The following is a 57,671-nucleotide window of genomic DNA, read 5'->3' as shown; positions in this document are numbered from 1 at the left end:
TGTTGGGAATCACGTTATTTGCCTGAAGTTTGGCATGATTAATACTGCTTTTTGGCATCGTATTTACTGAAATTGTGTCAATCATAGTCATCGCTTTTGTCATCACGGTTATGTAAATAGTAAAAGTGGCGTTTATGTCGCATTCAGCAGCGACCTATTAATAAGTATTAAAGCGATGATCACTATAAACCATGGTTTTATTTTTATCCAGCGATGCCAATAGATTGTTAGCGATGTCCATATTCAACAGGCGTTAACGTTTATGATAATTATGAAAGGCAACTTTTAGAAATGTAGGTTTTGATTAGCGCTTACTATAGCGTGATGGTTGTGCGTGACATAGTAAAAAAGCGATCCAGTCAAAAATCTACTACAGTAAGCAAATCTTAAGAAAGCTAGCGCAAGGTTTAGCAAGATAGGTGTTATAGAAGGAGGTAAGATACGGTAGACAATTCTAATTTTGGGATTGCTATCACATATATCCGATCTAGCTTAAAAATAATGTGGCGCGGCTGAGGCAAATTTTATAAAGCCTCTGTCTGCGAAGGCACAGTAAGCGAGGAAAATTTATCTCAGCAAAGTGCCATGTAGGATGTATTTATTTTGAACTGGCTATATAAAGTATTTACGAACTATCAGCTAGCCAGCCAAATCATTCATATTGACAATGGGCAGCATTACCGCCATCACAATAATCATTACCACCACCCCCATCAACACGAGCATCAAAGGCTCAAGTAATGACAGCAACGTACTGATGAAATTGGTGGCTTCTGCTTCTTGCATGTTGGCGGCTCGGCTAAGCATGTTTTCAAGCTCGCCTGAGTTCTCACCACTTTTAATCATTTGTACCATCATTGGTGGAAAGTAGGTAGATTTTTCAAGTTGGCTAGACAAGCTTGAACCTTCCGTCACTCGATCGGCAGCGGTAATGATGGTTTGCTTGATGTGTAAATTGGTCGCCACTGCAGCGCCAATATGCAACGCCTCAATCAAAGGCACGCCTGAGCGTACTAAGATGGCAAGTGTGCTGGCAAAGCGTGCGGCATTTAGTCCTTTAGACAATCGTGCCAATATGGGTAATTTAAGCACCATACTGTCTATTGCCAATTTGCCTGCATTGGTCTGAGCAAAGCGATAAAATAATAACGCTGTCCCTGCTAATACCAACAGCATCAACCACCACCACTGGGTAATGAGATTTGACAAAGCAAGCACGATTTGGGTAATCAGCGGTAGTGCTTGCTCCGATTGCTCAAATACCTTAACGATTTTGGGCACGACAAAACTCATCAAGCCCATAATCACCGCGACTGCCATCACCATCAGCACAATGGGATAGACCATTGCACCTTGGATTTTCTTTTGTAGCGCAAAGCGGTTTTCGGTGTAATCTGCCAACTGGTTAAGGATTAAGTCTAAATGTCCTGACTTCTCCCCCGCCGCAATCGTCGCAATATAAAGAGGCGGAAAACTGGCGGCTTGCTGTAAAGCGCGTGCTAAACTTAATCCTTCTAGGACGTGTGAGCGCACGGCAAGCATTAAAGATTTGATGTGAGTTTTCGGGGATTGTTTGGCAACCGCTGCTAATGTTTCCTCTAGCGGAATGCCAGCGGCAAGTAATACAGACAACTGGCGCGTGAGTAACGCCAACTCATAGGCAGATGGTTTTTTGTAGCGGCTTTTGTTTTGACTTTGTCGATCGTTGACTGCGCTGACTTCAACGGGCGTCCATTGTTTGTCACGCAGTTGCTGGCGTACTTGCCGCGCAGAGTCACCTTCGAGCACGCCTTTTTGGACGCCACCATGATCGTCGAGCGCTTTGAAATGATAAGCGGGCATGGCAGCATATATCCTAAGGTAATCAAAGATAGAGGATTATAAATCAAGTGCTTATAGTTGATACTAAATAAAGTGGATACGCTATATTATAATGCGAGACTGGTACAAATTTTTCTTGCTTGCTGTGCCGTTGCAGCTCGATGCTACGAAACTTCTCGTTAAAGATAAGCATCCCAGTCCCGCTGACTCTTTTTCATATTAAATTGACTATTAGACAACAGGACTTAAAACAAAGGCGTAGAGTCACTACTATCTGGCATTAAGCCGTTTAATAATAAAACATCTAAATGCTGTTGCTGCAATTTTTTATCGAAGTCATTCACTTCAGCTATCAGCATTCTCTCGATGCGCTTGTCACTGGCAAAAACACTCAAGCGTGCACAGATGACCGCCAGTTGATAAATACGCTTTTTACAATAGCCATCCAAACCTTGTAATAACCTCACCATATATGGGGTTTCAAGACTGGCATACTCATAATCCGAAACCACTTGCTGACCCAGCGCGGTGACGCCATAACTGATAGACAAGTGTGCGCAAAAATAACAACTGAATAAATAGCCGACCACATGCCCGATATAATAGCCACGATCATAGGTAAAGCTACTGACACCAAAGTGACCGAGTACATAGCTGTTGAGACTGCCTTGATCCCGAATTGGTTTGCCATTTTTTAATTTACCGACAGTAGCAAAGCACAGTGGGTTTCGTCCATCTTGAGTGGTCAGCTGCCACCCTGCTGGCTGCTGCGCTGGCATGTGACGCACGATATCTTCGATGATATCATCGACCACATGCAACTGCTGCCAAAGACGTTCCAGTCCATCTGTATCCATGAGACCGCGCTTATCGAGCTGCTGCGCGAGTAGATATTGCTGATACTCTACGAACTGCGATTTGAGCGTTTGTACCAAATAAGTGGGACGTACGGTAGCAGAGGCCATATACAATAACCGAGTGCGCTCATGCTGGGCATGATACAGCGCCACACGCAGCTCAGCAATACTGCTTTCGGTGGGTGTAGCAGACGCGGTATCGTCCCCATCTTTTATCTCTCCGGCGACTTCTTCAACACTTGATAAAGTAAAGAGTGCCAACAACGCCGCTTTGTCAGGTGTCTCAGCGACATGGTTTTTTGGCACATTTTCTATAAAGTGTTGGCTATCGTGAGCCGTGACTTTGGCATTGTTTTTGCCAGAATTATTTGATTTTTTGGCAGACGCAACAGAGCCTTTTTGGCTATCGGCTTGTGCGCTTGGCTTTGCGGTCGGTTCAGTCATAACATACCATCAGCAGCAAAAATAAACATCTTCTAGACCATACTATATGACTGTTACACAGTAAAATATAGTGCGCTAAAAAAACGCTTGTGCCTAGATGACTCGTTACTCCATAGTACCTGAACACAAGCACATTGTCAGCTGGGTATCAGCAAAATACTATCGTCAGATCAATATAAAAAAAAGACAGTAGCACAGGTATAAGCTAGGCGATGTTTTGTTTTTGATACTGCTGGCGGTAGGCTTTTGGCGATACGCCGTACACGCGCTTGAATGCCTGACTGAAAGTTGAGTCTGAGGCATAACCGACCAGCTCACTGATACGACTGATACTGTTTTGCTGTAATCGTAAATACCGCGCCGCCAAACGCAAGCGGTAATCAATGAGATACGTCAGGGGTGGCATGCCAACGGTGTCTTTGAAACGCTGCGCAAAGCTTGAGCGCGACATGCCTGCTGTCTCAGCGAGCTTATGAATCGTCCAATTTTTATTGGGTGCCTCGTGCATCGCAGCGAGTGCCTTGGTCAAAAACGGATCTTTCATGGCTTTTAGCCAGCTTTCTGTGGCTTCGGGCAGACTTTCAATGTAGACACGCAAACTCTCAATCATCATAATACTTGCCCAATGATTGATAATGGCGGTTTTTCCCATGCGCTCACGCTCAGATTCTAGCGTCAGCAGCTTAATCTCTACATCAATGACCTCAAACCGAGCATCCGACTTCTCATTGATTTCAGGTAATATGGAGGGTAGCACAGACAATAGAGGGCGAATCATCTCTTTATCATACTTGCATTCAATCAATATCAAAGACGAATTGGCATCACCATTGCCATCAATATCAAGCGTACGCTCTTTACAATCAGTCAGTAACTCATCTATCGGTTTGGCATCATCGCCATTATGATTTAGCGCATAACTGACATGTTTGTGCACATTGGGGATCATAATCATGTCGCCCGCATGTGCCTGACGCAAACCATTACCAACATCAATACAAAAACTACCAGACATTACCAAGTAAAATAAAATAGTGTCTTTTCTCGTAAGGGAATAGGACCAATTCCCAGCACCATTCAAACGATAATACTTGGTATCAAACAAATGCACGTTCTGCAACAATACGCTTAATGCGTCCATCCCTCACTTCCTCAACAATACAAATTCAGTAGTCGCTTATCTTGAAAAAACAAACACACCTACCTACTGCAACCTTAAACTTACCTAATGTATTTGATATACTTTTGGCTGATTAAATCATTCCTGCTTTTATAATGAGCAACCAATTTCTTAATGACGATCATTTCTTAATAATTAAAATTTCTTAAGGAGTATATGGTGTCGAACCTTTATAAATAGGCACGACTGCTAGGGTGTGTCCTCAATTCAATCGGTTATCCTCTAAATGGGCTAAAAATGGCTAAATTTTGCCAAACATCGTCAAATAGCTTATCAATATCTCGATATTATTTGCGCTACTTTGCTTGTTTGACGGCAATTTATCTCATTATTGTTCTTATATTGGCACCATTTTTGAAATGAAAACACGCCCTAGAATAAATTTTAGCAACGCTTATCGGCAACGCTTGTCAGGAATGGCATAGTTAGTAAAAAACTATTTAGCAGTACGTGGTAACCGTTAGACAAAAAGCTGATAGAAAAGCCCCTATCAAGAGTAAGGTATCAAAAAGGCCAACCAAAAGGCAAATAAATAAATATCCAATAAGTTTATATTTATGAATGTAAGTCATTCAATATAAAAATAATCAGACAGACACACAAAAATGCCAAAATTGGCAGATACTATTGTTCATATAAGATATATATAAGGTTTTTATAACAAGAGATGTATAGATATTAAGGAAGGTAGTATAAATAAAATGGGGCGACTGATGGGACTCGAACCCACGACAACCGAGATCACAACCCGGGGCTCTACCAACTGAGCTACAACCGCCATAACTACTGCCAAGGACTGGCAAAACATGCAGGCTAAATGGTGCGCCTGGCAGGATTCGAACCTGCGGCCACCTCCTTAGAAGGGAGATGCTCTATCCAGCTGAGCTACAGGCGCTCTTAGAGGACTTTTATATATCAAATCTAGTCTCAAGTTTATCAGAAACTAAACCATTATACATAAAAAAAAGCCTGTAAGGCTCTTAAAATAGATGGTCGGAGTGATAGGATTCGAACCTACGACCCTCTGGTCCCAAACCAGATGCGCTACCAAACTGCGCCACACTCCGAAATTCTCTATTATCACGATAGTTTGTCGATTAATTTGTTATTGGTCAAGCCGCTAACTCATTAATGTTCCTCGCTATCGAGGTGCACATATTAAGGGGAAAAGCCGATTGTGTCAACACCTATTTTTGATTAATTTAAAATAATTGCCAAATCGTTTTAAAAACAAGCATTTTAAAAACTAGCACTTTAAAATAAGCATTTTAAAAACAGGCACCTTTTATAGAAAGGCTGGGACGAAAAGTGCTACCCACTATTTGGGCTATCGCCGATAGCGTGATTATACTACATTCAATTCTCTAAGCAAGCCACTGTTTATTGTGCCAGTCATAACATTAAACGGTACAAGCCAAAGCTGAGCGTGCTTTGGCTCATTATCAGCGTTGTTGGCACTCTCAGTTTGTTGTATCAGTGCTATTGGCGGCCTCTCGTCATCTTGTACCGGATAGACCAACCAAACCTGCCCTGCTTGGTAGGCTTGTGCATAACTGGTCAACTGATAAGCGTCGCTGGCACTGATAGCAGCAGCATGAGACAGATGCTTCCATTTAATATCAATGACATGACTGTATCTGCCTGATACGTAAGGGCCACCCAGCATCGATGTAGTATGCGGATAGTGATGGCTATCATCGTCTGTCGCTGCTTTATATATGAGTAAATCAGGACGTATGGACAAGCGCGCCTGCCCTTGTGTATCGCTAAGCCAAACCCGTTGCGTTTGGTACAGTGGACGATATTTGCCACTTACTTGCGTAAACATCGATGCGATGCGCTGACTTGCCCATTGCTCAAACGCCTGATTCATATCAATCAGCAGACATAAGCGCAGTTGGGTTGAGTTTTGTTTAAATGATTTTTGTGGATCGATACTATGACCCGTTGCAGCAGTTGATTGGCGCAGTAGCCAATAAGCCATGTCTACTAATTGCTGGGCTACTTGCCGTTTTTGCGCTTGCAGTGGTTGAATCGCTAACTGACGCTTTGCTTGATGATAAATCGCGTCTAATTGCTGCATCTCATGATGCGTGAGCGTCGGCACTTGCTGCCACGCTTGTAACGATTTGGGAGAAATCAATTCAGGCAATAAGGGCGTCAATAAAGTCAGCGCTTTTTTAATCAACCGATTGCCCAGCATGTCTTGACTGAGAATACTGCTCTCACAGAAAAACTTATGTGGCTGCATGCAGTTATAGCGAAGTTGTTCTTTGATGAGCAGGCGGCCTTGTAGCGCTGCTTGGTTGCGGATTTGCGGTTGATAATGTTTGGTCGGCTGATGATGATTCAAGCGCTGCAAAAACTGCCTGAGTAGCCAATCTGACAATGGTAATGTGGGCGCTGTGGCTATTGTTAGCGATGTCAGCTGATGACTGAATTGACCTAAGTTTTTGGTATTGGGCAGTTTGTTATGTTCATTGTCATGACTATTGATGAGATCTGACAGCATATGTTGCACCCATTGACGGGTTTGTTCTAGATCGCTGTTTTGATTGAGCTTGTGAGAATGCCGTTGCGGCTGCGAATGAGTGCTTTCATCACGAGCGATTGGCTTTGGCAATATCTCAAGCGTTATGCCACTAGGCAGTAAAATGACGCCAATATAATGGCCAATCTTTAGTTGCCACTGTCGTTGCTTTCGTTTGATGGTAAACACGGCAAATTCTTGCGCCATTAGCCAATGAAAATCAGAGACGTGCACAAAATCAGGTGCTGTTAAACGTTGATGCTCAAATACAGTGATTACCTTAGCAGCAGGCGCGGTCGTATAAATACTATTTGCACGATTGGTCATATTACTTGGATTTTTTTCATCGCTATTCATCACCGTTTAATACCCTTATCGATACAAACGCTGATAGACAGAAGGTTCAGCAAACGCGCCAGTCTTGTTAAGGAGATCGCTATTAATTCGATAGCTGCCTGTACTCATAGATGGGTCAAAAAATGGATTCTGTCCTGACAACATCGAGTTGTGCATTGCGGTATGAGGCTGATTGTGCAGCTGATTATTTGAGTCATTATCCAATAGTGCTTGGCTGTCTTGAATAAATTGAGCGCTGAGTGGCTGCTGCTCATCTTTAAAAATATACTGCAACATGGCAAGCTGACCACCAGCCGCTTGCGCCAATTGCGGAATAATCTGTTCAATCAGCACCAATTGTAGTTGCTCAAGATTATTGACTGACCATAAAAACGCATGACCCAACTGCACATCCGCGCCTAGCATTTGGGTAATACGGTGATTGAGTCCCATCAATAATTTGGCCAAATCTATCGTCTCTGTTGTATCGTCAGCTTCTGATTCTGTACTAAGACTGATAATAGGTAATAGCTCGGGCTGCGGTGAACACTCAATAAAGCGAAAACGACGCCGCAACGCCATATCTAAGGGTGCCAAAGAATGGTCTTGGGTATTCATAGTCGCATAAATATCGACATTGGCAGGAACACTAAAAGGCCGACCAGAATACGCCAAATTTACCGTCATCGTGTTTGCCATGCCAGCCCGTTTGTCTGGCTCAATCAAACTCAATAACTCGCCAAATACTCGGGAAACATTGGCACGATTGATCTCGTCAATCAGCATCGCATAACGCTGTTCAGGATCGCGGGCAGCGCGCTGACACAATGTTAAAAATGCGCCGTTTTGAATGGCATAGCTCATCTGCGACGGACTGTTATTTGTCTCGCTATTATTTGCCTGCCTATGATTAGCGTGACCATTGCTGGCATGAGTAGCAGCTGCCATAACCGGACGAATCCCTTCCACAAACTCTTCATAGCCATACGCTTGATGAAAGCTGACCATACTAAAGCGCTGCTGGCTAAATCCTTGCGTCTGACCAGCATTATTATCATGCTGCGCCTGCTGAAACTCGGTCAACTGCTGCATTAATTCACTCAATAGCGGTAGGCTTTCGGGTAATAAATACCATGCCCCAGTATTGTCCTTATCAAAATAAGCTTGGCTGGCGCGATTTTTGGAAATGACCGTTGTTGAATCGGTAGGACTGTGTGTTTGTAGTACTGCCCACGCCGTATTGCTCAAATGATTCTCACGTGCATTTTGCGCAGCTTTTGTGACAAAAAACTCATGACTGACCATTTCAGGTACTTTGACCAACTCTTGTTTTTTGGCCTGAAAATCCAAAAATATCAAACACACAACTTCGCGCCAGCTCAACGTTTGCAACAGCTGTCCCAGAAAATCCTCGTCGTTAGTTTTAGGCAAATAATCGGTATACGCTTTAGCGATTTGTAGCAATTGATAGGTTTTACCCGTACCCGCGACACCGGTATAAATGATATTGATCGGCTTGTGATGAAACATATCAGGCATAGCATTATCCAGCAGTAATTATTCAGCAATAACAATCGCATGAGAAATAAATAAGGCACGCTAAATTATAAGCGCAGCAGTTCATCATAATAACAGTAGTAACCCATCCGTTGATGTACCATAGTTAAACTAGCTGCTAGGATAAAGCACATGAGGTTATCCATATATCGCATACATTTTAGTAAACCAGCGCCAGCAAAAAACGCCTGTTACTTTTAGCTATAGTTGGGCCCACGTAAAATAGCGTCAACAAAACTGTTACCAGTTACGCATCTTAATATCGTGTATCCATCTTATTTGGTATCGACCATATCAAGTCACCAATCTTGTAAATCCCATTTCATTCAAGGAATTTTGTATGTCAGGACTCTTAAAAAAACTGCCGATCAAACTGGCTAAAAAATCGCCAACCAAAGTGGCTGACAACACAAGATCGCCAGTCGCAAAACCAAGCACTACGCTAAAGCCCATCAGCAATCAATTCACCAAGCTGTTATCTGTCACTAAATATTTGCCTGCCAGTGCCCGCTCAAGCATCTTATCCAAAGCTTTTGGCAAAGTAGTGCCTTACGTGGGCACGACGGGCGTGTATTATGAAACGGTCGAACCCAACCAAGTGGTGGTCAGTTTAAACAACAGCAAAACGGTGCAAAATCATATCGGTTCTATCCATGCCGTTGCCATTACGTTACTGGCTGAGACAGCGACAGGTTTTATTTTGGGTCTAAACTTGCCCTCTGATCGCGTGCTACTGATTAAATCTTATTCGGTTAATTTTTATCGCCCCATCAACAAAGGCCAAGTGGCCGCCATTGCAAGCTTATCTGATGAGCAGCGTTTAGATATTTTAAATACCCCAAAAGGCGAGATGGTCATTCCTTGCGTCATTGATGACCGTGACTCTGATAGTGAGCGCGCTCCTATTGTGGTAGAGATGACGTGGGCGTGGATACCGAAATCTGAATTAGAGGCGCGTCGTCAAGGCAAAGCCAGCAGAAAATCTACTGACGCCAATCTTGATATAGTCGATTCTAAATAAAACAGATACACGACATTATGATCCGAGACTGGCACAAATTTTTCTGGCTTGCTGTGCCTTCGCAGCTCGATGCTGCGAAACTTCTCATTTAAAGATAAGCACTCCAGTCCCGCTATGTCGTTTTTATACTGAACTCACTATAATGACAGTGGCTCTGAAACTGAACAAACCAAATAAACCCAGAGCCGCTCACGCATTCATTCAGCGATTAAACCATTTACAGTGCTTAAACCTTTGTGATTAACCAATAATAGCGTCATCTGTCAGAGTACTTTCTTTGGTCACTCGTAACACTTCTTCTAATGTCGTCCGCCCCTCGATTACCTTGCGTAAACCATCAGCACGAATCGACGGCGTCTGCTGGCGGGCGTACTCTTCTAGCTCATATTCGGCAGTATTACTATGAATCATGCGCCGTAAAGTGTCATCAATAGGCACCACCTCATAGATCGCTGTACGCCCTTTAAACCCTGATTGATTACACTTATCACAGCCGACTGGCTTGGGTAATTGAATAGCGTTACCTGTCCCCTTCTCAGCCCCTAACGCGATACCAATCTCCGTAAACAATTTGGCTTGTTCGCTATCAGCCGCTTGCCAGCTATGACAATGCGAGCATAGCGTTCGTACCAAACGCTGCGCCACCACACCAATGAGCGACGACGACAATAAAAACGGCTCAACGCCCATGTCTTGTAAGCGAGTGACCGCACCAATAGCGGTATTAGTATGCAACGTTGACAACACCAAGTGTCCTGTTAAAGATGCTTGGACGGCAATTTCGGCCGTTTCTAAATCACGAATTTCCCCCACCATCACCACATCTGGATCTTGACGCAACATTGCCCGCAAGCTTTTGGCAAAGGTCATCTCAACTTTGTTATTGACCTGCGTTTGGCCAATGCCATCAAGCTGAAACTCAATCGGATCTTCGGCCGTCAAGATATTGCGGGTTTGATCGTTTAAGTCCGTCAATGCCGAATACAGCGTGGTGGTCTTACCAGAGCCGGTCGGCCCTGTCACCAAAATAATGCCATGTGGGCGATGAATCAAACGCTTAAGCTCACTATAATCATTATCAGACAGCCCCAAATAAGTCATGTTCAATCGACCTGCTTGCTTGTCTAATAAACGCATGACGACTCGCTCACCAAAGCTTGAAGGCAATGTCGATACCCGCACATCGACCTCACGCCCCGCCAATCTTAAACTAATACGCCCATCTTGCGGCACGCGTTTTTCGGCGATATCCAATTTGGCCATGACCTTGATACGCGACACCAAAAGGGGTGCTAACTGGCGTTTTGGCGTGATGATTTCTTTCAACTCGCCATCGACGCGAAAACGGACGACCAATCGCTTTTCAAACGTTTCGATATGGATGTCTGACGCACTTAAACGTATCGCTTCGGACAAAAGCGCATTAATCAGACGAATGATGGGTGCGTCATCTTGTTGATCCATCAAGTCCTCAGTTTCAGGCACACTATCGGCCAAACTATCAAGGTCAGGATGATCTTCAAGACCTGCGGCGATGTGCTGTGATTCGCCCGTGTTACCAGCATAAGCGGCATTCATGCGTCTTTCAAAGTCATCGGAATTGACGCTTTCATAGGTCGGTACAGCACGCACGCCTTGCTGCTGCAAAAAGCGCACTGCCTCATTAATCGCTGATAATGGTGTGGCTTTGGTCAGCACCAAAGTCGGTGGCAGCTCAGGATCAATCGCAAGTATGACCAAAATTTGATGGCGTTTCGCAAAACTGTACGGCAATTGCAGCATAAAGACGGCCTGATAAATGAAGATAACGTCAAAAAGAGAATCATGACCAAGCGATATACAAGCAGAGCAAATGCATTGTGCTTGGCTGGCTAGCTCAAAAAAGAGTACAAGTAAGATTGCACGAGTTTGTTATAATAGCATTTTGTTTTAGACACGTATTATTTTATGTGGCTGGCGTTTTTTGCATAGCACCACTCGCCTATTTTTACAGTATATATAGCCAATGCCACATACGATTTCTTATTTTGCTGACAGTACGCTATGATTGTCTATCTCGCTTTTTTAATATTACTCAGACAGCCCATTATCTTTTTTATCCACCTTGCTCGCTTGCTATTAGGATTTTCAGTTATGTCAGAGAACGCCAGCACTACTACTCATCCGACACCACTTTTACAAGATACTTTTACCGTAGGCAGCCGCACCTTTTCATCGCGACTGTTGGTGGGTACGGGCAAATACAAGGATATGACTGAAACTGGCGAAGCCATTGCAGCTTCAGGAGCAGAGATTGTCACGGTCGCCATTCGTCGTACCAATATTGGCCAAAATCGCAATGAGCCCAATTTGCTTGATGTCATTTCTCCTGATAAATACACTATATTGCCCAATACAGCTGGCTGTTTTGACGCAGAAACTGCGATTCGTACCTGCAAGCTTGCTCGCGAGCTATTGGGTGGACACAATTTGGTTAAGCTTGAAGTATTGGGTGATGAAAAAACCCTTTATCCCAATGTGACTGAAACCTTAAAAGCAGCTCAAGTATTGATTGATGATGGCTTTGAAGTCATGGTTTATACCTCAGATGATCCTATCGTCGCCCAAGAGTTAGAGAGCATGGGCTGCGTCGCAATTATGCCACTTGGCAGCTTGATTGGTTCAGGTCTCGGTGTGCTCAATCGTCACACGCTCAGCTTAATCATTGAAAATGCCAACGTACCCGTATTGGTGGATGCTGGCGTTGGTACTGCTTCGGATGCAGCGATTGCCATGGAGCTTGGTTGTGATGGTGTCCTGATGAATTCAGCGATTGCCAATGCCCAAAACCCAGTCATGATGGCACACGCAATGAAACATGGCGTTTGGGCAGGCCGTGAGGCATTTTTGGCAGGTCGTATGCCGATGCGCAAGATGGCCACGGCCAGCTCACCGCAAACTGGCTACTTTTTTCAGTAGATTTATGTCGCTATGGCACTCAACAATAAAATAATAAGAAAAAATCTGAACTGACTATAAAAGGATTTATTATGCGACTTCTCACAGCAGTCGACCAGTTGTTTTTACTTCTGGAGACGCGCAAACAGCCCATGCATGTCGGAGGCTTGTTTTTATTTGAGTTGCCAGAGGCGGCAGAGAGCGATTTTGTCTATCAGCTGGTTAAGCAAATGCAAGACTCTGACGTACCGCCAAGCTTTCCTTTTAATCAAGTTCTAGAACATTTGATATTTTGGAAAAAAGACAAAAACTTTGATGTCGAACATCACTTTCATCATGTGGCTTTGCCCAATCCTGCACGGGTTCGTGAACTACTGATGTACATCTCAAGAGAGCATGGGCGTCTGTTAGATCGCGCCATGCCTTTGTGGGAATGTCACGTGATTGAAGGCATTGAACCAGAAACTGACAATAGCCCTGAGCGTTTTGCCTTATATTTTAAGATTCATCACTCTTTGGTTGATGGCATTGCTGCCATGCGCCTCGTACAAAAATCCTTATCACAGTCACCAAATGAGCCAGTCACGTTGCCCGTCTGGTCATTAATGACGCGCCATCGTAATCATGTCAATGCCATCCTGCCTGCTGAAAGGTCTGTCAGGCGCATCATTAAAGAGCAAATATCTACCATCAAACCTGTGTTCACAGAATTGCTGGATAATTTCAAAAATTATGGTGATGATGGGTACGTCGGTACTTTTGATGCGCCAATGAGTATTTTGAATAAGCGCATTTCAGCATCACGGCGGATAGCAGCACAGTCTTATGACATACAGCGCTTTAACGATATCGCCGAAAGACTAAAAATCAGCAAAAATGATGTGGTGCTGGCGGTTTGTGGTGGTGCGATTCGTCGTTATTTATTATCAATGGACGCGCTACCTAGCAAGCCATTGATTGCTTTTGTACCGATGTCGCTGCGTACTGACAATAGTATATCGGGCAATCAGTTGTCCTTTGTATTGGCCAATTTGGGCACGCATTTAGACAGCCCATTACGTAGGATCGAATTGATTCATCGTAGTATGAATAATGGTAAGCGCCGATTTCGCCGGATGAACCAAGCACAAGTCATCAACTACAGCGTGATCGCTTACGCTTGGGAAGGTATCAACTTAGCCACTGGCTTATTCCCTAAAAAACAAGCCTTTAACCTGATTATTTCTAACGTTCCTGGCTCCGAAAAGCCGCTTTATTGGAATGGTGCACGCTTGCAGTCCTTGTACCCTGCCTCTATCGTGTTCAATGGGCAAGCGATGAATATAACCTTAGCCAGTTATTTGGATAAGATTGAGTTTTGTATTACCGCTTGTAGTAAAGCACTGCCACATGTACAAGATATGCTGATGCTGATAGAAGAAGAGCTAACGCTATTAGAAAAGACCAGTAAAGAGCTGGCATTTCAAGGTATAACTGTTGAAGATAAATGCGCTAAAAAAACAAAAAAGCTGACTCCATAATGGAACCAGCTTTTTAATATTAACGCTTTTTAATATTGGCGCTTCTAAAAACTAATGCTTATATAGCATCGCCCCATGACGGTACAACTACTTGCATCAATGGTTTCAGTAATTTGACATTACAGGCAAAGATAGAGCCTGAAGTCATAGAGTTATGTGCGCCAGTATGATCAACCACCACACCCCGTGCTTCGGTCACGATAAGCTCACCCGCTGCGATATCCCAAGGCTTAATAGACATCTCAAAATAACCGTCAAAACGACCTGCCGCCACATAGCATAAATCAAGTGCCGCTGAGCCTAAACGACGAACTTGACCGCCCGCTTCAGAAATCTTTTGTAAGCTTTCAAAATGCTGCTTGGCATAAGAAATAACTTCACCATTACGTTTACGCTCAAGCGGATGACCAGTAGTAAATAAACCACCGTCAATGGTTTTGCGTTCGCTCACATTGATACGGCGTTGGTTTAAACGTGCGCCTTTACCACGACTAGCAGAGAACATCTCATCACGAACTGGATCATAGATCACGCCATGTTGGGTCACGCCTTTATGCTGTACAGCGATAGAGACACAAAACTGCGGCACACCATGAACGAAGTTTTTGGTGCCATCTAGCGGATCGATAATCCAGCACCAGTCAGCATCTTCGCCGCGGCCTTCTTGCATACCAAACTCTTCACCCAAGTACGAGTGGTTTGGATAGCTGGCTTTGAGTGTCTCAATAGTGAGCTCTTCACTAAAACGATCAATACGCGTGACCAATCCATCAAGCCCTTTAGACTCGATATCTAGTTCAATTTTGTGGCGGTTTTGATGCGCATATAAAATCTCTTTACCAACTTTTTCAGCAGTACGCGCTGCGATGACGACCATGGGTTCCATAAATAACCTATTTGCTTGATGAATGAATATAAAAAATACTAAGACAGAATCTGTGCCCACAGCATGCCAATTCGCCGCTGTATCACATCGTACCTAACACACACTATATCTATGCGGTTCAAAATATGCGATTAAAAAACGTGCTGCTTAACAACGACAACCGCATTATACTAAAATTGTTCAATATAGTCCGTACCAAAAAATCGAAAAACCATTACGCTCACCAAACCAATTCTCATTTTGGTGGCCATCACACTGCACAAGTTGTAAAAAAGTCAGCACCTACGGCTAGCAGGCGTTTGTTCTATTTATCGATCTATAGTCAGTTCAGGATAAAAAATTCAGCAAAAATAGCACTCTGCTGGGATAAATTTTGCTTGCTTGCTGTGCCTACGCCGACAGAGGCTACTAAAAATTTATCCCAGCAGCGCTGTAGCATTTGTAAAATGAATTGACTATATTATGTATAAAGCTTTTATCTATTTAAATCAGTATTTTATGTCCATAAACACGGTATACTTTTAAACATATGACTTACGACAGTAGCTGCTGAAGCTGTGTGACCACACCATTGACGTCTAAACCACAATCCGCCATTTGCTCGGCTTGCGAACCATGCGCGATAAAGCGATCAGAAATACCAATATTACAGATGGCTGGACGATTGCGTTTAAAAGCGACCGACTCATTGAGCAAATACTCATTCACCGCACTGCCCGCGCCGCCCATAATCATATGCTCTTCTAAGGTCGCAATATGAGTAATGCCTTGCACCAATAGTCTCTCTAACAACGCAGAGTCTAAAGGCTTCACCCAACGCATATTGACGACATGTACCTGACAATCTAATGCTTCGTCACTGGTTAAGCGTTCTGCGGCTTGCTGAGCAGTTGCAACCATCGTACCAAATGCCAATAGTACAAGCTTTTTGGGAGCGGCCTCGTTGCCTAAAACTGACTCTACGATTGCCTCACCGATGTTGTACATTTGCGCGGGCTGCTCAATCACAGCACCTGTCCCAACACCTCGTGGATAACGTACAGCCGTGCACCCTTGATACTCATAGCAGGTATTGAGCAAATGGTAACACTCGTTTTCATCTTTTGGTGCGGCAATCAGCATATTAGGCACACAGCGCAAAAACGCAAAGTCAAATACGCCCGCATGCGTCGCGCCATCTTCACCCACCAACCCTGCGCGATCGATGGCAAACATCACATCAAGGTTTTGCAAAGCCACATCGTGAATCAGCTGGTCATAACCGCGCTGCAAAAACGTCGAATAAATCGCCACAATCGGCTTAACACCTTGCGTCGCCATGCCAGCGGCTAGCGTGACCGCATGTTGTTCGGCGATCGCCACATCAAAGAAGCGCTCTGGAAAACGACGAGCAAAGTCGATCATCCCTGAGCCTTCTTCCATAGCAGGTGTAATCGCGAGTAGCTCGTCGCTCACAGACGCTTTATCGCATAAGAACTGCCCGAACACTTGTGAGAATTTTAAGGCAGGTTTGGCACTTGGCTGTGATTCTTCTGCGGCTATGTTCTGGATTTCACGCTGAATTTCTGCTGGCAACTTACTGATTGCATGATAGCCGACTGGATCCAGCTCAGCAGGCGCAAAGCCTTTACCTTTAGTCGTATAAATATGGATTAAAACAGGGCCTTTGATTTGCTTGGCCAGTGACAATACGCGCAATAGCTCAGGGATATTGTGACCATCAAATGGACCAAAATAAGTAAAACCAATCGCTTTAAATATATTGTCTTCTAGCTGCGGCACATCGCGCATCTCTTTATGACGTTTGCGGCGATCGAACGTTTGCATATCAGGACGCTGACATAGGATCGGCTCACCTGTATCAGAGATATCCACCTGATACCCTGACTCCCAAAGCATCGCCAAGTGCCGCGAAAAGCCACCGATAGAACATGATATCGACATATCATTGTCATTTAAAATCACCAACAGGTCAGCATCTTGCTGTACTGCGTCGTTCATAGCCTCAAATGCCATACCACCGGTCATTGCGCCATCACCAATAATGCAAGCAACCGTTTGCGCCCGACCTTGATAACGCAGCGCAAGACTCATGCCCAAACCCGCTGATATTGAGGTCGATGAATGACCAACCCCAAAAGTATCATAAACAGATTCTGCTCGCTCAGGAAAGGCGGTCAAGCCATCTTTTGAGCGAATAGTACCAATCTGGTCACGGCGACCAGTTAATACTTTATGAGCATACGCTTGATGACCCACATCCCAGACGATCTGGTCGTTTGGGGTGTCCAATAAATAATGTAGGGCAATGGTCAATTCGACCACACCCAAATTGGCACCGAAATGCCCACCGCTTTGGCCTGCTGAATACAATAAAAACAAGCGCAGCTCATCGGCTAAGGTAATCAACTGAGCGCTTGTTAATGTGTTCAGATCAGTTGGCGCAGTGATACTATCAAGCAAAGGCGTCTGAGGACGCGCGCGTGGAATCGTCGTATACGTCTGCTGTAAATTCGACAGCTGGGCAGCAGAATCGGAGACTGACGCAGATATGGAATGAGACTGTGGGGAGGAATGAGGTGACTGCTGCATAAACCGTAAAATACCTACCAATCTGCTGACAAAATGTTATTTTAGAGCGTGACGCTTCAATGCCGAGGGTGAATATTATGCCTTATTATCGTGCATCAATATCGAATGTTAGTGACGACATAGTAATGTAAGGACATAGACTTGTCACTGTATCCGTCAAAATAGTATGGCATAATAGCATTTTTTTTTAATTATCGCTTTAATCATCGTGCGTCGTTTGTGAACTTTGTGTGTTTTTATTATAAAGACAATCGGCATACTCCCCCTATGTATGAACAGGTTATACTGGTAACATTCTAACTCTAATAACGTGTCTGAGATCACATAACTCATTTAAAATGGTTATAACAAATTCTCTACCGATACGATTATCGCCTTATGTAGGACATTAATGTCATATCAATTTATCACTAGCGCCAAACTACCGACTCGTCATGGCGAGTTTGATATTCATATCTTTGAGAACGACGACGGTCAAGAGCATGTGATGCTAACCGTCGGTCTCTCTGTGGTCGATCAGAATATAGATGTTGCTACTGCGCCGCACTTAAATGACGTGGCATCAAACCAAAACGATGACACGCTAGCAGAGCGACCGATTCCATTGATTCGTATTCATTCAGAGTGCCTAACGGGCGATGCTTTTAGCTCATTAAAGTGCGACTGTGGGCCACAGCTCAATACGGCGATGCAAGCGATCCAAGAAACAGGCTGCGGTGCTATTTTGTATTTGCGCCAAGAAGGTCGCGGCATTGGGTTGACCAATAAGATTCGCGCTTACGCCCTCCAAGACCAAGGTCATGATACCTTAGACGCCAATCTGCTGTTAGGCTTGCCTGCCGATGCACGTATCTACGACATGTGCGGACCAATGCTCGCTCATGTCGGTGTGGATGCGGTGAGGCTCATTACCAATAACCCAGACAAAGTGGCTTATTTGACTGAACACGGTATTAATGTCATTGAGCGTGTGCCACTCTTGGTTGGGGTCAACGATATGAATGCTGAGTATCTGGCGACCAAGCGCGACCGTATGGGGCATCTCTTGGACAAAGATATTAATCTCGATAAAGACTTCAATACAGCCATACACCTTAATAAGTAATAAATAGATATTTTATGAGTATTCCAACTTTAGACAATCAAAAAAGTCAGTCAACGGTAACACCGACCAATAACGACATCATGAGAGTACGTGAGTTCTTAGTCGATTTGCAGGCGCGCATCTGCCAAGCATTAGAAGCCGAGGAGCGTGACGGTGGCGGCGATGCAACCTTTGTGCCTGATGATTGGGAACGTCCTGAAGGCGGCGGTGGGCGCTCGTGCGTATTGGCCAATGGCAAAGTAGTTGAAAAAGCGGGCGTGATGTTCAGCCATATTCATGTACACAATTTGCCTGCGTCAGCCACTGCGCGCCACCCTAATATCGCGGGCCGTAAAGCACAGGCCATGGGTGTCTCATTGGTGGTGCATCCTACCAACCCAAATGTCCCTACCAGCCATGCGAATGTGCGCTTGTTCGTGGCAGAAGCGCCCGGCGAAGATCCTATTTGGTGGTTTGGCGGCGGTTTTGATTTAACACCGTTTTATCCGGTACTCGCGGACTGCATCCATTGGCATCAAGTCTGCCATGATCTTTGCGCCCCTTTTGGTGACAATGTCTATCATGACTTCAAACAGTGGTGCGATGAGTATTTCCACCTGCGCCATCGCGATGAGCAGCGCGGTATTGGTGGCTTATTTTATGATGATGTCAATACAGAAAGCCGCGGCTGGGACTTTGAGACTTGCTTTAACTTTATGAAAGCGGTGGGTAACGGTTACCTTGATGCTATCATGCCTATTTTTGAGCAACGTAAAAACACGCCTTACACCGATGAGCAACGTGAGTTTCAGCTGTATCGTCGGGGCCGCTATGTCGAGTACAACCTTGTCTACGACCGCGGCACGCTATTTGGACTTCAAAGCAACGGCCGTATCGAGTCTATCTTAGTCAGTATGCCACCACTTGCCAGCTGGCATTATCGTTTAGAACCCGCTGAGGGAACCCCTGAATTTGAATTGACAGACTATTATCTAAAACCACGTGATTGGTTGGCGCTATAGTTTTATAGGCGCGATAGTGTTGTGAATTTACTGCGTATAAGTCTACTTGCGTTAGAGACTGTTTGGAAGGTCAGCTATCATTGCTGGCCTTTTTTATGTCAGCGTTGATAGGGCGTGTTTGATATTCACAAATAGGCACTGCTGAGTGTTAAACACGCCCTAATCAGCTTGAAATAATCTCGATAAATCTATAACTGATGCAAGTTTTACGAGGATATAACAACTATCTTAACTATTGTTGCGTAAATAATGGTTACAATGACATATATTTTTCGAAAAGTGGTTTAGAAGTGTCTGCGCTTCTAGATTCGGTTTAAGCGGTATTTTTATAATAATATTATATAAGGCTAGCATTTATCAGCCTACTATTCGCCACATTTAAAGGAGTAATTCACATGGCACAGGTTCATACCAACAAATCTTTAAAGTCTCTTTTTAGCATCACCTTAATGGCAGCGGCACTAGGTTTGACGGCTTGTAGCGGTCCAGCTGATGATTCTGATATTAAAGCGCGACAAGACAGCATGAAAAGCTGGGGTAATGCTATGGGTGTCATGGGTGATATGGCTAAAGCACCTGATACGTTTGATGCTGCTGTGTTCAAAGAGCAAGCGGCATTTTTAGCAGAAGATGCGGCCTCACCTTGGAGTCATTTTGAAAATCAAGAAGCCATGGGTAATGCCACTGAAGCGGTTTGGTCTAATGCTGATAGTTTCAGTGCTGAAGCAGAGAACTTCCAAAAAGTGACTACGGAACTAAACGCGGCGGCACAAAATGCCACTAGTATCGATGATGTCATGCCAGCCTTTGGTGAAGTTGGTGCAAGCTGTAAATCCTGCCATACGGAATTTAGAGCGAAAAACGACTAACCCTCTATACTTTGAGTAAGTAAAAAAACGAGTAAGTATAAAAAACCGCCACATTGAATGATATGGCGGTTTTTGCTTTTAACACTTGGAGATTGTATAAAACTCTATACAGCCCTAACCCATCAAATCAGCTTGTACGATTTCAATCCAGTAGCCATCTACGTCTTTGATAAAGGCAATATTTTTCATACTGCCTTCTTCTGGCCGTTTTTTGAATTCGACCTCATTTTTGTCAAACCAAGCGACCGCTTCTTCTAGATTGGGCACACTAAAGCAAATATGACCAAAACCTTGTGGATCTTGATTGCCATCATGATAGCTAAAGTCTGCTTTTGTCTCAGTACCATAATTATGAGTCAGCTCTAAAATACCGCGCTGACGAAAGGCAAATATTTCCAACTCATCACCAGCAGGCAAGTTTTCTCGCTCACTATCAGTAAGCTTGGCTAAAAAGTATAGATCAAAACCCATATCAGGGAATTTTTTGAGCGCCAGCAAAGTCATACCGAGCACACCTGTATAAAATGCCAATGATTTGACAGGGTCTTTTACTCTTAGCATGGTGTGATTAAACGTAAAGCCTGTCGTCTGAGCTGAGATGGGCTGAACGCCTTCGTTACTGACGCTGCTAGCAGGCTGATTGCTGAGTGATTGATTAGTATCGGTCGTGGCATTAGCGTTTGAAGTAGACATAATAATAGTTATCCTATTTTTTACGGAATATAAAGTCAAAAACAAGCGAGTGACGACTGTGGTGACTCGCTTGACCCTTTCACAATAATAAAAATTGGCTCAATAATTGAGAGGGTTTTTTAAGAACGGACGCTCGATAGAGTGAGTTTAAAACACAGACTAGCTGTCTAAGAATCGTACCTTTCCTGTCTCTAAATCATACTCTGCGCCAACGACGAGTAATTGACCACTATTGGTCAAATCCTCTAATGCCCGCGAGCCGTGTTTGAGCTGACTCACCGACATACGTACATTGGCACGGATAGCACGATCGACCAACTCGTCTGCATCGACGTCTTGGCCATTGGCGGTCGCCAGTTCGTGCAAGTTATAAACGCTGGGACGGATACGATCAACGATTGACTGCAAGTTGGGAGAGTAATTTTGCTCAGGATTGATAAGTGTTTCTACACAAGCCGTGACAGCGCCGCAATGCGAATGGCCGAGCACCACAACCAATTTGGTGCCGAATTTTTCTGCAGCAAACTCAATTGAGCCAATCTGTGACGGTGCAACCACATTGCCTGCGACTCGAATGACAAATAAATCACCCAACCCTTGATCAAATACAATCTCGACCGGAACTCGTGCATCTGAACAACCCAAAATAATAGCCAAAGGGTCTTGATCTCTGACCAGCTCTGGTCGCCTTTGCATCAACTCATCAGTACTGGTGATGCTATCAACGTAGCGGGCATTGCCTTCTTTCAAAAGTTCAAGCGCTTCTTGACCTGTTTTTGGGCGTGTACCATGAGACATAAAAAATCCTTTATCATTGATAATGTTAGAGTTATAAACTGCTCAAAACCTGTTGATGCGAGTGCAGATTGGCTGAAAAGTGTGGTAGCCATTACTAAGCGTTCAGGCTCATTATACTTGTCAGCCACAGAGTAATTGTATAGGAATCAGGGTCAAAAAATGATAAAAAAATTCATGTCGTTATAGACAGGCAACTATTACCGATAGCGCAAAACGATAAGATCGAGAAAAACCGTTAAAAGCGTCGCTACTATCATTAAAAACTAAAAACAAAGGTTGTTGCTAAACATTCACCGTACCACAGGCTGCCAATCGCGTAATTCATAGCGAACTTGCACGGATTTATATCGAGGGTTTGTTATAATACCCAGCGACCAGACTGGTTTATATTCAGCGCTGATACTCATCCCAAGCCACCTTGACAACAGTGTCTTAAATAAACAGCCGTACTGAGGTGTTGGACACCTAGGAACACATATTATGACCAACTCATCGCCAACCACAAATAGTAGCGTTGCGTCACCTCACAACGAAGAAGTACTGTTGCAACTGACAGGTCTCAAAAAAACCTACGATCAAACTGACGTGCTCAAAGACATCAATCTCGACATCAAGCATGGTGAGTTTATAACATTGCTTGGACCGTCGGGCTGCGGCAAGACGACCTTACTGCGCCTCATTGCTGGTTTTGAGCAGCCAAACGCTGGGGCGATATATTTGGATGGAATACAAATGGCGGGTTTGCCAGCTGATAAACGTCCGGTCAATACGGTCTTTCAGCAGTATGCTTTGTTTCCACACATGAGCGTCGCACAAAACGTCGCGTATGGGCTAAAGCTCAAAAAAGTGCCCAAAGACGAGATAAATACTCGTGTGCGTGAGATGCTCGCCATGGTGCAGTTAGAGCATTTGGCCAATCGTAAGCCGCAAGATTTGTCTGGTGGTCAGCAGCAGCGCGTTGCGATTGCCCGCGCGGTGATTAATCGCCCCAAACTACTGTTGCTCGATGAACCACTGTCGGCACTCGATCACAAACTGCGTTTGCAAATGCAATCTGAGCTCAAACGCCTACAACGTGAGCTTGGCATTACTTTTGTTTTTGTCACTCATGACCAAGAAGAAGCGCTGTCCATGTCAGATCGCATTGCGGTGATGAAAGACGGCAGGTTTCAGCAAATTGGCACGCCTATCGAGATCTATGAAACCCCTGCCAATTTGTTTACTGCCAAATTTATTGGTGAGACCAATCTATTTAGGGCGGAAGTGAAAGGGGTTTATCCAGACCAGCCAGATCGTGATGGGCGAGTAACCAATGGGCGCATTGAGGTCGAAGTCTGTGAGGCGCAAGCGCAAGATGGGCCAACGACGTTACGCAATTTACGTCGTCCTGATTTTGCCAATGATGTGCAAGTGGGTGATATCGTTAATCTACTACTACGCCCTGAAGATTTACGGATTTATGATCCCAAAGATATGGATCATCAGGGACTACTTGGCCGCGTCATTGAAAGTAACTATAAAGGCAGTACCTTAGATTCCATTATTGAGTTAGTAAATGGTCACGTCATCAAAGCCTCTGAGTTTTTTGATGAAGATGATCCCAGCTTTGATTATAAGTTAAATGAAGCGGTCAAAGTTTCATGGGTTGATGGCTGGGAATGGGTATTGCCAGAAGACCCTATGGCAGCACAAGACAGCACTGCGCAAAAGGATGACAGCTGATGGCACGTCATAGCTTGAGTAGCAAAAGCCCTTTTCGTACGGCGACCCTTTGGCTGATTTGGAGTTGGTTACTAATATTTGCCCTGTTGCCTAATATACTGGTCATCGCCGTTAGCTTTTTGACCCGAGATAGTAGCGCCTTTGTCAGCTTGCCGGTCAGCCTCGATAGCTATGTGCGTATGATTGATCCGCTGTATTTTGAGGTGTTTGTCCATTCATTATGGATGGCAGGTATTACAACCGTTATTTGCCTCCTCCTTGGCTACCCTTTTGCGTGGCTGGTCTCTAAGGCGCAAGTACGCTGGCAGCCACTGCTGATGATGCTATTGATACTGCCATTTTGGACCAACTCTTTGGTGCGGACTTATGCGCTCAAATTGTTGTTTGCCAATAACGGTTTGATTAATAAGTCACTATTAGCAGTCGGTATCATCGATGCACCCATTGATATTTTATATACTCAAGGGGCGGTGATTGCTGGTCTCACTTATTTATTATTCCCGTTTATGGTATTGCCGTTGTATGCGGTGTTTACGGATTTGCGTACTGACATGCTGCTGGCCTCACAGGATTTGGGTGCTTCAAGGGCACAAACCTTTTGGCATGTGGTATTGCCATTGACGACACCTGGAATTATCTCGGGCGTACTGCTGGTGCTATTACCAGCGATGGGTATGTTTTATGTGGCCGATATCTTAGGCGGTTCACGCAACTTGTTGGTCGGTAATATTATCAAAAACCAATTTTTGGATGCGCGAGATTGGCCGTTTGGGGCGGCAGCCAGTGTATTATTGACGCTAGCGATGGCGGTGCTATTACTCGCTTACCGTGCCAGTAGTCGCCGTATTGGCAAGACTGATTTTAACGAGGTGGCATAATGTCCAATCATCCACCGAACCACTCATCAAATCGTTTATTGAATCAAGCACCATCCAAGCACAAACGCTCTATTAAGATGGGCAGTGTCGTGGCTAAAGGCTATCTTGGACTGATATACGCACTGTTGTATATACCCATTATTGTCTTGGTGGTCATGTCATTTAATAAATCAAAAATCGGCTACAACTGGGGCGGATTCAGCTTAAAGTGGTATGAATCGCTATTTAATAACCAAGCCATGCTCGATGCATTCTGGCATTCTATTGTGCTGGGCTTGGTCGCTGCCACTGTCTCGACCTTGATTGGCACGCTGACCGCCCTTGCCCTACATCGCTACAAATTCCGTGGTAAAGGCTTGCTCAATGGGCTGTTATTTGTATTGATGATGTCGCCTGAGATTGTTCTTGCTATCTCGTTATTGGCGCTGTTTTTATTAATTGGTCTGCAATTGGGCTTTGTCTCGCTGCTACTGGCGCACATTACTTTTTGTCTGCCATTCGTGGTTATCACGGTTTTTGCCCGCTTGAGTAGTTTAGACGAACGCTTGATGGAAGCCGCCCGCGACTTGGGTGCCAATGAATCAACGATGGTGCGCACGGTATTGATCCCCGTTATTTTGCCAGCAGTGATGGCTGGCTGGTTGCTCGCCTTTACCTTATCGCTAGATGATGTGGTGGTGTCTACCTTTGTCACAGGTCCCAGTTATGAGATTCTACCACTGCGTATTTATTCTATGGTGCGGGTCGGACTCAAGCCAGAAGTCAATGCCATCGGTACGTTGCTACTGGTTGCTTCCTTAATATTGGTCATCATCTCACAGCTGTTGTTACGTCGGCGTTAGTTATCGTCCATTTTAAATAAAACAGAACTATCATATCGCAACGCAGAACTGGGATAAATTTTTCTTGCTTGCTTTGCCTTTGCTGCCAGAGGCTGCGAAACTTCTCGGTTAAAGATAAGCATTCCAGTTCCGCTGACTCATTTTTATACTGAACTCACTATATCCATCATCAATTGATAAACTTTGAATGAAAATCAGCGCTAGATTGATTATAATGAATTTTTCTCACCTTAGCGGTTAGGTTATATTATGCTAGAGCTTCGTCATCTCAATACGTTAACCGCACTACGGGCGCACGGCTCACTAGCGTCGGCGGCCGATGAGCTACACGTCACCGCCTCTGCTGTCTCACACCAGCTAAAAGAGTTGGAGAATTATTACGATATTAGCTTGGTAAATCGCCGAACACGGCCGCTCACTTTTACGCCAGCTGGCAAAACGTTACTGGCATTGGCAGACAGTATCATGCCACAAGTAACCCGTACCAAATCCAATCTGAAACGCTTGGCACATGGTCAAGCCGGCAGATTGCGCCTAGCTTCTGAATGTCATAGCTGCTTTGACTGGCTCATGCCGATACTCAATCATTATCGCCGCGAATGGTCAGATGTGGAGCTGGACTTTGCCACAGGGTTTGAGCCTGAGCCGCATCATTTATTGATGGAAGGTGATATTGATCTGTTGATTACCACCAGTGATTTGCCCATAGAAGGGATCAGCTACCAGCCGTTATTTGAATATGAAAGTCGCTTGGTGCTATCACCCACACATGATTTAGCAGCACAAGCCTGTATTGAACCAAAGGATTTGACTGAAGAGACGTTAATTGCTTATCCCGTTGAGGCCAAGCGGCTGGATATCATTGCCAATTTTATGACACCAGCGCAAGTGAGCTTTCAGAGTATTCGTACGACGGAATTGACAGCGATGCTCATTCAATTGGTCGCTAGTGAGCGCGGTGTGGCAGCATTGCCCGACTGGGTAGTGGCTGAATATGAGAGGAAAGGTTGGGTCGTCTCGCGTCCGCTAGGCGCTGGCGTGCGTTGTCAGTTGTATGCCGCGACGCGCACCGCTAGCCAAGATACGGCTTACATGCAAGGGTTTGCAAATTTATTAGAAGGGATTGTTAAGCCAGTTTAATATTCCACTGTTTATTACATTTTTTGGTTGTGAAATATCGTCCGCTTTCTTACGTTATGATAGGCGTTGGGGTAAATACTGGTTCCCTAGTGAGGAATTGAATATTAGGCTGTAGGCTAATGATGTCAAAATTTTAACTTGCTGAAATAGCTCCAGTGTACTTCATGGTGTACATATACTAGATTTTTCAATAACCTCTATGTCTGAGTTCATTAAGAGTAGAGAAATGTAATAAGCATAGGTTTTTTTTAACGGTTAGGCTTGTGCTTCTTTCCTCGGCAGGAACAAATACACAGAATATGGGATGATTTCGCAAATTGATCTCTACGCTTGCTATAAGCAAATTATCTCTTTAGCCAAGAAAATAAGCCCTTTTTCTTCTTTTTCTCACTAGCTACTCTCATACGTTCTTGCCACATATCAATCCATTCTTGCTGCGGTTGATTGTAATCAAACTCTTGCATAAAATCGTAAGGTTCAGTGTATTTTTCTAATGGCTCAAATGCTATGAGCTCTTTCGGTGCCATTGGGCTGTCTACACCCAAGTCATAGCCATGTATTGCTGCAATTTTGGCGTACAATACCGCTTGTATCTGAAGATAAAAGTCAAACCAAACGTTTCCATCATATGCCGCTTTTTTTGCCGATTTGGGTTCAAGTAGCTTATTTAACGATACTTGCATTGCTTCTATATTTTTGTCACACAGCGCAATATAAAACTTATGATCAGGTATTCGCTTGACATCGAATTTGTCTTTTTTCTCATCTTTTAAAAATATTAGACTTCGCTCTTTTAGAGGCTTCCAATCTCCTGCTAATGCAAGCAATGTATTCTTATTAAAATAGGAACGTGTGTCTTTACGATCATAAGACTCATTAACTTCAACAATTTTATCTCGGTGCTCAATTAAAAATCTGATTAAGTCAGGATTATCAGACATGATGGCTGCAAAGAAGTTATTGGTATTGTAACCATTGTATGCCCAATAAATTTCTTCTTTGCCCATTATTTGCAGTTTGGCTGCTACATAAGCGGCTTGTTTAAAAGCTTTAACATCAGCATGTAATAATAAGTCAGAGGAGGCTTTTGCTTCGTAGTAAGTACCTAAGCTATACATGCAATATAACGGGTTTCCAACTGACGTACGAATAATCTCTAATAGCTGTTCAATATCATCAATGTAATGTTGATTATTACAAAGCACGTAATTAGCTCTGCCCATGACATGCTCAACACTTTTAAAATAGTCTCTACCACCCGAACTACCTAAGTATACTTTGTAGTTATCATTCATTTTAGTACTCAATTTTTATTAATAGTTTATATGGGTATACCCCATAGGAACCAGCTATTTCAGCCTTCAAACCTATTAATAGACCACTTAAAATAGACTACATTTTCGGAACTACTTAAATTAGATCACTAATTAAGCAGGTAATATCATAGAAGCTCAAAGCACGCACTTAAAGAAATAAAAACCAACCGCCGTTGCCATTAATGTCAGTCCCACATGCAATCCTATCAGTGTCAAACCTGCCAGCAACCGCCCGTCATGAAGAAAGCCAAACACCTCAGCACTAAACGTACTAAACGTGGTTAATCCGCCTAAAAATCCAGTAATCACGAACACGCGAACATTATCAGACAGACCATCAGCCATACGCTCAAACCACACCAACGCCAGTCCAATGAGCAATCCACCCAAGATATTGGCGCTCAGCGTACCGAGTGGTATCCAACTGTGCGACGCGTTAAAACGCGACAACCACGCTCGCAAACAAGCACCGAATGCTGCTCCTAAACCAATGGCCAGCCACTGCATAGACTATCCTTAATTCAGCTAGAGTTTAATGGATGTAGTGAGTCCAATATAAAAGTAATACAGCGGGACTGGAATGCTTATCTTTAAACGAGAAGTTTCGCCGCATCGAGCTGCGAAGGCACAGCAAGCCAGAAAAGTTTCTACCATTTCAACGTTGGAATGTATCTGTTTTATTTAAAATCGACTATACAATAACGAAGAAAAAAATTTACACCGCAGGCAATTCCGTCATCGGCCAACGCGGCACGCAGCTGACTGCCAAGTCGTCAGACTGCCCAGCTTGCAAGCGCTCGTAACCCGCATACGCAATCATTGCGCCATTATCGGTACACAATGCTGGCGGCGCATAATGGACAGTGGCGTTTATTTTGGTCAGTTCAGCCTCTAACGTTTCGCGCAAATGGGTATTGGCACTCACCCCGCCCGCAATCACCAGTCGGCTCATATCCGCTTGCTTCAACGCTTTGACGCATTTTTTTACTAGTGTATCGACCACCGCATGCTGAAAACTGGCGGCGATATCAGCGCGAACTTGTGGATCGCTGTCAGAGCCATTGCCCGAACCGTCCGTGTCTTTAATTAGGTTGTGTACGGCTGTTTTCATCCCACTAAAAGAAAAGTCCAACCCTCTATGTAACATAGGTCTTGGTAATGAATAGGCATTTGGATTGCCAGTTTCAGCCAATTTGGCGATATTAGGCCCACCAGGATAAGGTAAGCCCAGCATTTTGGCAGCTTTGTCAAAGCATTCGCCCGCTGCATCATCTATCGATTCACCCAATATCTCATATTGACCCACACCACGAGCCGCTATCAGCAAGGTATGCCCGCCAGACACTAATAATGAGACAAAAGGAAACGCTGGCGGGTTTGCACCCATGAGCGGTGCCAATAGATGCCCTTCCATATGATGAATACCAATCGCTGGAATATCTAAGCCATACGCCAAACTGCGCCCAAATAACGCACCCGTCATCAAAGCACCAATCAGCCCCGGCCCTTTGGTATATGCGATAGCGTCAATCTCATTTTTGCGAATACCGCATTGATCGAGCAGCTCATTAAACAAAGGCACAAGCTTACGTATGTGATCGCGACTGGCAAGCTCAGGCACCACACCGCCATAGAGCGCATGCAGCTCTATTTGTGAATACAATACTTGGCCGAGCAAGCCTTGATTGTCACTGTCTATCTGCTCACTATCAAAAATCGCTAATCCCGTCTCATCACAAGAGGTTTCTAAACCCAATACCTTCATACGTTTGCCTTTATACCTATGTTTTCGTACTATTTTTTGCCGCGTTTTTCGTTTTATACCATTTTCAAAAAATTGAGTCGCAAAAAAACGAATGCAAGCACTACATCTAGCGCGCTAAATTCGCTTGGGACAGCGAAACATATTTCTTGAAATTGGTACTAGAAAAACAGGCAGAAAAAAACCGCCATTGTCAGTCACAATGACGGTCAGTTTAGCAAATTTCAATCACTTATATCAGCTTACTGACGCTAATATATAATCCACAGCGGCCTTTACTTGTGCTTCAGTTACGCCATTTACTGCTTGAGCTGGCATTTTATTGAAGCCTTTGGCCGAATGCATATATAAAGTTTCTTTGTCTTTGGTCAGACGAGCCGTCCAAGCCGCAGTATCTCCATATTTTGGCGCATCGAGCAAACCAGCTGCGTGACACACTTTGCAGTTTGACTCATACAGTTTGGCGCCTGCATCTGCCGCCAATACCTCAGGCTCAGCCGCGACTTCTGGCACAGTTTCTTTTTGAATGGCAGTCGTCTCGGTAGACACTGCTTCAGGTTCAGCGGTAACCTCTTCGGTCTCGATGACTGGCGCTTCTTCTACCACGGCTGTTTCAGTAGGCTCGTTAACAACTGTTTCTTCGGCGGCATTATCGCCACTACAAGCACTGAGTACCAGTAACACGCTCACGCCAATAGCAGATAAAGTGAATTTATTCATACGCTGTTTTTTGTTCATCATGATCACACCTATACGCGATACTTCATGTTGGCTGCCACTTATGACAGCCTAGAAACTCATCATTCTTGTCACTCACGTACCTGCTCTAACTACTATGAATCGATCGTTCACTCAGTCTAAGCAAACGCTTATTGAGCAGCAGCTTCGTCAGTTGCTGGTGCGGCATCAGCAGTAGCAGTAGCATCTACACTCGCTTCCGTGCCATCAGTAGTAGCCGTCTCTGCTGTTTCAGCGCCCGCTGTCGCTGTTGCTGCATCGGTCATTGTTGTGTCAGTTGTTGTTGCTGCGCCTTCTACTGCGGTGCCATCAGCAGCAGCCACTGGCATCGGTGCGGTTTCTGGAAAATCCATCTCTTCGGCTGCAGGTGCATTTGCACGCGCAAGCGCAGCGGCTTCATCAACCCGATCTACTGCCAACACTTCATGTGACTCTTCTTTATCACCACTACAAGCGCTAACACCAAAGCCAAGAGCCACGATAAACGCTGTGCTTAGTGCCGTATTTAATACTGATTTTCTCATTCCAACATCCTCAATAAAATGCCCATAAAACGGTTAATGTGTTTAGTATAGTTGATCCACTTTAGAAAGGTTACCGTTCTGCTGGTATAAATTTTATGAAGCATCTGTCACGCTTGCGAACAGCCAGCGAGGAAAATTTATACCAGTAGAAAACGATTAACGGTTGCACCATTTCGATTCTAGATTGACTATATTTTATGGAAATTATCATAGCATAAACTCAAGCTAAACCGTTATAGACAGTAGGGTTTTTTATTGACGTAAGACTGTATTTTTGGGATGTTTAACCAGTAGCCATGACTATCCATGCTTGTATTTCACAATTGTCTATCGCCCCACACAACCTAATAACAAATAAGCATTCATGCGCTAAAACCATTGACTTTATTGGAATTTTTTATTAAAATAGTCGCCCTTGTGCTCATGCGCAAGATTATCCTAGTTTGAGCTGATGCCTGTAATCTTGAGATATTACGGCTAAATACTAATACACAGCCAAACTAATGCCCTTATATCTCATCCTAATCGAGGAGTCTTCATGCCTGCAGTTAAGGTTAAAGAAAACGAACCAGTTGATATTGCTATCCGTCGTTTCAAGCGTGCTTGTGAAAAAGCTGGTGTATTATCAGACGTGCGTAAGCGTGAGTTTTATGAAAAACCAACGCAAGTACGTAAGCGTAAAAAAGCCGCTGCTGTAAAGCGTTATAAGAAAAAATTACAACGCGAAACCATTCGTACCACTCGTATGTACTAATCGATAAGTCGATTAGCTAAGTACAAGCGCTACACTAACGCCACTGTTATCCATCGATATCAGTGGCGTTTTTTATGCTACAATTTTTGTTATTGTTGCTAATATGGTTTTTACTAAAAACCGCATCGGCAAGTTTTTACTTAAAAATTTAACGAATGACACTTACTAGACAAGGATAATAACAATGAGCCAACTCAAACAGACTTTATCAGACACCATCAAAACTTCTATGAAAGCCCGTGAGCTTGAGCGCGTTAAAGTGTTGCGCAATGTGCAATCGGTCGTCAAACAAATTGAGATTGATCGTCAAATAGAGCTTGATGATGCCCAAGTGTTGGAAGTGCTACAAAAGCAGCTAAAACAGCGCCACGAATCCCTGACTATTTTTACAGAAAATAACCGTGATGACTTAGCGACCAAAGAGCAGTTTGAGATTGATATTATCAACGAATTTATGCCCAAACAAATGAGCGATGAGGAAATCAGTGCATTAGTTAATGCTGAAATCGCCGAACAAGGCGCCACGTCAATGCGTGATATGGGTAATGTGATGGGTGTATTGAAAAACAAAACCGCTGGCCGTGCTGATCCTGCGCTGATTTCTAAATTGGTTAAAGACGCACTACAAGGTTAACCATGACTATTAAGTGATAGATTTTGCCTAGCTCGCTGACTCTTTTTATATTAACGTGACTATAACACTATCACATTCAAAATGATGACATAAAATAACCGCCTAAGGCTCAAAGTCTTTGGCGGTTTTTACGGCTTTTATTTCTGCATTAATATTGGCTAACAGCGGACGAGCACTACTGGCTTGAGCGGTAGTTTGCAATTTTTCTGTCAGTTTTTTGGCTTGGGTAAGCGACGTTAGCGCACTCTCATAGCGTCCGCTCCATAGCTGGTCGTGACTGCGATAGCGTAAGGCATTGATTGTGGCAATACTGGCAAGCTGCTGGGATGTCGTGGTTTTGGCAAGTTTTTCGTTGGCCAGCTGTAGACTTTGCCACGCATAACGGTCGCTTGGCTGTTGCTCAGTTAATGGCTTGAGCAGCGCTTGTGCCTTGGTTGGCTGATTGCTGTTGGTCAATGCTTCAGCCAAATAAAGACGCAGGTCGCGACGCTCAGGATAAACACGCTGTTGACTTTCCAAAATGTCAGCCGCTTGTGACCACTCTCCTTGTTCACTGAGAATATGGCTATGCGTAATAGACAGCAAAGGCTCTAGTCTCTGGCGCTGCGGCGCTGGCAATGCCGTAATTTCAGCCATGACCTCGTTGGCTTCTTTAAAGCGTTGCTGTTCGCCGTACCAGTGCATCAAGGCCAATTTAGCCCCGACGCTGTTTTTAGCGGCCGTTGTCAATACAGTCTCAGAGGCACGCTTGCCAGCGCTTTGCACACGCCAATAGAGCAAATCAAACATCGCCTGATGCCGTTGTTGCTGGTTTAGTGACAACGAAGGATAATGCTGCGCGCGACTCTGCGACTCACTCAAACGCTCGTTACTGAGAGGATGCGAGCGGACAAAGCTTGGCAAAAATTGGTTTTCAACTTGGTTCAGCTGGCTTTGTTGATTCATCGTAGCAAAAAATCGTGGCATGGCTCTCGGATCATAGCCAGCTTGAGTCATGATTTGCATGCCAACTCGATCAGCTTCGCGCTCATTACTTCGACTAAAAGCCATACTACTATTCATCGTTGCCGTCTGACTGCCCATCATCACTGCCGCAGCGGCATCACCATCAACAGCTGACGCTGCAATCGCTGCCAGCATACCGCCTATCTGCATCAATAGGGCTTTTTTGCGTTCATCAGCGCCGTTTTCATAATGATGTTGGCTAAGATGTGCCACTTCATGTGCCACCACACTGGCCAGCTCGTCCATGCTATTGGCGGCCAATATCGTTCCTGTATTGAGACCAATGACACCGCCTGGTGCGGCAAAGGCGTTGATGCTTGGGTTATCAATAACGACCAAACCCATGAGTGCTTGCTGCCGTGCTTGCGCATTCAGACGCCACGTCATGTCTTTCAGGGTTTCTTGAATCCAAGGGTCATGCTCCATCTTGACGCTACCATTGACGTTTCGTAGCGACCATTCGCCAAGCAATTTATTTTGATATTGCTCAGCGAAGCTCAACCCTTGCCCGCGCAGGTTGGGCAAATCCAATGCTTCAGAATCCGGCATTTGCCATGAATTATAAGCAAACGGTGCTGCTTCTTGGCTGCTGACACTATCGCTGCTGTTGGCCACTGTAGTCATTGTCAGCAATGCCACTGATAACCCTAATTTCATAGCGCTCGCGGCAGACAGACATAGACAACTGTTAGGCCGCGTCATTAATGGCGATTCTGCCATGAGCGAACGCTTGGCTATCAAGTATTTATTCAATGAATTCATGCGCGCGCTATCACGCATCAACTGTCTATGAGAGTGTGACAAGGGCGTATCCTATGCATGTGATTAATAACAACGTCTTTTTGACTATACGAGCTTGCGGATACAAGGTCAATTCTAGTATGTATTTGACTACCAATAACCAAGTCACGTGTCACTATTGTGCAACATGCCTGTGTAATTCTAATGAACCGAATATTGTGTTGACTATATTCAACTGCTAATACATAGCCACTATTTGGTATAATGACAGACTGTAACGATAGTCCATGATGGTAGACTTGCATCACAATCAACTGAGAAGTTGGTGTGTCAAAAAACTTGATCGCAAAATTATAACGTTAACTGTCATTCATATCTTTAACAGGACAAATTAAAATACTGATATTTGAAAGGTTTATCTTATGTCTGCTGACCGTCAGTCGATCATCGTACGCGCCCCTTATGCTATCAGCTTATCAGCGACCTTGTCTGACGCTGAGCAGCAACAGGCAAAACATTTATTAAACTTATTGCTGGCTGAGAATACTAATACAAATAGCGACATAGATACCCGACACCTGACACTTAATATCAAACGCTTCATCGACGGTCACGGACTGGCTTGTCCGATGCCGCTATTAAAAACCAAAGTGGCGCTACGTGATGTTGCTATCGGTGAATCGTTATACGTGGTCGCCACTGACGCCAACTCTCAAGCAGATATCACGGCCTTTTGTCGACAGAACCAGCAAACGAACACGGCAAACCGATTGCTATTGGCGGTGAATAGCGTCACTAAGCAACAACCAGCAGCTAGCAGCTCATCACAGCGTTTCGATACAATATATCACTTCATCATTACCAAAACTGATAGCAACTAAGTGTCGCTATCCTTTACAATTACAACCATAAAGATTTTTATCTGACTATTTGCTTAACCATGTAAACAAGGTCAAGAATATGGCTACTATCTCTAATGATGCTGCGAAAACGAGTAAAAAAGACGATGCAGCACCTATAAAAAACGAAGCCCGTGATGCAGCGCTCAAAGCGGCGGCTCAGCGTCCACCTTATGACGCTAGTGCACTTGGTAAAACCAGTACTCGGGACTTGGTGCCCGCGATGCCCACGCATTTGTCAGCACCGGGCGTCAATTTGGGTGCCTATATCAATACTGTCCACCAAATCCCAATCTTGACACCGATACAAGAGCAAGAGCTGGCACATCGCTATTATGACGAAGGCGATGTTGAAGCGGCGCGGCTGCTTGTTATGTCGCATCTACGTTTTGTGATTCATATCGCACGCAGCTATTCGGGTTATGGGTTACCACAGGCCGATTTGATCCAAGAGGGTAACCTAGGGTTAATGAAGGCGGTGAAACGTTTTGATCCAAATAAAGGCGTCCGTTTGGTATCGTTTGCGGTGCATTGGATCAAAGCTGAAATTCATGAGTTCGTCATCCGCAACTGGCGTATTGTCAAAGTGGCGACAACCAAAGCCCATCGCAAGCTATTCTTTAATTTGCGAAGTCTCAAAAAGACCAATAATCAACTAACCTTAGAAGAAGCAGATGCCATTGCTGCTGACTTGAATGTCACCCGCAAGCAAGTGCTAGAAATGGAATCGCGCCTGACCTCTTATGATGCATCGTTTGAAGCGCAATCGAGTGATGATGACGATGGGCGTTATGCGCCGCAATTGTTTTTAGAGGACGGCATCGATCCTGCTGAGCAGTTAGAAGAAGCAGATTGGGAAGAAAACAACTCATCAGCATTGTTGGCGGCGATGGGTACGCTCGACGAGCGCTCACGTGATATCGTCGAGCAGCGCTGGCTTTCGGAACAAAAATCAACCTTGCATGAGTTGGCAGCCGTCTATTCTATCTCTGCCGAGCGTGTACGCCAAATCGAAAAAAATGCGATGGATAAAATCCGTGAGGCAATGACTATCGATAGCGTTATTTTGCCAGATGATCTTCAATAGCCATCGCTTTTAGAGAGTATGAGTTTGCCATGTTAAATTGGATAGGTATTGCCGCCATCAATATGGCCATCGCTGTCGCGTTAGGCGCATTCGGTGCGCATGGCCTAAAAAATATGGTCAGCGCCCAGCAGCTCGAATGGTGGCAGACGGCAACACTGTACTGGTTTGTGCATGCGCTCGGCTTATTGCTGGTGGGCGTATTGATTCGACTCAAATCTGCCACCCAAACTACAGCATGGCTACTACAGATTGGCATTCTTATATTTGCGGGTAGCCTATATGCGATGACACTCGGCGCACCGCGTTGGTTTGGCGCGATTACCCCTATCGGTGGTGTTTTGATGCTTACAGGTTGGCTATGGCTTGCTGTATCGACCTTTCGTTTGGGTCAGGTAAAAACTTGATTGGCCCTGCAATAAGTAAGCATACATAAAGTAGATATAGATTGATGAAGCAGCAATATCAAACCATTCAGGAGCATGTTTTATGAGTACCATTAGTGTCAATGGTCAGACTCTACAAACCACCCATCAGACTGTACAGTTGGTCATCAATGAGCTTGGACTTAGCCAAGGTCGTTACGCCGTAGAGGTCGATGGTGAACTGATACCAAAAAGTGAGCTTGCGCAACTGCGTATCATCGAAGGCATGGCTATCGAAGTGGTACAGGCAGTTGGTGGTGGTTGATTGAATATCACACCCAAAAAATACAATTAGCTGCCTTAAACCCGTTTAGCACAGACAATAAAAAAGACTTCAACGTATCGAACGTTTGAAGTCTTTTTCCTTTTTATATATTGAAATTTGAGAGCATCGAAAGCTAGTAATATGGCCACTTATCCCTTTGTTATTCTGTTAGCCAATATTTATCAAACCTTATGCTCTCTACACTTCAATAAAACTAAACGGCTGGCACCACATCGTCGACTGTTAGGTCTTCATAGCGCCCCTCACGTCCAGCACCCTGCGTCTTTTTACGCTCTTGACGGGTTTTATATTTCCGCACTTGTCTATCAAGTTTGTCTGCCATCTCATTAATGGCCTTATACATATCATCCTCACACGCTTGGACAAACATTTCTTGACCCGAGACTCGCAAGATCGCTTCAGCTTTATGGCTTTTTTTACCACCATCGTTTGCGCCGCTGTTGTCTAATGACAAGATCACTTGAATACTTTGTATCTGATCAAAGTGACGCTCTACTTTGACAAGCTTTTCACGAACCGCTGTGTCCATAGCTTCGGTAACACTGATATGGTGACCACTGATAGAAACATTCATATTATTGTCCTTTTATTATTACTGACACTATTACTTACAATCAACAGATGAGATAGCATTCCTGCCTTTATCATCCTGCCTTACCAATAACTGCCTGAGTATTTTTAATAACAGAGAAACCTATCCTTTTACGGTCGCCTCTATTATTAACGTAGATAAATAACTGAGGTAACGTTGTTGGTATGACTCTAATTTGTCATGAAAAGCGAATTGTAGCAAGACAGTATATTGTAATTAAATGTAATTAAATCTGTTGTTTCCTGAATGTTTCTATATAATCAAAAAATTTTATTTTTTATATTTGATGAATTAATTTTAAAGCGCTTAGAAAACTCCTGATAACTCCTTGAATGATAACAACTAATACTTTTGTTTGCGCTGGGTAGACGAACCGATATGCATGGCTTCACGATATTTGGCCACCGTTCTGCGAGCAATATCAATACCTTCTGCTAACAAAAGATCCTTTATAAGACTGTCTGACAATGGTTTTTTAGGATCTTCATCGGCGATTAGCTGCTTAATCATGGCACTGATGGCAGTTGATGAGATGTCGCCATCACTACTGCTAACATGTGAGGAAAAAAAGTGCTTTAGCGAAAACAACCCTTGCGGCGTCAAAATAGTTTTGCTGGTGGTTAAACGCGACACGGTAGATTCGTGTAAGTCTACTTCTTCTGCGATCACTTTTAAGATAAGCGGTTGCATGGCCTTAGCACCATGCTGGAGAAAGTCTTGCTGATAGCGCACAATGCTGGTTGCTACTTTTAGCAGGTTTTGATTGCGCTCTTCGATACTGCGAATAAACAAGCGGGCGTCGGTGAGGTTTTCCCGCAGATATTGATTATCAGGGCTGTCATCACCGCGTTTGACTAAGTTGGCATATTCTTGATTGACTCGCAGCTTTGGTAGGGTGTCAGGATTAAGACGCACATGCCAGCCCTCATCTTTTTTGTCTGAATGGCCATCACGGTGGCGGATAGGTGTGACGAGCACATCAGGAATATCATAGCTAGGAGTCGGTCGCGTATAGTCGGGCTGATTGCTCTGAAACAGCAACGCCGGTGAAGGGTTTAAGGTACGCAGTAGGGTCAGTGCTGGTGTAATATCCTCAGCTGCCAGTCCTGTCCGCGCAGTGAGTGCTTTGATATTATTACTGACCAAATGCTCGCCTGCTGATAGTAACGCTTTTGCTTGTCTTAAATATTCAGTGTCAGCATCAAGCTTGGATAACTGAATCGCGAGGCATTCACTCAGGTTGCGCGCACCCACACCAAGCGGGTCGCAAGATTGAATCATGCGTAGCACCGCCATTATTTCGTCATGCTCAACGCGCTCGTCCCACTGATAAAAGCTCGCCATAGTATCAAAGCTTTGTAACAGCTCATCAATATCAAGCTGAATAAAGCCCCTATCATCCATAGAGTCCATCAGATAAGTGGCGATTAATGTGTCCGTCTCTGAAAGGCGCTTAAAATTCAGTTGCCAGCGTACGTGGTCTTGGATGGTTGCAGAAGTACCGCCTTGATAGGCATCAAAATCTTCATTGCTTTTGTTATTAGAGCTTTTAGCCGCAGATGCGGCGTTGCTGCTATCAAAATCGCTAAACTCAGCGTTATCGACGTCAAAATGGCCATAGTCATCGCTATCCGTAGCAGCATTGTCCATCGCCCCATCATCCATACTTGCTTGCTGCAATTTATCCAAGCTATCACTAAAGTCCTCATTATATTCAGAGGCATAGTCAGAGGGCGATTCATTATTGCCAGATTCCCCATTAAATGGATCAGCATTAATGCCTTGGTTCCAACTGTCTAATGTCAATGAGGTATTTAAGTCAGCGGCCTTATCATTCGCATCATACTCGTATTCCTCTTCATCCTCGATGCGCTCAAGCAAGGGATTACTATCCAGCTTGGCCTGAACTTCTTGCGCAAGCTCCAAACTAGAGAGCTGCAGCAACTTAATAGCCTGCTGCATCTGCGGAGTCAGTTTTTGTGAAGTACTTAGCGTGGTCGCCAATCCAAACGACATACTCATAGGGGACTTATTACACTCCGGTAGTGGTGATGTTCCGTATAGATTGCTGGTGAAAGCAATGATTTAATTTTGTCAGGACACAGACGATAGCATTTTTTGCCACAATTTTGCTATGATAATTTATACCCTGTCCAGATAAGCTGGTTACAGTCGATACTAAATGACCTAGATATACGCCAATAATCGAATCCAAAACCCATATAACAAATCTGTTCATAATGCTAAGCCATTTATCAATGCAATGACTAGGGTGTGTTGAAAAATTCTAAAAATCAACTGAGAATCCAACTATGTATGAAAAGACAAATAACCATCAATTTACCACTGCTGCCATTCAGATGAATAGCCAACAAGACGTAGAGCAAAACTTGACGGACATAAAAGCCGCTATTAGTGAGGCGTGCCAACAAGGCACTAAGCTTGTGGTGTTGCCCGAAAATTGTTGCAGTATGGGTGAGCAATTTGCCACCGCTGAGCGTTTTGATGAGTTATCAGCGACGATTGCCGACTATGCAAACACTTACGGCGTGTATGTCCTCGCAGGCTCACTACCCTGCTCCTATCGCCCTGATGGTGTGATTGTACCAGATGGTAGATTACGACAAGTCAGTCAACTATTTGCACCCGATGGCACACGGGTCGCGCGCTATGACAAAATCCATTTATTTACGGCAACGGTGGCAGACAAACAAGGCAGTTATAATGAAGCGGCGACTTTTGAGCCGGGCACACAAACAGTGATTGCACCAATAGAAACAGAGAATGCGGTGTACCAGTTGGGTATGATGGTGTGCTTTGATTTGCGGTTTCCTGCATTGGCACAGCGTCTGCGTCAAGCTGGTGCTGATATATTGAGCGCACCTTCTGCTTTTACCTATCTGACTGGGCAAGCGCATTGGGCATTATTATTGCGCGCGCGTGCTTTGGACAGTCAATGTATGGTGATTGGTGCGGCACAAGGTGGCGATCATGTTTATAAGAACGGCAATATCCGTCAGACATGGGGACACACAGCGATTACCGCTTATGATGGTACCGTTATAAATAGCTATGATGACAGTACACTCAATGACACGCTTAATAACACTGCTGCTAGCGAGACAAACAAAAATTATGCCCTCGTCACGGCGGCATTTGACAAACAATCACAAGAACAAAGCCGACAAAAACTGCCGATTTTTGACTGTCATCGTTTGGCATAGCATCAGCCCCTAAGGTATCACTCAAACTATCAAAGTTTAAGGAGCGTCGCTGTCACTCTGCGCATGAGTCGCACGCGGATGGGCGCGGTCGTAGACTTGCGTTAGCTTGGCAAAATCCACATGGGTGTAAATTTGGGTGGTACTGATGTCACTGTGCCCGAGCATCTCTTGAACAGCACGCAAGTCACCACTGCCTGACAGCATGTGTGACGCAAAACAATGGCGCAGTAGATGCGGATACATATTTTGTGCGATGCCTGCACGAGTTGCAGCGACTTTTAAACGCTGTTGTACCGCCCGCGTGGATAAGCGAGTCCCCAGTTTTTCACTGATAAACAACGCCCTGTCCATCTGCTCTACCCAAAGATGACGATGCGGGAGATAGCGCGTAATCGCCTCTGCAGCCTTGACACCCAATGGCACCAAGCGTGTTTTATTACCCTTACCTGTCACTCGCACCCGCAGATCGGACAAATCCACATCCACCATATCTAGCGCGACCAGCTCACCGACGCGCAGACCACTGCTATAGAGCAATTCAAACATAGCTTTGTCACGTAACCATAAGCGGGCTTGTTCTGGTGTATCCGGCATCTCTTGATCGAGCAATTGCGTCAATAAATCCACATCGGCGATGGACGGTAAGGGTCTGGGACTACGCTTTAGCTGATAACCAGTCGTTGGATTGATGCGTGCCAAGTTCTCTTCGATCAACCAGCCATAAAAATGACGAATAGCCGATAACTCTTGCTGGACACTCGCCAGTGCTAGCTTGTCCTCATCTATACGCTGACCAATATGTTGTGCCAGCTGACGCTTATCACAGCGCGTCCATGTCAGGCGTTTGCCACGCAAAAACAGCGCCAATTGAGTTAACCCAGCAAAATAAGCCGTCAGTGTGTGCTCCGAATGATTACGCACGGACAAAGTATGTAGCCAGCGATGGACAGGTAATAACAGCTCACGCAGCGAAGCATCTGACTCTATCGTGACTGCCAATCCTGCTGATAACAATCGCTCTGATTTTATAGAAGGGTCATTTTTATGAGACATCACCATATGAGACACAACCCTATTATTGGCCTAATCGCAAATATATAGTTGAAATACTTTAAAGTCGCTACAGTATTGCTAGTGTAAATTTTTTGCAGCCTCTGGCAGCAACGGCACAGCAAGCAAGAAAAATTTGCACCAGCAGTACGTATTTTATCGATATTACTTTTCAACGACTATATGCCACTTATCATTTCGACGCACGGTTAGTCTTCTGGATTGGTCTTGATGCCTGCTTGCGCCATCAACCCATCTGGGCTAAACACGCCTTCGTAGACAAAGGCCGTGGGTCCCGTCATCATCACAGAATACCCCGGCTGCCACTTGATAATCATACTGCCACCATAGAGCTGCGCGCGTACATCTTCGCCTTCATCGAGCCAGCCTTCACGTATCCCAACGGCAACCGCTGCACAAGCACCTGTACCGCACGCTTGTGTCTCACCAACACCGCGCTCATACACACGCAAACGAATGTGACGCTGGTTCATCACTTGCATAAAACCAACATTGACACGATCTGGAAAGGCGGGATGCGATTCGATGGCTTTGCCCAAGGTTTCGACTTCTGCATCGAGTACATTATCGACTTTGATAACGGCATGTGGGTTGCCCATATTGGCGACGTATAATTGTACTGGCGTCCCATTTACATCCAAATGATAGGCGTTTTGAATCTTAGTCGTGGCTCTGGGGGTAAAAGGAATCTCATTGGGCTCAAACTTGGGTTTACCCATGTCAACCTCTACCCAACCATAACGGTCAGTGGTCAACGAAATAATACCGCTGGCGGTTTCAACGCGTAGGCGCTGCTTAAATGACAGCTTGCGCGCTTGCACAAAACGCGCGAAACAACGCGCGCCATTGCCGCATTGCTCGACTTCCGTGCCATCGGTATTAAAAATGCGATAACTGAAATCCACATCAGGGCGCATCGGTGGCTCGACCACGAGCAATTGATCGAAACCAATGCCTAAATGACGATCACCCAATAACTGCACCAAATCCTTGGTCAAATCTAAGCGCTGAGTCACCAAATCGATAACCATAAAATCATTGCCCAGACCATGCATCTTAGTAAATTCTATTAGCATATCCTTGATATCCTATCCTATTTTTATGTATGCCTTATATTAGCACGCTGTCAGTTACAATCATAATTATCACTGTATGCAAAGATAAGTTATAGTCGATACTAAATAAAACTGATATCGGGCATGATAACGCGAGACTGTTACCAATTTTTCTGGCTTGCTGTGCCGTTGCTGCCAGAGGCTGCGAAACTTCTCGTTTAAAGATAAGTATTCCAGTTTCGCTGACTCGTTTTTATACTGAAATCACTATATCTTTGCTAAAAATCTGCCATAAAAAACCCATCGTCATCATAACAATGGGTTTTGTCTAAACGGTTAAAATCAGCGGATATTTGGGCTGTTTTTTATGCTACATTTAACCTTGCCACAAGGTTTCATCAGCATATAAAGCTTCCATCGTTTCGCGCTTACGAATCAGCTGGTGACGATCATCCGCCACCATGACTTCGCTGGCACGCGGACGTGAATTGTAGTTACTGCTCATGGTAAAGCCATAAGCACCCGCACCCGTAATGGCCAAAATATCTCCTGCGGCTAAGGATAACAAGCGGTCTTTGGCCAAAAAGTCCCCTGTCTCACAAATCGCGCCAACGATATCCCACGCTTTTGTACCTTCAGTATTGATACCGTTATTCGGCAACGTTTCAGGAATCACAGCCATGTCAGCTTGATACAATGCAGGGCGAATCAAGTCGTTCATGGCAGCATCCACGATGGCAAAATTCTTGTGCTCAGTAGGTTTTAGTACATCAACTTGAGTCAGCAAAATGCCAGCATTGGCCACAATACTGCGACCCGGCTCAAAAAACACCGTCAAGCCAAGCTCGCTAAGCTTCGGTAATAAAGCAGCAGAAAACACATCAATAGACACCGGAGTTTCATCGATATAACGCACGCCCAAACCGCCACCCAAATCAATATGACGCAGCTCAATACCGTTATCACGTAAGCTGTGTATCAATTCGATGACTTTATCCAACGCCGCGACAAATGGCTCGACTTCCGTCAACTGCGAGCCAATATGACAATCGATACCGACGATATCGATATGAGACAATGTCGCTGCTTGCTGATAGACCGCGAGCGCGTCTTCGTGGGCAATACCAAATTTATTGTCTTTTAAGCCAGTCGAGATATAAGGATGGGTCTTGGCATCGACGTTTGGATTGACACGTAATGAGATGGGTGCAGGTTTGTCCAGCGTTTTTGCCACTTCGTTGATTAACGTCAGCTCGCTGATCGACTCAACATTAAAGCAGCCAATACCTTGCGTGAGTGCATACTCAATATCGCTGTAAGTCTTGCCAACGCCTGAAAACACCACGCGCGACGCGGCGCCACCAGCAGCCAATACCCGCATCAGCTCACCACGTGAGACAATATCGAATCCTGCACCTGCTTGCACCAATACGCCAAGCACTGCCAAATTAGAATTGGCTTTTACGGCATAACATATCTGATGATTCAAACTGGCAAAGCTATCAGTATATGCGTGATACACGTCCAATATCGCCTGTTTTGAGTAGACATAGCATGGCGTACCGTATTGTTTGGCGATAGCCTCAATGCTGACTTGTTCCATATACAGCGCATCATCATGATAATGCAACGCTGGCAAATGGGCAGTTAAGGCGGCAGGGTCAATGTATCGTCCTTGCTCGGTTTGGATAGTTACGGACTCGCCAGTTTTTGGCTCAGAATGACTCATATACACATCTCTAATTTATTCAGGGTAACAAGATTGAAAGTGACGTTTTAAGAAAATCGGTAAAACGCTCTAAAAAGTAAATATTTAGAACACGCCTTAGGGCGTGTTGAACATTCGACCATGGCACTGACAGAGACTATTTTTTAGGCGATTCGCAGGTAAAAATCGTAAGTATAGTCATTCTATACGTATATTTTTAGCAATGAAGCGGCAAAAAAGAGTCCTGTCCCCTGCTTTCATGATTGGGGCTGATGCTAAAACTGTCCCATACTGTGTTGCAAGTCTCGCTAAGGTATTAACATTATCATCGACTTGCGCCTTGTCTGGAACAATTTTAGCAATCAGCAGTGCCTATTTGTGAATGTTCAACACGCCCTAATAATCGTTGGAATCGTTGCTGGGTTCTGGCAGCTCAAAATCGGAGATTTGTTGATCATCATCGATACCAGCAAAAGCGGCGTCTTGTGGCTGGCTAGTACTCGCTAACACCGCCGTGCTTTCTTGAACCGTTTGACCGCTAGCATCTGTCAAATATAGAGCGCCTTTTTGTCCACATCCTGATATACCTAGCATCACAACACTACCCATAATAAAAGTAGAGAGAACACGACGACTGACACGGGCGGCATTAGCGTGCTCGGTTTTTAAAGAATGGCGTATAGTAAGCATAAAGTAGATAACCTGTAACCTTGTAATGGTATAAGTATAATAGAAAAAAGGCGACGCATACAGAATATAGAAATAACCAAATATAATAAAAGCCGTCATCAAAAAACGGCACAGATGGCTGCCTTGAATAATAGCATTATTATATAAAGCTGTGCGCATACTGAATACGACTAACCAATAAATTTAGAGAAGGTGAACACTTGGCCTTACTAAGACTTATTGTTTTACTGTAATAAGCGGTCGTTGCTAAAAAAATCCATACATAGCGGCACTCATTAAAAGGATTTATATTCATTTAGAAAAATTTTCTTACAATTTTTATCATCGCTGATTTTTTGCTTTAGTGCCTGAGCAACCCTAGCTACAATCGGTGTACAGTTGTATTCGATAAGCAATCGTCTGTCGCTATAACCCTTTTAGTTATCGTGGTATAACCACAAAAATATGTTACATTATGCTCAACCTTGTGGCTGTACTAAGGCGCTAGTATGCGACTTAGCTAACACTTATATTAATAGTGCCAGCCCAAACGCGATCGAAATCAGCAATATACTTGCTCAACGTATATCAGCATGGATGTGGCTGATTTTTATTTATTTAACCGGTATTCATCGATGATGAATCACCATTTATAAAATACAATCTAAGGATAGAGTATGAGCGCCAGCCCAACCACCACTTTTGATGACAATAATACTGACACATCAACCCTGACCAACCCTACCTTAGTCCTTAACTGCGGTTCTTCCTCCATCAAATACGCACTGATTAGCGATGACAATGCTACTCGTATCACTGGTTTGGCCGAAAACCTAGGACTGGATACTGCCCGTATCAAACACACCACGCTCAACGGGGAAAAGCTTGAGATTTCTATCCCAGGTGGCCGTCATAAGTTAGCGCTACAAAAAATCCTTGAGCTATTAGAGCAGTATCATTTCATCGCGGTCGGTCATCGCGTGGTTCATGGCGGCCGTGAGTACTCAGAAGCCGTTAGTGTCGATGAGCATGTGCTCGACGAAGTCAAGCGTCTAAAAGTATTGGCACCGCTACACAACCCAGCAAATGCCTTGGGCATCGAAGCCGTCCAAGCCATTTATCCTGATATGCCGCAAGTGGTCGTTTTTGATACCGCCTTTCACCAAACCATGCCACCCGTTGCTTTTCGCTATCCATTACCAAAAGCGCTGTATGAAGAGCACAAAATCCGCCGTTATGGCTTTCATGGTACGTCTCATGCCTACGTCTCAGAGCGAGCAACGGAAATCACGGATGCGAGCGGCACGCATGGTTGGCTGACCGCGCATCTGGGCAACGGCTGCTCAGCGACTGCCGTTTATGATGGCAAAAGTCTCGATACCAGCATGGGTCTAACTCCACTTGAAGGCCTGATGATGGGCACGCGCAGTGGCGATGTGGATCCAAGTCTGCACATACATCTAAAGCGCCAGCTCGACATGAGCTTAGAAGATATCGACACCATGCTCAATAAAGAAAGCGGTTTGCTCGGTATCTCAGGATTGTCTAATGACTTGCGTACTATCGAACAAGCGGCTAGCGAAGGTCATAAAGACGCAGAGCTTGCCATTGAGATGTTCTGTTACCGTGTGGGTAAATACCTTGCCAGCTTGAGCTGTGCGTTGCCTGAGCTTACTGGTATTGTCTTCACAGGCGGTATCGGTGAAAATTCTGTCACCACGCGTACCCGTATCCTAGAAGTGATGCGTCATTTCGGTATCAAAGTAGATGCGGACAAAAACGCAAACTTAGTCGGTGGCAATGAAGGCAGCTTCCATAGCAGCGATAGTAGCCTTGAGCTATGGGTCATACCAACAGATGAAGAAGGTCGTATCGCTCAAGAAACGCGTGAAGCTTTGAACTTAGTCTAGGCTCGATAGTCTTTGGGTGTTTTTTACCCAGCGCTTCTTATGAGTCAATGATGAGAAGTGTGACGTTTTGCTCATTTCAGCAAAGATGACTTGAGCTTTAAAAATATAATAAACCGTAGGATACACTATGCAAACCATTTTACTTGTTCCCATCAGCCGCGGTATTGGTGTCACATCAGCCGCGCTGGGTCTGATTCGTGCTTTTGACTATAATGGTATAAAAGCGGGCTTTATGAAGCCATTTTTGCAAGATGACACTTTGGATAAGCAGCGCAGCTTAGACAGCTCAAGTGCCTTAACCATGCATGCTTTTGGTCTAAATCCGCCCAAATCTATCAGTCGTCAACGCGTGGAGCGCATGCTTGGCGATGGCAATATTGATGACTTGTTAGAAGAGGTGGTCGTCAATTATCATACGATTGGTGATGGTCATGATGTGGTCATCTGCGAGGGACTGGTACCGACTACCGAGACCTCTTATGCCTCGCAAATCAACCGTGCTATCGCTCATGCACTCGATGCCAAAATTATTTTTGTCAGTACCGCTGATACCAGCAAACCTGCTTATCTGGCCGACAAGCTCGATGTTCACGCTCGTGAGTTTGGCGGTATCGCCAATGCCCGTACACTCGGCGTGATTTTGATGCGTGTGCACGATGTTCCCAATACTTTTGAGAACCAGCCTGTCGCTCCTGGTGAGGCAATGGTTAGCTTGGACAAAACGTTCATGCAAGAAGTCCAGCGCTTGTCACCACATTTCGATACTGAGGTGTTTCGCTTGATCGGTGTGGTGCCATTTAGCGACTCATTATCCGTGCCGCGTACTTGGGATATTGCCACTGAGCTTGATGCCAAATGGCTCAATGTCGGTGACGCAAAAACGCGCCGTATCAACCGTATTAGCCTAACGGCACGCTCCGTTGCGCGCGTCGATGAAGTGTTCAAACGCGGCACTCTTATCGTCGTCCCAGGGGATCGTGATGACTTATTATTGGCAGCTGGATTGGCCTGTATCAACGGTATTCCACTGGCAGGTTTGGTCTTAACTGGCGGTGTCGAGCCAAGTGCCACGGTTGCTGAGCTGTGGCAGTCAGCACTCAAGACGGGCATTCCGGTGATGAGTGTCGAAAGTGACAGTTATGAGACCGTACAGAATTTGGTGCATATGAGTTCTGAAATTCCAAGTGATGATACCGCACGCGCTGAAGAAGTGGCGCGTTACGTAGCGGCGCATTTAAACTTGGACTGGATTAAAGAATATTTCAGCCGCGATTATGAGCCGCGTTTGTCACCTTCTGCCTTTCGCCATCAGTTGGTCAAAAAAGCCCAGCACGCCAAAAAACGCATCGTGCTGCCAGAAGGCTCGGAGCCGCGTACTGTGGAAGCAGCTTGTATCTGTCAAAGCCGCGGTATCGCTAATTGTGTCCTACTCGCGAAGCGTTCTGATGTCGAACAAGTGGCCAAAAACCGTGATTTGACCTTACCAGAAGGTCTGGAAATCATCGATCCTGACGACCTAGATATGAGCAAATATATCGCAGCGGTCGTTGAGCGCCGTAAAGGCAAAACCAGCGAAGATGTCGCGGCAGAATACCTAAAAGATACCGTGTATTTGGGCACTACCATGCTACAAATGGACGAAGTCGATGGCTTGGTCTCTGGCGCGATTCACACCACTGCCAACACCGTTCGCCCAGCATTTCAGTTGATTAAGACCGCCCCGCAGTACTCTTTGGTATCGTCGGTATTCTTTATGCTGTTGCCTGAGCAAGTGGTTGTCTATGGTGACTGTGCCATCAACCCTGACCCAACGGCAGAAGAGCTGGCCGAGATTGCCATTCAATCGGCGCAATCTGCCGCTGCCTTCGGTATTGATCCAAAAGTTGCCATGATTAGCTATTCTACTGGCTCATCAGGCGCAGGCGCAGACGTCGAAAAAGTCACTCGTGCCACCCAAATCGTCCGCGAACGCGAACCAAATCTCAAGGTCGATGGTCCACTACAGTATGATGCTGCCTCGGTCATGAGCGTCGGTAAACAAAAAGCCCCTGACTCACCTGTTGCGGGACAAGCCAATGTCTTTATTTTCCCAGACCTCAATACCGGTAACACCACTTACAAAGCCGTACAGCGTAGTGCCAATGTCATCAGCGTGGGCCCGATGTTGCAAGGTTTGAATAAGCCTGTAAACGATTTATCACGCGGTGCTTTGGTCGATGATATTGTGTATACCATCGCCCTGACCGCCATCCAAGCGTATAGCGATTTGATTTAATCGTTGTCACGTTTGCCTAAAAACCATACGTTTTATCACCGACTATCGTCATGATAGTCGGTTTTTTCTTAAGGGTTTTTATTGAAAATGTTATGACTTTTGCGAGCTTTTGATGACAGCCGCCGCCGTGCCCTCTACAATAACGCTCTTCTCTCTCGCTTTTTGCTCATTTATTTATGCCCACTATTACCAATGACCGTCACGACAAACATTCTGCGCCCACCATTCGCGCTTATCTAGGCGGCTCATTTGACCCCGTGCACAGCGGTCATGTACAAATGGCAATGACCGTTTATCACTGTTTGTTACCGATAGCGACGCTACAACAGCGCGATCTGCGCGTGTCATTATTGCCAAACGCCCGTTCGCCATTCAAAACACACAGCACCGACCCTGCCCATCGTTTGGCCATGTTAAAACTGGCAACGCGCAATACACCCTTACAAATTAACGAGCTGGAATTATGGCAAACGCCGCCTGTCTATACCATCGATAGTGTGCGTACCTTAAGACAGCGCTATCCTAATGACTGTTTGATATTTATCATGGGTATGGATAGCGCCCGTAGTTTGGATCAATGGAAAGACGGACTCAGGCTGACGGATTATGTCAATCTTTGGATTTTTAGTCGTCACGGTATGAATAGCGTGTCTGACGTTTATAACGATGTTAGAGCGGATAACCTTGTTGAGGAAAATTTAACGAAGCAAGAGACGGCGGTACTACAAGCTCAGCTGCCGACACCGCTACAAAACCTAGTCATCGATGTACCGACTGAGTTGCTCTTGCCCACTTCTCAAACGCTTGCAGATAGCAGCGCCTTGAAAAATGCTTATAAAGGCCACATTTATATAGACAATCGTCCTGTAACGGCCATCTCAAGTACTGAGCTACGTCAGCAATTACAGTCAATGACAAATTGCTCAAATACGACAGCGCCAGCCGAAACGCAAATTACCTCTGTAACGCCAATAAATGCTATCATTAGCAATACTACATCCAATCCATTCGTTAAATGGCTAAATCCTGCTGTTTATCATTATATTATTGCCCATCAGCTATATTCCGCGGCGCAATTCCGTTAAAATCACTTTATCATTTTTTCTATTTTGTCTTTATACGTGATTGGTGATATCCGGTCAGTTGGACAATACCCATCAATGATTTACCTTTTTATTTTATATATTGACGATTCAAGAGATTAAAATTTATGATCAACACCATGACTGAAGAACGCTTAACCGTGTGCTTAAACCTTGTCCAAAGCGCGCTAGAAGATATGAAAGCTAAGAACATCACTGTACTAAATGTAGAAGACTTGACCGACGTCACAGAACGCATCGTCATCGCTGACGGTACGTCAAAGCGCCATGTGCGTGCGATGGCTGATAGTGTTGGTGCTGAAGCGAAGCAAGGCGGCTTTATGCCACTTGGCCGTGAAGGCGGCCTCGACTCTGACTGGACGTTGATTGATTTGGGCGCGGTCGTCGTTCATATGATGACGCCACAAGCACGTGAGTTCTATGACTTAGAAGGCCTATGGTCATCACCTGAACAATTAGCTGAACTGGTCGCTGTACCACGTGAAAAGAAAACTGCGGGTCGTCGCAACAAAAACAAATAAGATTATTACGTACAATGATCTTGTTAGACCAAAAAGACCAGAATTACTATTCTGGTCTTTTTTTGTGCCCATATTTGGATATGTCTGCAATGATAAGCACTCATTAAAATAGATAATTGTCGGATAGATTGCTATCATCATTACCACTACTCCTGACCAAGTTTTGTACTATTTCTCAAGTATCATTAAGGATCGGCCATGTCTGCTAAACACAACCCAAACCTTGAACTGACTTTACCCATACACGTGGCCAACTTAGTATGCGTACGCGCAGGAAAAGCCATGCCGTTCACCCGTGAGCAAATGAGTGCCATCGATAAAAAACCAATCGACGCGCCTGTCGCTGTCAACTTTATGGGCTTGACCACGGATGAGCAAGCCGATCGCAAACATCATGGCGGCCCCTTAAAAGCAGTGCATCAATTACCCATCGCCACTTACGACAAGATTAACGCTGAGTTTGATCTAAAAGTGCGTGTCGGTACACTCGGCGAAAACCTCACGACCGAAGCGGTTAACGGTCTACCAGAGATGGATGGGTCTACGGTTTGTATTGGTGACATTTATCAATATGGTGAGAACAAAATAAACGGTGAAGATAGCGTGCAACTGCGTATCGTCCAACCGCGCCGCCCCTGCTACAAAATCAATGATCAAATCGGACAATTTACCAAAGTGCCGAATATTGCGTCTTGGGTCAGTAAGCAAGGTATATCGGGTTGGTATTTTCAAGTGGTTCGTGATGGCGTGATTAATGCTGACTTGCCCGTATATCTGATCGAGCGCCCTTACCCATTTTCCACGCTTGAGACACTTTGGCAGCTGTCTAATTCGAAAGAAAAGTTTGATGCCGATATGATTGAGCCTTGGCTGGAGATTGAGTGTTTGGAAGAGAGTTGGAAGAAAGTATTGGCTAAAAAGATTCGGAAGGGTTGAATATGAATGATGTAAGGAATTGGAAATACAAAAAGTGGGAGAATGAGATGAAAGAATCTCCCTACAATACTGATTATAACGTTCCCCTATATATAAATTATGAAATTTATCCTGAAGATATAGAGATAATATCAACAATCTTGTTGCCAATTACTTTTGAATATAAAGGAATTATTTTACTCAATATCGAAGGTATCTACGAGAAAGAAATCAGTGAGATGTATGATGAAGGTTTGCCAAACATGGCTAGCAAAGTTGAAGCTCAGGAAAGTATGAACAGATTAGTAGTAGACGATGTTTTCTTTAATACAGCTGATAGATCTAGTAATGAAACAATAATGAATGTGGCAGAGCTTATAAAGCATAATTGGGAGTATCATCTGATGAAAAAATATCCTAATAGACATTTCATAGTTGAGATTGTAGGGGAAAGTTTTTATCCTGTAGTAACCTTCTATGAGCCGTGACAATAGAACTGTTTATTATTCTACCTTTAAACAGGCTCAATTCTAATAGCATCTAAAAAAACATATTTATAATTTTCGATAATTTTAACCATTTTTTTATCAATATTGCTCACTAGCAATGGGACAGAAGGCTTAGCTACTAAACTATAATATGGCTGAGTTAAATCATCAGTATCATATACATATAGCCCTTTTTTTGTATAAAAAATAAATTCTTCAAGATTAGTATTACTAACAAATACATCTTGATGTTCTATACAAAAACTACCAATGCTACCATTGTCTTCTAGACGGTTAAAATAGTCATAACAGTTCTCATAATTTTGCTCTTTTAGAATATTATTGACCAAAACCGAGGTCGTACCATTGCTAAAGAATACGCCTAATTTACCTTCCTTATCAGAAGCAAACCAAGTTAAATCCCAGCAATCTAAGCTCTCTATACTTATAGACATAATTGAATCCGGTTCACTAAATTAAAAGATAATCTTATAGCTATCAAATTTAATATAAGAAACTATAGCGTATTTTATATTATCATTCCTAAACAGAGCATTTCATGGTAAAAAACATCTTCTTAACACTTGGCTTAACTCTGCCTTTGATTGGTTGCGTGACCACGACCTCACCAGTGGCAACCACAAACAACTATGTCGTTGACAGCGATACCTATCAATCTACGGGCAAAAGCCAGCGCATCAAAACCATCGTCTTGCACTATACGGTCTCAGACAATGAGCGCTCAATCAAAACATTGACCACGGGCAATGTGAGCGCGCACTATCTGGTCTTAGATAGTAACGATGATAAAATCTATAACCTAGTGCCAGAGTCTGAGCGCGCGTGGCATGCAGGCGATGGTGGCTTTTCAGGACGAACCATCCTCAACGATACCTCTATTGGTATCGAAATCGTCAACGCAGGGATCAAGCCTGAATATCGAGACGCGCTAAAGAATGGCAATATGGATTACCATCCTTATGAGCATTATGTGGCGTTTGATGAATTGCAGATTAAAAAAGTCGCGCAATTGGTGCAAGATATCGCCACACGCTATGACATCTTACCCAAAAACATCATCGGTCACTCAGATATGGCGCCCTCGCGCAAAATCGACCCGGGTGCAAAATTCCCTTGGGAGCGACTGTATAAAGAGTATGGTATCGGCGCTTGGTATGATGAAGCGGACAAGCAAGAAATTATGAGTCGGCGTACCTTGGTCGCGCCAAGCGTGCAGGAGATCAAGCAAGCTTTTCACAAATATGGCTATCAAATCAATAATAGCGACGAATGGGACAAGCCCAGTCGCGATGTCATCTATGCGTTTCAATTGCATTTCAGACCGCAGCAGCCAACCGGTAATATGGATAGCGAGACCTATGCGATATTGCAGGCGCTAAATATGAAGTATGCTGGTCGCGATGACTTCTACTAAAATTAGATATTAGCCATTAACAACCTATCTATTTATCCATAACAACAATGAAAAAGGACATATTATGAGCACCCTATTTAGTGTCAATTTGAATAAACTCGCCTTAATCAGAAACTCAAGAGGCACAGATTATCCCAATCTACTGTACTTCGTGAAGAAACTGATTGATCTGGGCGTCAAAGGCTTTACTGTGCATCCGCGACCTGATGAGCGTCATATCAGATACCAAGATGTCTATGATATCAGTGCGTTTTTAAAAGACTATAAAGACATCGAGTTCAATATCGAGGGCAACCCGAACGAGCAGTTTTTATCCCTGATTCGTGAAGTCAAACCGCATCAATGTACCCTCGTGCCCGACAGCGAAGACCAACTGACCTCCGATCATGGTTTCGATATCATCAAACACAAAGACATGCTGTCAGCGCTGAGTCATGAGTTGCAAGGTTTTGGCACACGCTGCGCGGTATTTATCGATCCTGATATCGAGCAACTCAAAGCCGTTATCGACAGCGACGTGCAAACGATAGAGATGTATACCGAAGAATGGGCGCGCGCCTACAGTAATGATAAGAGCGATGGCAATATTGATTTCAATGAGGTCAAACAACGCTTTAGCGACTGTATCAACCTCGCCAGTGATAACGGCATTCGCGTCAATGCGGGTCATGATTTGAATTTAGAGAACTTAGCCCAATTGCTCAGTCTTGGTAACATCGCTGAGGTGTCTATCGGTCATGCGTTTACGATTGAGTCACTAGAGCAGGGCATGGATAATGTGGTGCGTCAGTATTTAGACATCTGTGCTTAGCCCGCATCAATGAGCAAACAGTTTGGCTCTATCAACAAATCCTAAGCAAACGCCAATAATATTAAAAAAGGAATCATTATGTATCACGCCTTTCAGAAGCATCTACAACAAGAAATCAGCGATATCCGCGACGCAGGCCTGTATAAAAACGAGCGCGTTATCACCTCTCCGCAAGATGCGCTCATCACGATCGCCGATGGCCGTGAAATGCTTAACTTCTGTGCCAATAATTACCTTGGATTGTCTGACCACCCTGAGATTAAAAAGGCGGCTACCGAGGCCATTGAAGACTCAGGTTATGGCATGTCATCGGTGCGTTTTATTTGTGGTACGCAAGATTTGCACAAGCAGTTAGAGGCGGCGATTTCTCAATTTTTTAATACTGAAGATACGATTCTTTATGCGGCCTGTTTCGATGCCAATGGCGGTGTCTTTGAGCCACTACTGACCAGCGACGACGCCATTATTTCTGATTCGTTAAACCATGCTTCAATCATCGATGGTGTGCGCCTGTGTAAAGCCGCGCGTTATCGCTATGCCAATGCGGATATGCAAGACTTAGAGGCTCAGCTGCAAGCGGCACAAGCACAACGTTTTCGCTTAATTGTCACCGATGCCGTGTTTTCAATGGATGGTAATGTGGCACCGATGGATGAGATCTATGCGTTGGCACAAAAATATGATGCCATGGTCATGATTGACGAGTGTCATTCAGCAGGCGTCGTCGGTCGCACGGGTGGCGGCGTGACTGAATTGTTTGATCTACGTGGTGATATTGAGCTGATCACGGGTACCTTGGGCAAGGCATTTGGCGGTGCGATTGGCGGCTTTACGACGGGTAAAAAAGAAATAATTGAGATGCTGCGTCAACGCTCACGCCCGTATCTGTTTTCAAACTCCATTCCGCCCATGATCGCGGCCGCTGGATTAAAAGCGTTTGAGATGCTAGCGCAAAACAATACCCTACAAGACAAATTGCATGAAAATACCGCTTATTTTGTGAAGAAAATGCAAGATGCGGGCTTCGATATCAAGCCCACCGAATCGGCCATTTGTGCGGTGATGCTTTATGACGCCACTGTCTCGCAACAAATGGCAGAGGCGCTGCTTGATGAAGGCATTTATGTGATTGGCTTCTTCTACCCTGTCGTACCCAAAGACCAAGCTCGCATTCGTGTCCAGCTCTCTGCTGCCCATACTCGCGAGCAGCTCGACCAGTGTATCGCCGCCTTTATTAAGGTCGCCAAGCAAATGAAAGTGATTGATTAAGCGTCGTTCGGTATTTATCTAGATTCAACATTGAAATGCAACACAGTTAAATAAGAGAAAAGTATGAAAGCACTGGTTAAAGCCCATGATAGAAAAGGCATCTGGATGCAAGACATGCCAGAACCAACGGTTGGCATTAATGACGTTAAAATCAAAATTAAAAAAACCGCTATCTGTGGTACAGATTTGCACATTTATAAGTGGGATGAGTGGTCACAAAACACCATCAAGACGCCGATGATTATCGGACATGAATACGTCGGTGTCATTAGTGAAATGGGCGATGGCGTCAAGCATCTTGAGGTGGGTGACCGAGTCACAGGCGAAGGTCATATCGCTTGCGGGCATTGCCGCAACTGCCGCCGTGGTAAGCTACATGTGTGCGAAAACACCATCGGTGTGGGCGTCGACCGCGATGGCGCGTTTGCCGAATATTTGGTGATACCTGCTGATAATGTCATCAAACTCGATGAGCGTATCAGCGATGAGATGGCCGCCATTATGGACCCCTTTGGCAATGCCACTCATACTGCCCTTTCCTTTCCTGTACTGGGTGAAGATGTGCTGATTACGGGTGCAGGACTGATTGGGTCAATGGCAACGGCAATTTGCCGCTTTGCTGGGGCGCGTAATATTGTGGTCAGCGATATCAGTGATTATCGCCTAGAGCTTGCCAAAAAAATGGGTGCGACGATGACCATCAACCCAGCCAAAGGTGAAACCATCGAAGGCGCTATCGATACGTTAAAAATGCACGGCTTTGACATTGGGCTTGAGATGTCAGGTTCACCTCAGGCCTTTGATTCGATGATTAGTAACATGTATAACGGCTCTAAAATCTCTCTCTTGGGCATTTTACCCAACACCACCACGGTGGATTGGAGCAAAATTATCTTTAAGGCGTTAACCCTAAAAGGTATCTATGGGCGTGAGATGTGGGAGACGTGGTATCAGATGGAGCAAATGCTGATCAGCGGTATTGATCTATCGCCAATCATTACCCATCGCATGCACATCGATGACTTCCAAGAAGGCTTTGATATCATGGAAAGTGGACAATGCGGTAAGGTAATTTTAAGCTGGGATTGATTTTGGTGATTCAGTATTTGAGAAGTCGTGGTTAGCTTTTACACTGTCACGACTGATAAAACGGTGCTGATTTCAGTACCGTTTTTTTTGGATAATGAAAAGTGGTGATATTTATGAGTAGTTTTGAGCAAGACAATCTACAGAGATATCTAAACGAAAAACCTAAACGAGCATGGGAAAAGGAGCAGGAAGCGAAACCACGCTCTGACTATGATGCTTGTGTGTTAAGATTCATGAGTTGATCACTTAAGCCCAGATAGAGTCTAAAAGATAATTTAATATTTTTATATAATGTTAACATCTTCAAATAGTAAAACTCATAATACCTAAAATATAGGGATTTTTAATATGGATGAATTAAATACCAAAAATTCTAATACTAATGAACAAATCATAGAGGATAAAGTAGCTCTTAAGAAGGAAATATATGAGGTTGGCGAAGTAATTGACATTTTCTTACATAGAATTATGGATATTGAAGAATGTGCATCAGAATATATTCCTGAAGCTACTCAACGGTATAACGATAAAACAAATGAGCTATTCCATGAATATAAAAATAGGGGCTGTAGTAGATAAGCACTATGCTAGACTACTTTTATGAAGATAACCCGTTGTAAACTAAGTAAAAAAGAGCGG

The 57,671-nt window shown here is 44.5% G+C and carries 52 protein-coding genes and 3 tRNA genes (1 of these 55 running past the window's edge); 28 read left to right on the top strand and 27 right to left on the bottom strand.

What is annotated here, in order from left to right:
- The 9 genes from gspG to JMY02_RS10710 form a co-directional block, all read right to left on the bottom strand.
- Nucleotides 1-58: the 5' portion of a type II secretion system major pseudopilin GspG gene (gene gspG / locus JMY02_RS10750; RefSeq protein ID WP_201598094.1), read on the bottom strand. It extends 464 nt beyond the left edge of the window; only the first 58 of its 522 coding nucleotides appear in the window; it begins with the start codon at nucleotides 56-58; its stop codon lies beyond the left edge, outside the window.
- 581 nt (nucleotides 59-639) lie between these two features.
- Complete coding sequence (gene gspF, locus JMY02_RS10745) at nucleotides 640-1,842, bottom strand: type II secretion system inner membrane protein GspF (protein ID WP_201598057.1); 1,203 nt, start codon at nucleotides 1,840-1,842, stop codon at nucleotides 640-642.
- A 224-nt stretch (nucleotides 1,843-2,066) separates the two neighbouring features.
- A complete protein-coding gene (locus JMY02_RS10740; protein WP_201598048.1) occupies nucleotides 2,067-3,122 on the bottom strand; it encodes a hypothetical protein in 1,056 nt (351 codons plus the stop codon).
- 205 nt (nucleotides 3,123-3,327) lie between these two features.
- A complete protein-coding gene (locus JMY02_RS10735; RefSeq protein ID WP_201598045.1) occupies nucleotides 3,328-4,263 on the bottom strand; it encodes an AraC family transcriptional regulator in 936 nt (311 codons plus the stop codon).
- Nucleotides 4,264-5,004: 741 nt separating this feature from the next.
- Nucleotides 5,005-5,080: transfer RNA gene (locus tag JMY02_RS10730), tRNA-His, on the bottom strand.
- Between the two features lie 40 nt (nucleotides 5,081-5,120).
- Nucleotides 5,121-5,197, bottom strand: a tRNA-Arg gene (locus JMY02_RS10725).
- A gap of 95 nt (nucleotides 5,198-5,292) precedes the next feature.
- Nucleotides 5,293-5,369: transfer RNA gene (locus JMY02_RS10720), tRNA-Pro, on the bottom strand.
- Nucleotides 5,370-5,647: 278 nt separating this feature from the next.
- Entirely contained in the window at nucleotides 5,648-7,189 is a 1,542-nt protein-coding gene (locus tag JMY02_RS10715; protein ID WP_201598042.1) for an McrC family protein, read from the bottom strand.
- 15 nt (nucleotides 7,190-7,204) lie between these two features.
- Nucleotides 7,205-8,707 (bottom strand): McrB family protein, encoded by a 1,503-nt coding sequence (locus tag JMY02_RS10710; protein ID WP_201598039.1) that lies wholly within the window; start codon nucleotides 8,705-8,707, stop codon nucleotides 7,205-7,207.
- A 358-nt stretch (nucleotides 8,708-9,065) separates the two neighbouring features.
- Between JMY02_RS10710 and JMY02_RS10705 the strand changes: the two genes are divergently transcribed.
- Nucleotides 9,066-9,746: a DUF4442 domain-containing protein gene (locus JMY02_RS10705; protein WP_201598035.1), complete on the top strand. Its 681-nt coding sequence runs from the start codon at nucleotides 9,066-9,068 to the stop codon at nucleotides 9,744-9,746.
- Between the two features lie 240 nt (nucleotides 9,747-9,986).
- On the opposite strand, the gene gspE is transcribed toward JMY02_RS10705, so the two are convergent.
- The gene (gene gspE / locus JMY02_RS10700; RefSeq protein WP_201598033.1) at nucleotides 9,987-11,528 is read right to left on the bottom strand and encodes a type II secretion system ATPase GspE; all 1,542 of its coding nucleotides are present in this window, start codon (nucleotides 11,526-11,528) and stop codon (nucleotides 9,987-9,989) included.
- A 351-nt stretch (nucleotides 11,529-11,879) separates the two neighbouring features.
- Here gspE and JMY02_RS10695 point away from each other — a divergent pair, with 351 nt between their 5' ends.
- Together JMY02_RS10695 and JMY02_RS10690 are read left to right on the top strand one after the other, a co-directional pair.
- A complete protein-coding gene (locus JMY02_RS10695; RefSeq protein WP_201598025.1) occupies nucleotides 11,880-12,704 on the top strand; it encodes a thiazole synthase in 825 nt (274 codons plus the stop codon).
- Between the two features lie 71 nt (nucleotides 12,705-12,775).
- The gene (locus JMY02_RS10690) at nucleotides 12,776-14,203 is read left to right on the top strand and encodes a WS/DGAT/MGAT family O-acyltransferase (protein WP_201598023.1); all 1,428 of its coding nucleotides are present in this window, start codon (nucleotides 12,776-12,778) and stop codon (nucleotides 14,201-14,203) included.
- Nucleotides 14,204-14,261: 58 nt separating this feature from the next.
- Here JMY02_RS10690 and JMY02_RS10685 read toward each other — a convergent pair whose 3' ends face one another.
- A complete protein-coding gene (locus JMY02_RS10685; RefSeq protein ID WP_201598022.1) occupies nucleotides 14,262-15,089 on the bottom strand; it encodes an inositol monophosphatase family protein in 828 nt (275 codons plus the stop codon).
- 534 nt (nucleotides 15,090-15,623) lie between these two features.
- Nucleotides 15,624-17,681, bottom strand: coding sequence for a 1-deoxy-D-xylulose-5-phosphate synthase (gene dxs / locus JMY02_RS10680; protein WP_201598020.1), 2,058 nt, complete (start codon nucleotides 17,679-17,681; stop codon nucleotides 15,624-15,626).
- A gap of 391 nt (nucleotides 17,682-18,072) precedes the next feature.
- On the opposite strand from dxs, the gene ribA reads away from it, so the two are divergent.
- The 3 genes from ribA to JMY02_RS10665 all read left to right on the top strand — a co-directional run bounded on the left by ribA (nucleotide 18,073) and on the right by JMY02_RS10665 (nucleotide 20,656).
- Nucleotides 18,073-18,786, top strand: a complete 714-nt coding sequence (gene ribA / locus JMY02_RS10675) for a GTP cyclohydrolase II (RefSeq protein WP_201598017.1) — start codon at nucleotides 18,073-18,075, stop codon at nucleotides 18,784-18,786.
- A 14-nt stretch (nucleotides 18,787-18,800) separates the two neighbouring features.
- Entirely contained in the window at nucleotides 18,801-19,787 is a 987-nt protein-coding gene (gene hemF, locus JMY02_RS10670) for an oxygen-dependent coproporphyrinogen oxidase (protein WP_201598014.1), read from the top strand.
- Between the two features lie 395 nt (nucleotides 19,788-20,182).
- Nucleotides 20,183-20,656 (top strand): c-type cytochrome, encoded by a 474-nt coding sequence (locus JMY02_RS10665; protein WP_201598011.1) that lies wholly within the window; start codon nucleotides 20,183-20,185, stop codon nucleotides 20,654-20,656.
- Nucleotides 20,657-20,770: 114 nt separating this feature from the next.
- Here the strand turns inward: JMY02_RS10665 and gloA are convergent, their stop codons facing one another.
- Together gloA and JMY02_RS10655 are read right to left on the bottom strand one after the other, a co-directional pair.
- Nucleotides 20,771-21,217 carry a lactoylglutathione lyase gene (gloA, locus tag JMY02_RS10660; RefSeq protein ID WP_406947757.1) on the bottom strand — a complete coding sequence of 149 codons (447 nt, stop codon included), beginning with the start codon at nucleotides 21,215-21,217 and terminating at the stop codon, nucleotides 20,771-20,773.
- Between the two features lie 291 nt (nucleotides 21,218-21,508).
- Nucleotides 21,509-22,147, bottom strand: a complete 639-nt coding sequence (locus tag JMY02_RS10655; protein ID WP_201598005.1) for a carbonic anhydrase — start codon at nucleotides 22,145-22,147, stop codon at nucleotides 21,509-21,511.
- A 480-nt stretch (nucleotides 22,148-22,627) separates the two neighbouring features.
- Between JMY02_RS10655 and potA the strand changes: the two genes are divergently transcribed.
- The 4 genes from potA to JMY02_RS10635 all read left to right on the top strand — a co-directional run bounded on the left by potA (nucleotide 22,628) and on the right by JMY02_RS10635 (nucleotide 26,729).
- Nucleotides 22,628-23,869 (top strand): spermidine/putrescine ABC transporter ATP-binding protein PotA, encoded by a 1,242-nt coding sequence (gene potA / locus JMY02_RS10650; RefSeq protein ID WP_201598003.1) that lies wholly within the window; start codon nucleotides 22,628-22,630, stop codon nucleotides 23,867-23,869.
- Nucleotides 23,869-24,747, top strand: coding sequence for a spermidine/putrescine ABC transporter permease PotB (gene potB / locus JMY02_RS10645; RefSeq protein ID WP_201597996.1), 879 nt, complete (start codon nucleotides 23,869-23,871; stop codon nucleotides 24,745-24,747). The genes potA and potB overlap by 1 nt, the downstream gene beginning before the upstream one ends.
- A gap of 77 nt (nucleotides 24,748-24,824) precedes the next feature.
- Nucleotides 24,825-25,589, top strand: coding sequence for a spermidine/putrescine ABC transporter permease PotC (potC, locus tag JMY02_RS10640; RefSeq protein WP_227678481.1), 765 nt, complete (start codon nucleotides 24,825-24,827; stop codon nucleotides 25,587-25,589).
- A gap of 249 nt (nucleotides 25,590-25,838) precedes the next feature.
- The gene (locus tag JMY02_RS10635; RefSeq protein ID WP_201597979.1) at nucleotides 25,839-26,729 is read left to right on the top strand and encodes a LysR family transcriptional regulator; all 891 of its coding nucleotides are present in this window, start codon (nucleotides 25,839-25,841) and stop codon (nucleotides 26,727-26,729) included.
- Nucleotides 26,730-27,073: 344 nt separating this feature from the next.
- Here the strand turns inward: JMY02_RS10635 and JMY02_RS10630 are convergent, their stop codons facing one another.
- From JMY02_RS10630 to JMY02_RS10610, 5 genes are all read right to left on the bottom strand, one after another.
- Nucleotides 27,074-28,024 (bottom strand): Imm49 family immunity protein, encoded by a 951-nt coding sequence (locus tag JMY02_RS10630; protein WP_201597977.1) that lies wholly within the window; start codon nucleotides 28,022-28,024, stop codon nucleotides 27,074-27,076.
- Nucleotides 28,025-28,180: 156 nt separating this feature from the next.
- Nucleotides 28,181-28,552, bottom strand: coding sequence for a fluoride efflux transporter CrcB (gene crcB, locus JMY02_RS10625; protein WP_201597975.1), 372 nt, complete (start codon nucleotides 28,550-28,552; stop codon nucleotides 28,181-28,183).
- Nucleotides 28,553-28,760: 208 nt separating this feature from the next.
- Nucleotides 28,761-29,810 carry a tRNA (adenosine(37)-N6)-threonylcarbamoyltransferase complex transferase subunit TsaD gene (gene tsaD / locus JMY02_RS10620; protein ID WP_201597973.1) on the bottom strand — a complete coding sequence of 350 codons (1,050 nt, stop codon included), beginning with the start codon at nucleotides 29,808-29,810 and terminating at the stop codon, nucleotides 28,761-28,763.
- Nucleotides 29,811-30,044: 234 nt separating this feature from the next.
- Nucleotides 30,045-30,548 carry a c-type cytochrome gene (locus JMY02_RS10615; protein WP_201597962.1) on the bottom strand — a complete coding sequence of 168 codons (504 nt, stop codon included), beginning with the start codon at nucleotides 30,546-30,548 and terminating at the stop codon, nucleotides 30,045-30,047.
- Nucleotides 30,549-30,676: 128 nt separating this feature from the next.
- Nucleotides 30,677-31,069 (bottom strand): hypothetical protein, encoded by a 393-nt coding sequence (locus JMY02_RS10610; RefSeq protein WP_201597960.1) that lies wholly within the window; start codon nucleotides 31,067-31,069, stop codon nucleotides 30,677-30,679.
- A 538-nt stretch (nucleotides 31,070-31,607) separates the two neighbouring features.
- Between JMY02_RS10610 and rpsU the strand changes: the two genes are divergently transcribed.
- Nucleotides 31,608-31,823, top strand: a complete 216-nt coding sequence (gene rpsU / locus JMY02_RS10605) for a 30S ribosomal protein S21 (RefSeq protein ID WP_010195908.1) — start codon at nucleotides 31,608-31,610, stop codon at nucleotides 31,821-31,823.
- A 184-nt stretch (nucleotides 31,824-32,007) separates the two neighbouring features.
- Entirely contained in the window at nucleotides 32,008-32,457 is a 450-nt protein-coding gene (locus JMY02_RS10600) for a GatB/YqeY domain-containing protein (RefSeq protein WP_201597958.1), read from the top strand.
- A 102-nt stretch (nucleotides 32,458-32,559) separates the two neighbouring features.
- On the opposite strand, the gene JMY02_RS10595 is transcribed toward JMY02_RS10600, so the two are convergent.
- Nucleotides 32,560-34,266, bottom strand: a complete 1,707-nt coding sequence (locus JMY02_RS10595) for a M48 family metallopeptidase (protein WP_227678477.1) — start codon at nucleotides 34,264-34,266, stop codon at nucleotides 32,560-32,562.
- 359 nt (nucleotides 34,267-34,625) lie between these two features.
- Between JMY02_RS10595 and JMY02_RS10590 the strand changes: the two genes are divergently transcribed.
- The 4 genes from JMY02_RS10590 to thiS all read left to right on the top strand — a co-directional run bounded on the left by JMY02_RS10590 (nucleotide 34,626) and on the right by thiS (nucleotide 36,876).
- A complete protein-coding gene (locus JMY02_RS10590) occupies nucleotides 34,626-35,084 on the top strand; it encodes a sulfurtransferase TusA family protein (RefSeq protein ID WP_201597956.1) in 459 nt (152 codons plus the stop codon).
- Nucleotides 35,085-35,325: 241 nt separating this feature from the next.
- Nucleotides 35,326-36,189 carry an RNA polymerase sigma factor RpoH gene (rpoH, locus tag JMY02_RS10585; RefSeq protein ID WP_200861753.1) on the top strand — a complete coding sequence of 288 codons (864 nt, stop codon included), beginning with the start codon at nucleotides 35,326-35,328 and terminating at the stop codon, nucleotides 36,187-36,189.
- 29 nt (nucleotides 36,190-36,218) lie between these two features.
- Nucleotides 36,219-36,593: a DUF423 domain-containing protein gene (locus JMY02_RS10580; RefSeq protein WP_201597954.1), complete on the top strand. Its 375-nt coding sequence runs from the start codon at nucleotides 36,219-36,221 to the stop codon at nucleotides 36,591-36,593.
- Nucleotides 36,594-36,675: 82 nt separating this feature from the next.
- Nucleotides 36,676-36,876: a sulfur carrier protein ThiS gene (gene thiS / locus JMY02_RS10575; RefSeq protein WP_201597951.1), complete on the top strand. Its 201-nt coding sequence runs from the start codon at nucleotides 36,676-36,678 to the stop codon at nucleotides 36,874-36,876.
- Nucleotides 36,877-37,090: 214 nt separating this feature from the next.
- Here the strand turns inward: thiS and hpf are convergent, their stop codons facing one another.
- Both hpf and JMY02_RS10565 read right to left on the bottom strand, forming a co-directional pair.
- The gene (gene hpf, locus JMY02_RS10570; RefSeq protein ID WP_201597948.1) at nucleotides 37,091-37,471 is read right to left on the bottom strand and encodes a ribosome hibernation-promoting factor, HPF/YfiA family; all 381 of its coding nucleotides are present in this window, start codon (nucleotides 37,469-37,471) and stop codon (nucleotides 37,091-37,093) included.
- 360 nt (nucleotides 37,472-37,831) lie between these two features.
- Entirely contained in the window at nucleotides 37,832-39,511 is a 1,680-nt protein-coding gene (locus JMY02_RS10565; RefSeq protein ID WP_201597929.1) for an RNA polymerase factor sigma-54, read from the bottom strand.
- Between the two features lie 290 nt (nucleotides 39,512-39,801).
- On the opposite strand from JMY02_RS10565, the gene JMY02_RS10560 reads away from it, so the two are divergent.
- Nucleotides 39,802-40,713 (top strand): nitrilase-related carbon-nitrogen hydrolase, encoded by a 912-nt coding sequence (locus JMY02_RS10560; protein WP_201597926.1) that lies wholly within the window; start codon nucleotides 39,802-39,804, stop codon nucleotides 40,711-40,713.
- A 36-nt stretch (nucleotides 40,714-40,749) separates the two neighbouring features.
- Here the strand turns inward: JMY02_RS10560 and JMY02_RS10555 are convergent, their stop codons facing one another.
- The 4 genes from JMY02_RS10555 to lptM form a co-directional block, all read right to left on the bottom strand.
- Nucleotides 40,750-41,772, bottom strand: a complete 1,023-nt coding sequence (locus JMY02_RS10555; RefSeq protein WP_406947756.1) for a tyrosine recombinase XerC — start codon at nucleotides 41,770-41,772, stop codon at nucleotides 40,750-40,752.
- Between the two features lie 200 nt (nucleotides 41,773-41,972).
- Nucleotides 41,973-42,860 (bottom strand): diaminopimelate epimerase, encoded by an 888-nt coding sequence (gene dapF, locus JMY02_RS10550; protein ID WP_201597923.1) that lies wholly within the window; start codon nucleotides 42,858-42,860, stop codon nucleotides 41,973-41,975.
- A gap of 355 nt (nucleotides 42,861-43,215) precedes the next feature.
- Complete coding sequence (lysA, locus tag JMY02_RS10545; RefSeq protein ID WP_201597920.1) at nucleotides 43,216-44,568, bottom strand: diaminopimelate decarboxylase; 1,353 nt, start codon at nucleotides 44,566-44,568, stop codon at nucleotides 43,216-43,218.
- 375 nt (nucleotides 44,569-44,943) lie between these two features.
- The gene (gene lptM / locus JMY02_RS10540) at nucleotides 44,944-45,237 is read right to left on the bottom strand and encodes an LPS translocon maturation chaperone LptM (protein ID WP_201597917.1); all 294 of its coding nucleotides are present in this window, start codon (nucleotides 45,235-45,237) and stop codon (nucleotides 44,944-44,946) included.
- A gap of 656 nt (nucleotides 45,238-45,893) precedes the next feature.
- Here lptM and JMY02_RS10535 point away from each other — a divergent pair.
- From JMY02_RS10535 to JMY02_RS10510, 6 genes are all read left to right on the top strand, one after another.
- Nucleotides 45,894-47,126, top strand: a complete 1,233-nt coding sequence (locus JMY02_RS10535; RefSeq protein ID WP_201597914.1) for an acetate/propionate family kinase — start codon at nucleotides 45,894-45,896, stop codon at nucleotides 47,124-47,126.
- Nucleotides 47,127-47,253: 127 nt separating this feature from the next.
- Nucleotides 47,254-49,401, top strand: a complete 2,148-nt coding sequence (gene pta / locus JMY02_RS10530) for a phosphate acetyltransferase (RefSeq protein WP_201597911.1) — start codon at nucleotides 47,254-47,256, stop codon at nucleotides 49,399-49,401.
- A gap of 176 nt (nucleotides 49,402-49,577) precedes the next feature.
- The gene (locus tag JMY02_RS10525) at nucleotides 49,578-50,486 is read left to right on the top strand and encodes a nicotinate-nicotinamide nucleotide adenylyltransferase (protein ID WP_201597909.1); all 909 of its coding nucleotides are present in this window, start codon (nucleotides 49,578-49,580) and stop codon (nucleotides 50,484-50,486) included.
- Nucleotides 50,487-50,611: 125 nt separating this feature from the next.
- Nucleotides 50,612-51,025 (top strand): ribosome silencing factor, encoded by a 414-nt coding sequence (rsfS, locus tag JMY02_RS10520; protein ID WP_021815449.1) that lies wholly within the window; start codon nucleotides 50,612-50,614, stop codon nucleotides 51,023-51,025.
- 198 nt (nucleotides 51,026-51,223) lie between these two features.
- On the top strand, nucleotides 51,224-51,961 hold the full coding sequence (locus JMY02_RS10515) for an MOSC domain-containing protein (RefSeq protein WP_201597907.1): 738 nt from the start codon (nucleotides 51,224-51,226) through the stop codon (nucleotides 51,959-51,961).
- Nucleotides 51,962-52,008: 47 nt separating this feature from the next.
- Nucleotides 52,009-52,428: a hypothetical protein gene (locus JMY02_RS10510; RefSeq protein WP_201597904.1), complete on the top strand. Its 420-nt coding sequence runs from the start codon at nucleotides 52,009-52,011 to the stop codon at nucleotides 52,426-52,428.
- A 26-nt stretch (nucleotides 52,429-52,454) separates the two neighbouring features.
- Here the strand turns inward: JMY02_RS10510 and JMY02_RS10505 are convergent, their stop codons facing one another.
- On the bottom strand, nucleotides 52,455-52,883 hold the full coding sequence (locus JMY02_RS10505; protein WP_201597901.1) for a hypothetical protein: 429 nt from the start codon (nucleotides 52,881-52,883) through the stop codon (nucleotides 52,455-52,457).
- Between the two features lie 104 nt (nucleotides 52,884-52,987).
- Here JMY02_RS10505 and JMY02_RS10500 point away from each other — a divergent pair, with 104 nt between their 5' ends.
- The 5 genes from JMY02_RS10500 (at nucleotide 52,988) to JMY02_RS10480 (ending at nucleotide 57,611) form a co-directional block, all read left to right on the top strand.
- The gene (locus tag JMY02_RS10500; RefSeq protein WP_201597891.1) at nucleotides 52,988-53,863 is read left to right on the top strand and encodes an N-acetylmuramoyl-L-alanine amidase; all 876 of its coding nucleotides are present in this window, start codon (nucleotides 52,988-52,990) and stop codon (nucleotides 53,861-53,863) included.
- A 64-nt stretch (nucleotides 53,864-53,927) separates the two neighbouring features.
- Nucleotides 53,928-54,674, top strand: a complete 747-nt coding sequence (locus JMY02_RS10495; RefSeq protein ID WP_201597890.1) for a pyridoxine 5'-phosphate synthase — start codon at nucleotides 53,928-53,930, stop codon at nucleotides 54,672-54,674.
- A 78-nt stretch (nucleotides 54,675-54,752) separates the two neighbouring features.
- Nucleotides 54,753-55,943 carry a glycine C-acetyltransferase gene (gene kbl / locus JMY02_RS10490; protein ID WP_201597888.1) on the top strand — a complete coding sequence of 397 codons (1,191 nt, stop codon included), beginning with the start codon at nucleotides 54,753-54,755 and terminating at the stop codon, nucleotides 55,941-55,943.
- Between the two features lie 63 nt (nucleotides 55,944-56,006).
- A complete protein-coding gene (gene tdh / locus JMY02_RS10485; RefSeq protein WP_201597886.1) occupies nucleotides 56,007-57,032 on the top strand; it encodes an L-threonine 3-dehydrogenase in 1,026 nt (341 codons plus the stop codon).
- A 348-nt stretch (nucleotides 57,033-57,380) separates the two neighbouring features.
- The gene (locus tag JMY02_RS10480; RefSeq protein ID WP_201597884.1) at nucleotides 57,381-57,611 is read left to right on the top strand and encodes a hypothetical protein; all 231 of its coding nucleotides are present in this window, start codon (nucleotides 57,381-57,383) and stop codon (nucleotides 57,609-57,611) included.
- Nucleotides 57,612-57,671 lie beyond the last annotated feature (60 nt).

The sequence above is a fragment of the Psychrobacter vallis genome (assembly GCF_904846715.1).
Taxonomy (GTDB): domain Bacteria; phylum Pseudomonadota; class Gammaproteobacteria; order Pseudomonadales; family Moraxellaceae; genus Psychrobacter; species Psychrobacter vallis.
This window is presented reverse-complemented; position numbering and strand designations above follow the sequence as displayed.

What these genes read in the sequence shown, in the direction of transcription:
- gspF (WP_201598057.1), bottom strand. Translation starts at nt 1,842, where the DNA reads ATGCCCGCTTATCATTTCAAAGCGCTCGACGATCATGGTGGCGTCCAA.
- JMY02_RS10740 (WP_201598048.1), bottom strand. Translation starts at nt 3,122, where the DNA reads ATGACTGAACCGACCGCAAAGCCAAGCGCACAAGCCGATAGCCAAAAA.
- JMY02_RS10735 (WP_201598045.1), bottom strand. Translation starts at nt 4,263, where the DNA reads ATGGACGCATTAAGCGTATTGTTGCAGAACGTGCATTTGTTTGATACC.
- JMY02_RS10715 (WP_201598042.1), bottom strand. Translation starts at nt 7,189, where the DNA reads ATGAATAGCGATGAAAAAAATCCAAGTAATATGACCAATCGTGCAAAT.
- JMY02_RS10710 (WP_201598039.1), bottom strand. Translation starts at nt 8,707, where the DNA reads ATGCCTGATATGTTTCATCACAAGCCGATCAATATCATTTATACCGGT.
- JMY02_RS10705 (WP_201598035.1), top strand. Translation starts at nt 9,066, where the DNA reads ATGTCAGGACTCTTAAAAAAACTGCCGATCAAACTGGCTAAAAAATCG.
- gspE (WP_201598033.1), bottom strand. Translation starts at nt 11,528, where the DNA reads ATGCTGCAATTGCCGTACAGTTTTGCGAAACGCCATCAAATTTTGGTC.
- JMY02_RS10695 (WP_201598025.1), top strand. Translation starts at nt 11,880, where the DNA reads ATGTCAGAGAACGCCAGCACTACTACTCATCCGACACCACTTTTACAA.
- JMY02_RS10690 (WP_201598023.1), top strand. Translation starts at nt 12,776, where the DNA reads ATGCGACTTCTCACAGCAGTCGACCAGTTGTTTTTACTTCTGGAGACG.
- JMY02_RS10685 (WP_201598022.1), bottom strand. Translation starts at nt 15,089, where the DNA reads ATGGAACCCATGGTCGTCATCGCAGCGCGTACTGCTGAAAAAGTTGGT.
- dxs (WP_201598020.1), bottom strand. Translation starts at nt 17,681, where the DNA reads ATGCAGCAGTCACCTCATTCCTCCCCACAGTCTCATTCCATATCTGCG.
- ribA (WP_201598017.1), top strand. Translation starts at nt 18,073, where the DNA reads ATGTCATATCAATTTATCACTAGCGCCAAACTACCGACTCGTCATGGC.
- hemF (WP_201598014.1), top strand. Translation starts at nt 18,801, where the DNA reads ATGAGTATTCCAACTTTAGACAATCAAAAAAGTCAGTCAACGGTAACA.
- JMY02_RS10665 (WP_201598011.1), top strand. Translation starts at nt 20,183, where the DNA reads ATGGCACAGGTTCATACCAACAAATCTTTAAAGTCTCTTTTTAGCATC.
- gloA (WP_406947757.1), bottom strand. Translation starts at nt 21,217, where the DNA reads ATGCTAAGAGTAAAAGACCCTGTCAAATCATTGGCATTTTATACAGGT.
- JMY02_RS10655 (WP_201598005.1), bottom strand. Translation starts at nt 22,147, where the DNA reads ATGTCTCATGGTACACGCCCAAAAACAGGTCAAGAAGCGCTTGAACTT.
- potA (WP_201598003.1), top strand. Translation starts at nt 22,628, where the DNA reads ATGACCAACTCATCGCCAACCACAAATAGTAGCGTTGCGTCACCTCAC.
- potB (WP_201597996.1), top strand. Translation starts at nt 23,869, where the DNA reads ATGGCACGTCATAGCTTGAGTAGCAAAAGCCCTTTTCGTACGGCGACC.
- potC (WP_227678481.1), top strand. Translation starts at nt 24,825, where the DNA reads ATGGGCAGTGTCGTGGCTAAAGGCTATCTTGGACTGATATACGCACTG.
- JMY02_RS10635 (WP_201597979.1), top strand. Translation starts at nt 25,839, where the DNA reads ATGCTAGAGCTTCGTCATCTCAATACGTTAACCGCACTACGGGCGCAC.
- JMY02_RS10630 (WP_201597977.1), bottom strand. Translation starts at nt 28,024, where the DNA reads ATGAATGATAACTACAAAGTATACTTAGGTAGTTCGGGTGGTAGAGAC.
- crcB (WP_201597975.1), bottom strand. Translation starts at nt 28,552, where the DNA reads ATGCAGTGGCTGGCCATTGGTTTAGGAGCAGCATTCGGTGCTTGTTTG.
- tsaD (WP_201597973.1), bottom strand. Translation starts at nt 29,810, where the DNA reads ATGAAGGTATTGGGTTTAGAAACCTCTTGTGATGAGACGGGATTAGCG.
- JMY02_RS10615 (WP_201597962.1), bottom strand. Translation starts at nt 30,548, where the DNA reads ATGATGAACAAAAAACAGCGTATGAATAAATTCACTTTATCTGCTATT.
- JMY02_RS10610 (WP_201597960.1), bottom strand. Translation starts at nt 31,069, where the DNA reads ATGAGAAAATCAGTATTAAATACGGCACTAAGCACAGCGTTTATCGTG.
- rpsU (WP_010195908.1), top strand. Translation starts at nt 31,608, where the DNA reads ATGCCTGCAGTTAAGGTTAAAGAAAACGAACCAGTTGATATTGCTATC.
- JMY02_RS10600 (WP_201597958.1), top strand. Translation starts at nt 32,008, where the DNA reads ATGAGCCAACTCAAACAGACTTTATCAGACACCATCAAAACTTCTATG.
- JMY02_RS10590 (WP_201597956.1), top strand. Translation starts at nt 34,626, where the DNA reads ATGTCTGCTGACCGTCAGTCGATCATCGTACGCGCCCCTTATGCTATC.
- rpoH (WP_200861753.1), top strand. Translation starts at nt 35,326, where the DNA reads ATGCCCACGCATTTGTCAGCACCGGGCGTCAATTTGGGTGCCTATATC.
- JMY02_RS10580 (WP_201597954.1), top strand. Translation starts at nt 36,219, where the DNA reads ATGTTAAATTGGATAGGTATTGCCGCCATCAATATGGCCATCGCTGTC.
- thiS (WP_201597951.1), top strand. Translation starts at nt 36,676, where the DNA reads ATGAGTACCATTAGTGTCAATGGTCAGACTCTACAAACCACCCATCAG.
- hpf (WP_201597948.1), bottom strand. Translation starts at nt 37,471, where the DNA reads ATGAATGTTTCTATCAGTGGTCACCATATCAGTGTTACCGAAGCTATG.
- JMY02_RS10565 (WP_201597929.1), bottom strand. Translation starts at nt 39,511, where the DNA reads ATGAGTATGTCGTTTGGATTGGCGACCACGCTAAGTACTTCACAAAAA.
- JMY02_RS10560 (WP_201597926.1), top strand. Translation starts at nt 39,802, where the DNA reads ATGTATGAAAAGACAAATAACCATCAATTTACCACTGCTGCCATTCAG.
- JMY02_RS10555 (WP_406947756.1), bottom strand. Translation starts at nt 41,772, where the DNA reads ATGGTGATGTCTCATAAAAATGACCCTTCTATAAAATCAGAGCGATTG.
- dapF (WP_201597923.1), bottom strand. Translation starts at nt 42,860, where the DNA reads ATGCTAATAGAATTTACTAAGATGCATGGTCTGGGCAATGATTTTATG.
- lysA (WP_201597920.1), bottom strand. Translation starts at nt 44,568, where the DNA reads ATGAGTCATTCTGAGCCAAAAACTGGCGAGTCCGTAACTATCCAAACC.
- lptM (WP_201597917.1), bottom strand. Translation starts at nt 45,237, where the DNA reads ATGCTTACTATACGCCATTCTTTAAAAACCGAGCACGCTAATGCCGCC.
- JMY02_RS10535 (WP_201597914.1), top strand. Translation starts at nt 45,894, where the DNA reads ATGAGCGCCAGCCCAACCACCACTTTTGATGACAATAATACTGACACA.
- pta (WP_201597911.1), top strand. Translation starts at nt 47,254, where the DNA reads ATGCAAACCATTTTACTTGTTCCCATCAGCCGCGGTATTGGTGTCACA.
- JMY02_RS10525 (WP_201597909.1), top strand. Translation starts at nt 49,578, where the DNA reads ATGCCCACTATTACCAATGACCGTCACGACAAACATTCTGCGCCCACC.
- rsfS (WP_021815449.1), top strand. Translation starts at nt 50,612, where the DNA reads ATGATCAACACCATGACTGAAGAACGCTTAACCGTGTGCTTAAACCTT.
- JMY02_RS10515 (WP_201597907.1), top strand. Translation starts at nt 51,224, where the DNA reads ATGTCTGCTAAACACAACCCAAACCTTGAACTGACTTTACCCATACAC.
- JMY02_RS10510 (WP_201597904.1), top strand. Translation starts at nt 52,009, where the DNA reads ATGAAAGAATCTCCCTACAATACTGATTATAACGTTCCCCTATATATA.
- JMY02_RS10505 (WP_201597901.1), bottom strand. Translation starts at nt 52,883, where the DNA reads ATGTCTATAAGTATAGAGAGCTTAGATTGCTGGGATTTAACTTGGTTT.
- JMY02_RS10500 (WP_201597891.1), top strand. Translation starts at nt 52,988, where the DNA reads ATGGTAAAAAACATCTTCTTAACACTTGGCTTAACTCTGCCTTTGATT.
- JMY02_RS10495 (WP_201597890.1), top strand. Translation starts at nt 53,928, where the DNA reads ATGAGCACCCTATTTAGTGTCAATTTGAATAAACTCGCCTTAATCAGA.
- kbl (WP_201597888.1), top strand. Translation starts at nt 54,753, where the DNA reads ATGTATCACGCCTTTCAGAAGCATCTACAACAAGAAATCAGCGATATC.
- tdh (WP_201597886.1), top strand. Translation starts at nt 56,007, where the DNA reads ATGAAAGCACTGGTTAAAGCCCATGATAGAAAAGGCATCTGGATGCAA.
- JMY02_RS10480 (WP_201597884.1), top strand. Translation starts at nt 57,381, where the DNA reads ATGGATGAATTAAATACCAAAAATTCTAATACTAATGAACAAATCATA.